Source organism: Jidongwangia harbinensis, from assembly GCF_020216025.1.
Lineage (GTDB): Bacteria > Actinomycetota > Actinomycetes > Mycobacteriales > Micromonosporaceae > Actinoplanes > Actinoplanes harbinensis.
The window spans coordinates 1-56,980 of sequence record NZ_JAIWNC010000038.1 but is presented as its reverse complement, the minus strand read 5'-3'; the positions used below and the strand labels follow the sequence as shown (position 1 = coordinate 56,980).

Genomic DNA, 56,980 nt, shown 5'->3' with positions numbered 1-56,980 from the left:
CCTCGTCTGGAGTTCGACCCTGGACGCGGTCACCGACGGCGAACGGCCGGTGGCGGACCTGGTGTCGCTGGTGTTCGCGGCGCTGCCGGTGGAGAGCGAGGTGGTGATCGTCGAGGACGTGCTGAAGATGACCCGCGGGCTGGTGGACCGGTACGCCACCGCGGAGACCCGCCCGGCCGCCCTGGAGCTGCTCGCCCAGGCCTGCGACCGGCTGCTCGCCGCGTCGGCCGCGGGCAGTTCCCGGCAGCTCGCCGCGGCCCGCGGCCTGATCGGCGCGACCATCGACGTCGCGCGCCTGCGGAACTGGCTGGACGGCGCCGGCGTACCCGAGGGCCTGGCCGTGGACACCGACCTGCGGTGGCTGATCCACTACCGGCTCGCGGTGCTGGGCGCGATCGGCCCCGACCAGATCGCGGCGCAGCTGGACGCGGACCGCAGCGCGGCCGGTGAGCAGGCCGCCTCCCGCTGCCGGGCCGCCCTGCCGTCGGCGGAGGCGAAGGCGTACGCCTGGGACCAGATCATCCGGGACACCACCACGTCGACCCGGTTGCTGGAGCACGCGGCGGCCGGCTTCTGGCAGCCGGAACAGACCGCGCTGACGGCGGACTACGTGCCTCGGTACTTCGCCGAGATGCCGGATTCGATGCGGCTCCGCAGCGGGATGAGCGCCGAGGCGCTGGCGCTGGCGGCGTACCCCCGGTTCGCGGTCGCCGCCGAGACCCGCCGCCTGGCCGCCGACCTGCTCGCCCGCCCGGAACTGCCGGCGATCCTGCGGCGCGTGGTCACCGACGCGGACGACGACATGCGCCGCGCCCTGGCTGCTCGAAGCTGATCGCCATTTCGCCCTTTGTGCCCAGTTATAGCCGTTAGCCTGGCAGTCGGGGGTGTCGGGTGGAATGGTGCGATGATCTGTCCAGCGGCCTGTTGCAGGCCGCGCCGGACGCGATCCTGGTCATGGACCAGGGGCGGATCATGCTGATGAACGACCGCGCCGAGGAGATGTTCGGCTGGCCGCGGGCGGAGCTGCTGGGCCGGCACGCCGAGATCCTCCTGCCGGACGCCAGCCGCGAGCACTACCCGGAGGAGCTCGAGCCCGCGGTGACCGAGGCGGTGGCCGGGCGGCACGGCACCGTCTCCACCACGGCGATGCGCCGGGACGGCAGCGAGTTCCCGGTCGAGACGTCCCTGGCCGAGGCGGAGACCCGGAGCGGGCGGGTCCTGATCGCGGTGATCCGGGACGTGACCGAGCGCCGGAACGCGGAGTCCGAGCAGGCCCGGCTGCGCCAGGAGGCGCAGAACCACCGCAACCACCGGCTGGAGAGCCTCGGGCAGCTGGCCGGCGGCATCGCGCACGACTTCAACAACATGCTCGGCGTGATCGTCAACTACGCCAGCTTCATCATCGAGGAGGCGTCCGGTGACGCCCCCGACCGGCAGGCCATCGTGGCGGACGCCCGGCAGGTGCTCCGGGCCGGCGAACGCGGCACCGACCTCACCCACCAGCTGCTCGCGTTCGCCCGGCGCGAAGTGGTCCGCCCGGAGATCCTCGACCTCAACACCGTGATCGCGGACGTCGAGGAACTGCTCCGGCGCACGCTCGGCGAGCACATCACGCTGGTCACCCGGCTCGGCACGGACCTGCCGTCGGTCACCTGGGATCCCGGGCAGATCGAGCAGCTGCTGGTACACCTGGCGCTGAACGCCCGGGACGCGATGCCGCAGGGCGGCCAGTTGGTGATCGACACCGCCTGCTACCACCTGGCCGACCACCACACGCTGGACCCCGGCGACTACGTCCGGCTGCGGGTGTCCGACTCTGGCCAGGGCATGCCCGCCGACGTGGTGGAACGCGCCTTCGAGCCGTTCTTCACCACCAAGGCCAGCGTGGAGAACACCGGCCTCGGCCTGGCCACCGTGTACGGCATCGTCACCCAGGCCGGTGGCGACGTCAGCATCACGTCCGAGCCGGGTCTCGGGTCCACGTTCACGGTGCTGCTGCCGGCCGGCGCCGAACCGGCGGCGGTCGAGCCGGCGCCGGAGCCGGTCCGTTCCGGCGGGCACGGCGAGACCCTGCTGGTGGTGGAGGACGAGGCGGCGTTGCGGGAGGTCGCCGGGCGGATCCTGTCCGGGGCCGGCTACCGGGTGCTGACCGCGGACGGCGGGGTGCAGGCGCTGGAACTCGCGGCCCGCCACGAAGGCGCCATCGACCTGCTGGTCAGCGACGTGGTGATGCCCGGGATGCTGGGCAAGGAACTGGCCGAGCGGCTGGTAGAGGTGCGCCCCGACACCCGGGTGCTGTTCATGTCCGGCTACGCCCAGCCGGTGCTCGCCTCGCAGGGCACGCTGGACCCCGGCGTGGTGCTGCTGGAGAAGCCGTTCACCTCGGCGGACCTGCTCGGCGCGGTGCGCCGTCGCCTGGACGGGTGATCTATTCTTCGTCCGTGGTGGTGCGCCGGCGGATCGGGATCATGGGTGGCACGTTCGACCCGATCCACCACGGCCACCTGGTCGCGGCGAGCGAGGTGGCGGCCCGCTTCGACCTCGAAGAGGTGGTGTTCGTACCCACCGGCGAGCCCTGGCAGAAGGGCGTCGTGTCACCGGCCGAGGACCGCTACCTGATGACCGTCATCGCCACCGCGTCGAACCCCCGCTTCCACGTCAGCCGGGCCGACATCGACCGGGACGGTCCCACCTACACCATCGACACGCTGCGCGACCTGGACGCCGTGTACGGGCCGGACGCCGAGCTGTACTTCATCACCGGTGCCGATGCCCTGGAGCGGATTCTCTCCTGGAAGGACGCGCTGGAGATGCTGTCGCTGGCGCGTTTCGTGGGCGTCACCCGGCCGGGTTTCGTGCTCTCCGACGCGCACCTGCCGGCCGACACGGTCACGCTGGTCGAGGTGCCGGCCATGGCGATCTCGTCCAGTGACTGCCGCGCCCGGGTGGCCGCGGGCAAACCGGTCTGGTACCTGGTTCCGGACGGCGTGGTGCAGTACATCGCCAAGCGGGGGCTGTACCGGCCGGGAATTCCGGACTCCGAGAATGTCGTAGGGATATGAGACGCTGGTATCTCGAAAAGCTCCAAAACTGAGGGGATCCTCTTGCCCGTCTCTGAACGCGCTCTCGAACTGGCGATGACCGCCGCGCAGGCGGCCGCCGACAAGAAGGCCCAGGACATCGTCGTCATCGACGTCGGCGACCAGCTCGCCATCACCGACGCCTTCGTCATCGCCTCGGCCTCCAACGAGCGCCAGGTCGCCGCGGTCGTCGATGCCATCGAGGAAGCCCTGCTCGCCCTTCCGGAAAAGGCCAAGCCGGTCCGGCGCGAGGGGGAACGGCAGGGCCGCTGGGTCCTGCTCGACTACATCGACGTGGTGGTCCACATCCAGCACGCCGAGGAGCGCGAGTTCTACGCGCTCGACAAGCTGTGGAAAGACTGCCCGACGGTGCCGTTCGTGGACCGCGACATGGTCGACGCGACCACCGCCATCGACGCATCCGGCGCCGCGTGACCCGCCTCATCGTCTGGCGGCACGGCAACACCGACTGGAACGCCACCCACCGCGTCCAAGGGCAGACCGACGTGCCGCTCAACGACCTCGGTCGCCGGCAGGCGGAGGACGCCGCCGAGCTGCTGCTGCGCATGCGCCCCGACGTGCTGGTCGCCAGCGACCTGCGGCGCGCCGCCGACACCGCCGCCGCGCTCGCCGCCCGCACCGGCCTCCCGGTGACCTACGACGAACGCCTCCGGGAACGCTTCTTCGGCGCCTGGCAGGGACTCACCATGACCGAGGTGGCGCAGACCCGCCCGGAGGAGCACGCCCGCTGGACCGCCGGCGCCGACGTCATCGGTGACTCCGTGGAAACCCTCGACGACCTCGGCAAACGGGTCGCCGACGGGCTGCAGGCCGCGGCCGAGCAGGTCCCGTCCGGTGGCACCGTGGTGGTCGCCACGCACGGCGCCGCGGCCCGCCAGGGCGTCGGGCACCTGCTCGGCTGGCCTCGCGAGGTGCTGCGCTCCCTGCGGGCCCTGCAGAACTGTCACTGGGTGGAACTCGCCCACGACCACACCCGCGGCTGGCAGATCGCCGCGTGGAACGTCGGACCGTTCACCGATCTGCCGGTCCCGCCCCCGGTTTGACCGGGGGAACCCGCGCCCGTCCGGTAGCGTCCAACCACCATGCTGATCAAGCGTCTGACCGTCTGCGCGGCCGCCGTCGCGGTCCTGACCGTGGCCGGCTGCGCCCGGGCCGACCAGGACACACCTCCCGGCGCCCCCGCACCGCCCCCGTCGTCGCAGCCCGCCATGCCGTCCTCGCCGGCCACCGCGACACCCGGCGCGGCCGGCGGTCAGACCCACACCGGCACGGTCGTCGCCGGGGTGGAGGAGAACTGCCTGCTGCTGGAGAGCGACGGCGGGCCGTACCTGCTGATCCTGGAGGATGAATCGCTGCGCTCGGCCGCCACGGTGGGCAGCCGGGTGACCGTCACCGGCCGTGCCGAACCGGGCATGATGACCACCTGCCAGCAGGGCACACCCTTCACCGTGACCGCGATCAGCCCGAGCTGACCAGGCCACCGGTCATCGGTTACCGTGCCCGCATGCCCGTCGCGGTCGTCACCGACTCCACCGCGTACCTGCCGGCCGAGCTGAGCGGCACGTATGACCTGACCGTCGTGCCCCTCACCGTGGTGGTCAACGGTGCCGAAGGGCTCGAGGGCGAGGAGATCTCCCCGGCCGAGGTGGCCCGCGCACTCGGCGCGCGGCGGGTCGCGGTCAGCACCTCGCGGCCGGCACCCCACCAGTTCGTCCAGGCGTACCGCCGGCTCCTCGACGCCGGCGCCGACGGCATCGTGTCCGTGCACATCTCGGCCCGCCTGTCCGGCACGTTCGAGGCCGCCGAACTCGCCGCCGCCGAGATCGGGCCGCAGGTCGCCGTGGTGGACAGCCAGACCACCGGGATGGGGCTGGGCTTCGCGGCACTGGCCGCCACCACGGTGGCCGCCAAGGGCGCCACCCTGGCCGAGGTACGCCGGGCCGCCGCCGACCACTCCGCCCAGGTCAGCACGCTGTTCTACGTGGACACGCTGGAGTTCCTGCGCCGCGGCGGAAGGATCGGGGCGGCGTCCGCGCTGCTCGGCACCGCGCTGTCGGTCAAGCCGATCCTGCACGTGGTGGACGGCTCGATCGTGGTGCGCGACAAGGTCCGCACCGCGGGCCGCGCGCTGGCCCGGCTGGTCGACCTCGCGGTCGAGGCGTCCGGCACCGGTGACGTCGACATCGCGGTGCACCACCTCGGCGCGCCGGACCGGGCCGCCGCCCTGGCCGACGCGGTGACCATGCGCCTGGGCGACCGGCTGCGGGACTGCTACATCACCGAGATCGGCGCCGTGGTGGCGGCACATGTGGGCCCCGGCGTCGCCGCCGTCGTGGTGCACCGGCGGGCGGGCTAACCCGCGACGCCCGGCCACCTCGCGGCACCCCAGCGGGGCGGGTTCAGGTCGGGGACCGGCGCCAGCTCCGCCCGGAGCTCTGCCCACGGCACGATCCGCTCACCCATCCGCACCTCGTCGGCCAGCGGCAGCAACGTCGGCGCGTCCTTGGCCCACACCGCACGGGTACGCCAGCCGTCCCGCTCCGAACCGGTCACCTGCAGCGGCGCGGCGTCGTCGCCCAGCACCCGGGCCTGCCGGGTGTACTCGGCCACCGCCAGCACCGCCGCCGCGCGCTGCACGCAGCCGTGCAGCGGATGCCCCGGCGGCGCCGCGTACGGCACCGTCCGGCCGTGCTCGTCGCTCACGTACGCCATCGGGGTGAGCGCCCGCGGCGACGCCTCGAACGCCTGCTCGCACCGGCCGAACACGGCACTCAGATGCGCACTGCCGTCCGCCGCGACGATCAGCGTGCCGCGTTCCGGCGCGAACGCCACCGGTACGCCGCCCACCTGGTCCGCGAGCCGCGCCAGCCAGCCGGGCAGCAGCAGGTGCGACGTCCAGTACGCGTTCCCGTCGTCGACGAACTGCACCACCACCGGCTCCGTCGCCACGCCCTGCAACACCGCACCGGACAGGTTGGCCCGGGCCGCGGCGAACACCGCGTCCGCGTCGACGTCCCAGACGGTGAGCTGGTCGGCCGCCACGTACGTCATCGTGTCCGGCTGGTCCACCACCACGTACTCGGCCAGGTAGGGCAGGGCCGGCCGGCACAGCGGCGCACTGACCTCCGCGGTCGGCGCCGGCGTCGCGCCACGCAGCACCGGGCGCAACAGCGGACGCACCTCGGCCCAGCTCCCGGGCAGCCCCGGGGCACGCAGAAAGCCGGACACGAACGAGTCCACCTGGGCCCGCCGCTCCCGCCGGCTACCCGACCGCCGCGCCAGCAGCCCGTCCAGCGGCAGCACCGTGGGCACGTCGTCACCCTCGGCGGTGAACCGGACCGTGAACGCCGTCGCGTCGTACCGCGCGTCGCTCACACCGGCCCGCCGCAGCCTCCGGATGACCTGACTGCCCAGGCGTGCGCGGGCGACCCTGCGCACCAAGCCCACGGCTGGCCCCTCTCTGCCGGCCGCCGACCTTATCGCAGCGCGCGCCGACCCTGCACGACCCGTGCGTCCAGGTCTTCGTCCTCCGTGACGGTGGACTGCAGTCCCACGGACCGTACCGCCGCCGTCGCGGCCGCCACCTGCGCCGCCGTGATCTCGGACAGCAGGACGCCGCCCGGCGCCAGCCACCGCGGTGCGCCGGCCACCACCGCGCGGAAGACGTCCAGCCCGTCGCCGCCGCCGTCCAGCGCGGTCCGCGGCTCGTGCAGCCGGGCCTCCGCGGGCAGCAGCGGGAGGTGATCGGTCGCGACGTACGGCACATTCGCGATCAGGACGTCGATGCGCCCGCGCAGCGTGGCCGGCAGCGCGTCGAACAGGTCACCCTGGTAGACCCGGTCGCCCAGGTTGTCGCGGGCGCAGGCGACCGCCACCGGGTCCACATCGGCGGCGTGCACCTCGGCGGTGGGCACCTGGCGCAGCAGGGCCAGGGCGAGCGCCCCGGAACCGCAGCACAGATCGACCACCACTACCGGCCGCTCGTCGCCCGCGGGTGTGGCGCTCGGGGATGTGGCGTTCGCGGGTGTGGCGCTTGGGGGTGTGGCGTTTGCGGGTGTGGCGCTTGGGGGTGTGGCGTTTGCGGGTGTGGCGCTTGGGGGTGTGGCGTTTGCGGGTGTGGCGCTTGGGGGTGTGGCGTTCGCGGGTGTGGCGCTTGGGGGTGTGGCGCTCGTGCGACGTGCGGCCTGGCGGCGCTGCTCCCCGCGGTGTCGGCCCGGTGCTGCCTGCCGGGCGGCGAGGCGGACCAGCAGGTCACTGCGCACCCGGGGCACGAAGACGCCGGGGCGCAGGCGGACTCGTACCCCGCAGAAATCGGCGTGGCCCACCACCTGCTCCAGCGGCTCCCCGGCGGCGCGCCTCGCCACCAGCGCCCGCAGCGCGGCGGCGTCGGCTGCCGCGGCGACCAGCACCGCCGCCTCGTCCTCGGCGAAGACACAGCCGGCGGCGCGCAGGCTGACGGTGGCGGAGGACACGGCCTCGGCGGAGATGGGCACGCACATTGCTATCACGCGGGCGGTCTGGGGCGGACGTTGTCCACAGTGCGCGGCTGTCCACAGGGCGGGCGCGGGGGAGCGCCGAGGTGCCTAGGTTCGGCCGGGTGCGAGATGACGAAGAGGCGGTCAGTGTGCGGCTGCGGTCGGTGCTCGAGGGGGTGAGCCGGTCCGCGCCGGTCCCGGCGGCGGTCGGCGGGCTGTTCGCCGACCAGACGCCGTTGGCCTGGTCGGATGTGGTCACCACGTGGCCGGACGACGCCGATCTCGATCCCGACCGGGTGGTCCCTCCCATCGACGACGACCCGGCCTTGCCGGGTGCCCCTGTACTGCCGGGCAGTCGTGGTCCTGCGCTGCTGGGTGGGGGTGCGCTGCTGGGTGGTGGTGCGCTGGGTGGTGATGGTGGTGGTGGTGGTGGTGGTGCGCTGCCGGGTGGGGGTGCGCTGCCGGGTGGTGGTGGTCTTGGCGGGCCGGGTGGGGGTGGTGCTGCGGGGTCGGATGGTGGCTTGGTGGGGATGGATTCCGGCCTGGGGCAGTCGGGCGCCGAAGTGGCGGCCGGGGATCGGTTGATCCGTCCGGTCGATCCCTCGGCCTGGGCGGCCCGGCGTGAGCCGTGGGCACCAGCGCCCGTGTCCGGGGCTGGGCCGGGGCCGGGGTTCGGGTCTGAGTTGCAGTTCGGGTCGGGGTCGGGGTCGGGGCGGGGGTCCGGGTCCGAGTTCGGGGTCGGGTCGGGATTGGGGCTCGGGTCCGGGTCGGGGCTCGGGTCGGTGGTCTCGACGGCGCCGGCAGCCGACGCGACCCGGCCCGTCGACCCGTCGCCCGCCGTGGTCAGCAGCGCCGGGGCGTTCGGCTCCGGCCGGCTGGGGCTGTTCGATCCCGGCCGCCGTGGAGTCCGGGCGCTCGCCGCGGTGGCCGTGGCGGTGGTGCTGGTCGCCGCGTTCCTGGCCTGGCGCGCCCGCCCGCACGTCGACCCGGTCGCGGCGCCGCCCGCCGGCCCGGCGACCGGGCCGGTGCCCGGCGCCGCCGCGGCCGATCTCTCGGGTCCGGCGGCAATCGCGGGCCCGGACGGGAACATCGGTCCAAGGGCCTCGGCGGGTCCGGCTGCCGAGGTGGTCGTGTCGGTCGGCGGCAAGGTCGCCCGGCCCGGCCTGATCCGGTTGCCCGCGGGCAGCCGGGTCGCCGACGCCATCGCCGCAGCGGGCGGAGCCCGACCCGGCACCGACGCGGCGCTGCTGAATCTGGCCCGCAAGGTCGTCGACGGCGAGCAGATCCTGGTCGGCGTGGCCGCCCCGCCCGGGGCCGCCCAGCCCGGTGCGGGCGCGCCCGGTGCCGCCGCGGCGGGCGCGGCACCCGGAGGCGTGCCGGCCGGCCCGGTCAACCTGAACATCGCCACCATCGCCGAACTCGACTCGCTGCCCGGGGTCGGGCCCGTGCTCGCCCAGCGGATCCTGGACGCCCGCACCACCCGGGGCGGCTTCCGGGCGGTCACCGATCTGCGCCAGGTGGAGGGCATCGGCGCGGCACGGTATGAGCAGCTCAAAGATCTGGTGACGGTGTGAGTGGGGCCGAGGCGGTTCGGGCCCGGCCACCCGATCTGCGGCTCGCCGGTTTCGCGGTGGCCGTCTGGCTGTCCGCCCTCGCCGCCCTGTACCTGTCCGCGCGTACCGGCCTGCTCGTGGGCGCCGTCGCGCTGACCCTGGCGTCCGCCCTGGCGGCCCGCCTGCGTCACGCCGTGCGGTGGATCGCCGTCACGTTGCTCCTGGGCGCGGGGTGCGGCGCGGTCGCCACCGCCGCGCGGGTAGCGGTGCGCGACGCCGGTCCGCTCGCCGCCCTGGTCGACGCGGGCGCGACCGTGCGGGCGGAGGTGGTGCTCCGGGACGACCCGCGGGCGCTGTCGGGTGCCGCCGGCCGGCCGGTGACGTACCTGGCCGCCGTCGATCTCACGACGGTGCGCGGCGACGATCCACCCACGGTGTTGCGCATGGACGTCCGGGCGCTGGTGCTCGGTGCCGATCCGCTCTGGGGCACTGTCCTGCCGGGGCAGCGGGCCACGGTCTCCGCCCGGCTGCTCGCCCCGCGCGGCGGGGACCTGCGATCGGCCGTGCTGTCGGTACGTGAGCGGCCGGTGTTGCACGGCCGGTCCTCGTGGGCCCAGCGCGCGGCGGGCTCACTGCGCGCCGGGCTGCAACGCGCGTGCGAGCCGCTGCCGGACGCCGCCGGCGGCCTGCTGCCGGGTCTGGTGGTCGGCGACACCAGCCGGCTGGACCCGGCCCTGGAGGAGGACTTCCGGGCGACCGGCATGACCCACCTGAACGCGGTCAGTGGCGCGAACGTGGCGATCGTGCTGGGCGTGGTGCTGTTCGCGGTGCGCCGGGCGCGGGCCGGGCCGGTGCTCACCGCGCTGGTCTGCGCGCTCGCGCTGGCCGGTTTCGTGATTCTGGCCCGGCCCTCGCCCAGCGTGGTGCGTGCCGCCGCGATGGGTGCGATCGGTCTGCTCGGGCTGGCGGCCGGGCGACCCCGGGCGGCGCTGCCCGCGCTCGCCGCCGGTGTGGTCGTGCTCGTTGTCGTCGACCCGGAGCTGGCCGGCGACGCCGGGTTCGCGTTGTCCGTGCTGGCCACGTCCGGTCTGTTGCTGCTTGCGCCGCGCTGGCGGGACGGGCTGCGGCGGCGGGGCTGGCCGGCCGGTGCCGCCGAGGCGCTCGCGGTCCCGGCCGCCGCGCAGGTCGCGTGCGGGCCGGTGGTCGCCGGGCTGTCCGGCTCGGTGAGCCTGGTGGCGGTGCCGGCCAACCTGCTCGCGGTGCCGGCGATCGCCCCGGCCACGCTGCTGGGCGTCGCGGCGGCGGGGCTGTCGCCGGTCTGGCCGGGCGGCGCGGAGTTCGCGGCCTGGCTGGGCCACTGGCCTGCGCGGTGGCTGGTGCTGGTGGCGACGACCGGCGCGCGGGTGCCGGCCGGTGCGGTGCCGTGGCCGGGCGGCGTGGCCGGTGCCGTGCTGCTCGGCGTGATCACCGTGGCGTTGCTGGTGGCGGCCCGGCGTCCGGTGGTCCGGAAACTGGTGGCCGTGGTGGCGCTCGGGGGCGTGCTCGGCGCGTTGCCGGTGCGGCTGCTGGCGTCCGGCTGGCCGCCGCCGCGCTGGCTGGTGGTGGCGTGCGCGGTGGGGCAGGGCGATGCCGTCGTGCTGCCGGCCGGTGCGGGGCGGGCGGTCGTGGTGGACGCCGGGCCGGAACCCGCGGCCGTGGACCGGTGCCTGCGCCGGCTCGGCGTACGGCACATCGTGCTCTTCGTGGTCAGCCACTTCCACGTGGACCACATCGGCGGCGTGGACGGGGTGTTCCGGGGACGTCACGTGGCGGCGGTGGTGACGCCGGACTGGCCGGAGCCGCCGGCCGGCCGTGCGGCGGTGGCTGCCCGGGCGGCGGCCGGACGGGTGCCGATGCGTCCGGCCGGTCCGGGGTGGCGGTACGCCGCCGGAGGTCTGGACCTGACGGTGCTCGGCCCGGCGGAGCCGGCGCGCGGCACCCGGTCGGACGTCAACAACAACTCGCTGGTGCTCCGGGCCCGGGTCGACGGCCGGACCGTGCTGCTGGCCGGGGACGCGGAGACGGAGGAGCAGGAGGCGATCCTGCGGGTCTCCGGAGCGGCGGCGCTGCGGGCGGACGTCCTCAAGGTCGCGCACCACGGCAGCGCGTTCCAGGAACCGGGGTTCGTCGACGCGGTCGACCCGGCGGTGGCCCTGGTGTCGGTCGGTGCCGGCAACGACTACGGGCACCCGAACGCCGCCCTGCTGGCGCGGCTGGTGCGGGGCGGGGCACGGGTGCTGCGTACCGACGTGGGGGGTGATCTGGCCGCGGTCACGGACGGTTCCGGCCTGGCGGTGGTGGCCCGCGGAAACGGCGGAGCTTCATGATTCCGGTAAAACGTGCATTTCAGTCTGGAAAACTCCGACTCGAGGAGCCGACGACCAGAACGGGGGGAGCGGGCGTCATGGTGGCGGTGCTGCGGCGGATCAGGATCAGCGTGCGCATGGTGGCCGCAATGACCGTGTTGCTGGTGCTGCTCGTGGGCATCGTGGTGTTCGGGCTGTCCGCGATCGGCAGCCTGCGGCGGAGCACCGAGACGGTGGGCACGTACAACACCGCCACCCGGCTGGCCATGCAGGTCAAGTTCCGGTCCGCGGACTTCAACGGCTGGCAGACCGCGTACGCGTTCGACGTGGCCCGGGAGGTCCCGGACGCCGCCGCCGAGACCGCCACGGGCCGGGTCGCCTTCCTCGCCGCGGCCGAGTCTTTCCGCACCGAGCTGGCCGCGCTGGGTCAGGCCCGGCTCACCGAGACCCAGCGCCAGCAGCTGGCCGAGGCCAGCGCGCTGTTCGACCGGTTCATGAGCCTCGACGAGCGGATCGCCGGCGACTACCGCAGCGGCGACCCGGCCCGGATCGCGACCGCGCACGGCCTGGTGGCCAACGAGGAGATCGAGATCTTCAACCAGATCGCCGCCGAGATCGACGAAGTGGTGACGTCCGTGGACGCCTCGGCCGCCCGGGCCATCGCCGACGCGGAGTCGGCCGCCGCCCGGGCCAGCACCGTGATTGTCACGGCCGGGGTGGTGGCGGTGCTGGTCGGCGCCCTGCTGGCGGTGCTGCTGATCCGTTCGATCATCAAGCCGCTCCGCGCGCTCAATCACCGTCTCGCCGAGATCGCGGACGGCGACGGCGACCTGACCCAGCGGATCACCGACGGTGCCCGGGACGAGCTGGCGAGCGCGGCCGCCGGGTTCAACCGCTTCGCCGACCGGATGCAGCGGCTGGTCGCCGACGTGGCCACCAGCGCACAGGAGGTGGCCGACTCCGCGGGCCGGCTGCAGTCGGTCAGCGTGCAACTGGCCGCGGGCGCCGAGGAGACCAGCGTGCAGGCCGGGGTGGTCAGCACCAGCGCCGAGGAGGTGTCGGCCATCGTCTCCACCATGGCCGCCTCCGCCGAGGAGATGACCGCCTCCATCGCGGAGATCTCCCGCAGCGCCACCGAGGCGTCCCGGGTCGCGCAGAGCGGCGTCCAGGCGTCCGACGCCGCCAACTCCACCATCACCCGCCTGGGCGCGTCGTCGGACGAGATCCAGTCGGTGGTCAAGTTGATCACCGCGATCGCCCAGCAGACCAACCTGCTCGCGTTGAACGCCACCATCGAGGCGGCCCGGGCCGGCGAGGCGGGCAAGGGCTTCGCGGTGGTGGCCGGCGAAGTCAAGGACCTGGCTCAGCAGACCGCCACCGCGACCGAGTCCATCGCCCGGCAGATCGAGGCCATCCGGTCCGGCAGCGACGAGGCGGTCCAGGCGATCGGCCGGATCGGCGGCGTGGTCACCGCGATCAACGACCTGCAACTCGCCATCGCCTCGGCGATCGAGGAACAGACCGCGACGACCAGCGAGATGAGCCGCAACGTGGGTGAGACCGCGGTGGGTGCCGGCGAGATCGCGTCCAACATCCACGGCGTGGCGGAGACCGCGCAGGAGACCAGTACGGCCGCGCAGAGCACCAGCTCCACCGCCGCCGACCTGACCCGGGCATCGGCGGACCTGCACGAGCTGGTCTCGTCGTTCCGCTACTGAGCGCGGTCAGGACAGCGCGACCCGGACCCCGTTCGAGAACGGCGAGTCGTGCAGCTCGACGGCGGTCAGCTTGGTGGACTTCGGTACGTCGAAGATGATCCGCCCCCGCACCTGGTTGCCCGGGTTGATCTCGTTCAGGAACGTGGTGCTGTCCTCGTTGGCGTAGATCTCCGCGGCCGTGTCGTTGGAGTATTCCGTGCCGCTGCTGTCGAAGGTCTTCTGTGCCGAGCCGTCGAACATCTGCGCCTCGTCACCGATGCGCGGAACCCGACCGTCCCGACGAGTTGCCGCAACCGTTGTATGTGGACACTGAAGGTGCTGTCGCACGGGATCTACAACGGACTCGGCCGAGCCCGGCCGGACGCTTCGCCCGGACGGCCGACACGCCCGGGGTCGGCTGTTGGGTGGATTCAGCACGACCGATACGTGCAGATGTGCGCGGCCTCACACCGGCGCCGATGGGTGCACAACCGACCTGATCGAGAACCATCCTGCGCTGGAGCGCATCCTGGCGTACCAATATGTCTGGTTTCGCGTTCCTCGTGGAGAGGGCGGCGCGAAGGAGTGAGCCATGTCGGCATATCCGGATAGCGTGCGACGATATCCGGCGTGAACAGCGCGACACCTGCCCCGTTGCTGCTCGTCCAAGGCGACGAGGAGTTGTTGGCCGCCCGGGCGATCTCCGCCGCGGTCGACGCGGCCAAGGCGGCCGAGCCCGGAGCGGACGTCCGCGAGTACGAAGCGTCGGCGCTCGCTGCGGGCGAGGTGGCCGAGATGCTCAGCCCGTCCCTGTTCGGCGGGCGGCGGGTGCTGGTCATCCGCAGCGGGCAGGACGCCCGCAAGGACCTGGTGACGGCGCTGCTGGCGTACGCGAAGAATCCCGACCCCGACGTCAACCTGATCGTCGCCCACCCGGGCGGCGCGAAAGGCAAGGCCTTCGCCGACGGCCTGCGTGCGGCCGGCGCGACCGTGGTGGCCGTGCCGAAACTCAAGGGCGACCGGGAGCGGATCGCGTTCGTCCGGGACGAGTTCCGCCGGCACGGCGGGCGGTGCGACGACGCCGCCGCGTCCGCGCTGCTCGCCGCGGTGGGTAACGACCTGCGGGAGATCGCGGCCGCCTGCTCGCAACTGCTCGCGGACACCGACGGCAAGATCACCGAGGCGGTGGTGGCCCGGTACTACAAGGGTCGCGCCGAGGTGACCGGCTTCACTGTGGCGGACGCCGCGATGGTGGGGGACGTGCCCGGCGCGCTGGAGGCATTGCGGTGGGCGCTGCACGTCGGCGTCGACCCGGTGCCGATCGCCGACGCCATCGCCGACGGTGTGCGCACCGTCGCGCGGGTGGCCTCGGCCGGGCGCGGTAACCCGTACCAGATGGCCAGTTCTCTCGGCATGCCCGCGTGGAAGATCCAGAAAGCGCAGGAACGCAGCCGCGGATGGACCCCGGAGGGCCTGGTCGACGCCATGCGCGCCGCCGCCGACTGCAACGCGGCGGTCAAGGGCGGCGCCGAGGACCGGGGGTACGCCCTCGAGCAGGCCGTTTTCGCGGTCGCCGCCGCCCGGCACGGCGGAGGTGCCCGATGAGCCGCATGATCCGTTCCCGGCGTGCCCCGGTCGCCCGTGACCAGCCGATGTACGCGCGCCTGCTCCGGCTGCGGCACCTGGCACCGAGCGGGTTCCTGTGCTTCGTCTTCCTCGAGGGCGCGGTGGTGCTCGGCATCCTGCTCGCGCTGGCCGAGTTGGTGAGCTGGTGGGGCGTGCTGGTGCTGCCGCTGACGGTCGCGCTGATGGTCAAACTGAACGACGTGGTGGCGGGCGCCCTGACCCGTCCGGCGTCACCCGTCGCGACGGCCGGTGGACCGATCGCGCCCGCGCCACGTGACGCGCCGGTGCTGCGGCCGGCGGTCGCCGCCGACTGGATGGACGACGTCGCGCTGGGCCGGGCGCGCACGGTCGACTTGCGCAATTCGGACAACCGGGTGACTCGGCAGATCCCGGCGGTGTCGGCGGTGGACGCGAGCGCTCTGAACGGGCCCCCCGGACCGCGCAACTGGAACGAGGACTACGACCTGCGCGAGCAGCGGGCCCGGCAGTCGGCGTCGCGCCGATACGAGTAGCCGGTCCGGCCGCGCCGCGCACCGTCCCGCCACCGTTGTCCGCTCGGGACGGCCCGTGTCGATCTCCGGTGCGGAGCGCACCACGGTTCCACACGCCCGATCCGTCCCGGGCTTCCGCGTGGATTCGTGGTCCCGAGCGCGCCCAGACTCCACACACGCGAGCGGAGGACCCCCCTGACGGCCCGTGGCACGGGGAATCAGCCTGCGGCGGGGAGGAGAGCAGCCGGCGGCAGGGAGGAGAGCAGCCTGCGGCAGGGGAGAAGCGGCCCGCGGGAGGGGAGAAGCGGCCCGCGGGAGGGGAGAAGCGGCCCGCGGGAGGGGAGAAGCGGCCCGCGGCAGAGAGGACCGCCGTGGAACGACGGCCGGGCACCGCCATGGACCCGGAGGTCCGGCGATGCCCGGAATGAGGTCTATGACCCGCGCCGTCGACCAGCCGATGAGACGCCCCCGTCGGCGGGCGCAGATGCGGCAGTAGTCAGGCGGACAGCGAGGCGACCCGCTTGGCGATGGCCGACTTGCGGTTCGCCGCCTGGTTCTTGTGGATGACGCCCTTGCTGACGGCCTTGTCGAGCTTGCGCGAGGCGTCGCGCAGCAGAGCGGTCGCGGCCTCGTTGTCGCCGGCTTCGCTGGCCTCGTTGAGCTTGCGGATCACGGTCTTCAGCGACGACTTGACCGACTTGTTGCGCAGCCGGGCCTTCTCGTTCTGCCGGTTGCGCTTGATCTGGGACTTGATGTTCGCCACGCGACAGCCTTGTCCTGACTCGTTTCGGATATTGCCTGCGGATGGTGCCCGAATGGTGGTCGTCCCGGTCGGCTTCCGGCTTGTGCATCCGGTGGTACTCAGCAGACAGCGACGCGTCACCACACGCGAGGAATTAGACTACCAGCACGGCTTCCGAGCCGCCAAAACGGCTCGGTCCACCGGGCCCCGGGCCGTCACCCCGGACCGTCACTCCAGGCCGCCGGTCTAGGCGGCACCCCCCCGGGCCGCCGGTCCAGGCCGTCACCCCGGCCCGCGGGCCCAGCCGCGGCGGTCGGCCAGCCAGGCCAGAGCCTGCTCGCCGCTGAACCGGTGATGCTGGCGACTGTGCGGCGAGGCACTGCCGGTCCCGCCGGCCGCCCGCACCAGCCAGTACCCGCCGAGCGCCGCCAGCGCCGCGTCCACGCCCTCGTCCGGGGCCTGCCAGGGTGCCAGCCGGGCGTCTGCGTCCAGGCCGCTGGCGTACGCGCTGACCAGCAGCGTCACGGTGTCGAACCAGGGTGCGCCGAGGCACGGCCAGGCCCAGTCGCAGAGCCAGGCGGCACCGGCCTCGTCGATCAGCACGTTGTCCACCCGCAGGTCGCCGTGCAGCATGCCGTCGCCGGTGACGGACCCGGGCAGCGCCCGTTCCAGGGCGGCCAGCTCGCCGATCCGCGCGGCGACCCAGGCCGGTGCGTGCGGTAGCGGTTCCCGGCCCGCCGCGATCTCGGTCCACCAGGCGAACTCCTCGGCCGCGATCTCGGACAGCGGCGGCAGGCCGGCCGCCACCAGGCCGGGCGCCGGCCGGGCCAGCGCGCCGGCCGCGACGGACCAGGCGTCCAGTGCTGCGTCCAGGTCGGCCGGGGACCAGGGCAGCGCCGGCACGTGCCCGTCGACCGCGTCCAGGCAGAGTACGAAGTATCCGGCCTCCGCGAGGGTCCAGCGTGGACGCGCGGCGCGCACGGCGGCGGGCAGCGCGTCGGTCAGCGCGGCCTCCCGGGCGTACCAGTGTGCCGTCGGATCGTCCAGCGGTGCGGCCTTGACGAACACGCGCTCGCCGGACCCGGTCTGCAGTACCGCGGCGAAGGCGCGGGTGAATCCGCCTCCGGCGCTGGTCGCGGACGTGACCGGCGCGCCCAGCCGGGCCGCGACGGCGGAGCGGACCGCGGCGGGCAGTTCGGTCCAGCCCGGCCGTACGGCGGTGGCACCGTACGGCACCTCGGGCAGCGAGACGGCGCGCATGACTCCATCCTGCCGTCCGCGATTCTGTCGTACCCCACTGGCAGGATCCTCGCCATGAGAACCGACGACTTCTGGGCGGTCATCGACCGGGCGACCGCGGACCGGCCGGCCTCGCCCGACGAGGTGGCGAAACGGGCCGCGGCCGAGCTGGCGGCGCACGATCCGGAGGAGATCGTCGCGTGGGGCCGGCATCTCGACAAGGTCATGGCCGCCTCCGGCAAGGAGGACCTGTGGGCCGCGGCCTACCTGATCAACGGCGGCTGTTCGGACGAGGGTTTCGACTCGTTCCGCGGCTGGCTCGTGGCGCACGGGCGTGACGTGGTGGCGCGGTCGGTGCGCGAGCCCGATTCGCTGGCCGACCTGCCCGCGGTCCGCAGCGCGGCGACGACCGGCGCGGTGTTCGAGGCCGAGGCCGTGCTGTCCATCGCGGCGGAGGCCTATGCGCAGGCCACCGGCGGCGACGCGTTACCCGAGCGGGAGGCGCCGGTGCCGCGACCGGATCCGGCGATGCTGTGGGACTTCGACGACGAGGAGGAGATGCAGCGCCGCCTGCCCCGGTTGTCCGCGCTGTTCCTGGCGCCGCCGGATTGACTGGGGCCCGGGAACCGACACGGGAATACGGTGGAGGCGGCGCAGGGGGATCGGCAGACTCGGTTCCATGAGTCTTCAGGAGCAGACCAGCGAGGCAGCCGGCGGCGTCCCGCACGGCGCGGTGGCGTCGGTGAACAGCAGCGAGGCGTACACCTTCAGCAAGCCGCAGCGGGACGAGATCGTGCTGGTGGCGGGGATCGGCGTCGACGGGGACACGCACGCGGGGGTGAACGTCCGGCACCGCAGCCGGGTGCGCGCCGACCCGTCCCAGCCGAATCTGCGCCAGGTCCACTTCATCCAGCGGGAGTTGTTCGACGAGGTGGCGGACCACGGCTTCGAGGTGGCGCCCGGTCAGCTCGGGGAGAACGTCACCACCGACGGGCTCGACCTGCTGGCGCTGCCCCGGGGCACGGTGCTGCGTTTCGGGACCGCGGGCGCGGCGGAGCGGCCGGCCGGGGCCGGGCCGGCGCCGGCCGAGGTGGTCGCGGACGTCGTCGCGGCGGCGCGGGGCGCCACCCTCGACCAGGCCACGGCGGGTGCCGTGGACGCGCTCGTGGCGGCCGTGGACCGGGAGACCGGGGACGACCCCCGTCCGGCGGTGGTGCTCACCGGCCTGCGCAACCCGTGCGCGCAGATCGACCGGTTCTCCGACGGGCTGCTCGGCCGGGTCGCCTATCGCGACGCGGACGGGGTGTTCGTCCGCAAGGCGGGCATCATGGGAGTGGTGCTGCGCGGCGGGCCGGTCCGCCGCGGTGACCCGATCACCGCCGAACTGCCTCCGGAGCCGCATCTGCCGCTGGAGCGGGTGTGATCCGAACGCTTGCCGGCGGCGTGGGACGATAGGGGCCGGCCGGTGTGACGCCGGCCGGCGCGGACGCCCGTGCGGACGCGACGTACACCGCCCGGTGAAGCGCAGACCGACACCGGCCTGGGACCGACAGACCCAGCTTGAGAAGAACGGACGACCGTGCCTGGACCGCTCGACCCCGGCGTGAACATCATCGGAGCGACCGATCCCAGTCGCATCCGGAACTTCTGCATCATCGCGCACATCGACCACGGCAAGTCCACGCTGGCCGACCGCATGCTGCAGATCACCGGGGTGGTGGACCCGCGGCAGATGCGCGCCCAGTACCTCGACCGGATGGACATCGAGCGTGAGCGCGGCATCACGATCAAGTCCCAGGCCGTGCGCATGCCGTGGGTGATCCGCGAGGGCGAGGGCCAGGGCAACACCGCGGTCCTCAACATGATCGACACCCCGGGGCACGTCGACTTCACCTACGAGGTGTCCCGCAGCCTCGCCGCCTGCGAGGGCGCGGTCCTGCTGGTCGACGCGGCGCAGGGCATCGAGGCGCAGACGCTGGCGAACCTCTATCTCGCGATGGAGAACGACCTGCACGTCATCCCGGTCCTCAACAAGATCGACCTGCCGGCCGCGCAGCCGGAGAAGTACGCCGAGGAACTCGCCAAGCTGATCGGCGTGGAGCCGTCCGACGTGCTCCGCGTCTCCGGCAAGACCGGCGAGGGCGTGGGCCACCTGCTGGACGAGATCGTCCGGCAGTTCCAGCCGCCGGTGGGCCAGGCCGACGGCCCCGCCCGCGCGATGATCTTCGACTCGGTGTACGACGTCTACCGCGGCGTGGTCACCTACGTCCGGGTCATCGACGGCCGCATCGAGGCCCGCGACAAGATCAAGATGATGTCCACCGGTGCCGTGCACGAGCTGCTGGAGATCGGCGTCGTCTCGCCCGAGATGGAGAAGGCCGGCGCGCTCGGCGTGGGCGAGGTCGGCTACCTGATCACCGGTGTGAAGGACGTCCGGCAGTCCCGGGTCGGCGACACCGTCACCGGCCACGCCCGGCCGGCCAAGGAAGCGCTCGGCGGCTACTCCGACCCCAAGCCGATGGTGTATTCCGGCCTTTACCCGATCGACGGCTCGGACTACCCGGCGCTGCGCGACGCCCTCGACAAGCTCCAGCTCAACGACGCCTCCCTCACCTACGAGCCGGAGACGTCCGCGGCCCTGGGCTTCGGGTTCCGCTGCGGCTTCCTCGGCCTGCTGCACCTGGAGATCATTGGGGAGCGCCTCGAGCGCGAGTTCAACCTCGACCTGATCTCGACCGCGCCGAACGTGGTCTACCGCGTCTTCACCGAGGACGCCGCCGAGTTCGTCGTCACCAACCCCAGCGAGTTCCCGACCGGCAAGATCGCCGAGATCCACGAGCCGGTGGTCCGCGCCACGGTCCTGGTCCCCAACGAGTACGTGGGCGCCGTCATGGAGCTTTGCCAGGGCCGCCGCGGCCAGCTGCTCGGCATGGAGTACCTGTCGACGGAACGGGTGGAACTGCGCTACACCCTGCCGCTCGGCGAGATCATCTTCGACTTCTTCGACCAGCTCAAGAGCAAGACCAAGGGGTACGCCTCCCTGGACTACGAGCCGTCCGGCGAGCAGGTCGCCGACCTGGTGAAGGTGGACATCCTGCTGCACGGCGAGCCGGTCGACGCGTTCAGTGCCATCGTGCACAAGGACAAGGCCTACGCGTACGGCACCACGATCGCGGCCAAGCTGCAGAAGCTGATCCCGCGGCAGCAGTTCGAGGTGCCCATCCAGGCGGCGATCGGCAGCCGGATCATCGCCCGGGAAACCATCCGCGCGATCCGCAAGGACGTGCTCGCCAAGTGCTACGGCGGTGACATCAGCCGGAAGCGCAAGCTGCTCGAGAAGCAGAAGGAAGGCAAGAAGCGGATGAAGATGGTGGGGCGGGTCGAGGTTCCGCAGGAGGCCTTCATCGCGGCCCTGTCCACCTCGGATTCTCCCGACACCAAGGGCGCCGCCAAGAAGTAGCATTTTCCCTGGTCACCGGCGTAGCGCTGGACCACGGTGCACCGGCGGAGGCGGCTCCGGCGGGGCACCGACGGGGTACCTCGCAGAAAAGGTCGGTTTGGCTTTCCGATCGCTCGGGCAATTGCGTTGTCGACGGACGCAACAAGTGCTCCACCCCGAGGAGGATGGCCAAATGACTGTTACCGGCATCGTGATGGCGCTCATCGTCGGTCTGATCATCGGCGCGCTCGGCCGACTGGTCGTACCCGGCAAGCAGAACATTCCGATCTGGCTGACGATGGTGATCGGTGTCGTCGCCGCGTTGCTGGGCACCGTGCTGGCCCGCGCCTTCGGCGTGGAGAGCACCGGGGGCATCGACTGGATCGAACTGCTCTTCCAGGTCGTGCTCGCGGCGATCGGTGTCGCTCTGGTGGTCGGCATCTCCGGCCGCCGTGGCGTGACCCGCTGACCTCAGGCACTGCCTGCAGGAACCGCACTGCCATAGCACGCGAGGCGCCGGACCCACACGGGTCCGGCGCCTTCGTGTCGTCTGCCGGCGGAAGCCGCCGCGGTCAGTAGCGGAACTTGTGCTGGGCGCTGCGGCGGTTGACCCAGGCGGGAAGTTCGTCCACGTGCTCGACCGCCGGCTGCTGCTCGTCCGGTACGTACCGGTTGGTGACGTCCCGCATGGTCACCACGAAGCCCTGCACCAGGCGGTCCTCGCGCAGGTCCCGGTACGTCGCCTCGACCAGCACGTGGGTCCCGTCCGGCCGTTGCAGGGCGCAGTACACCACCCCGTCGCCCTGGTTCAGCAGCGCCTGGCGTACCTGGACGCGGTCGTCGGACTGCACCAGGTCGGAGAGCGTGGCCAGCGGCGGCAGCTCGTGCATGCCGATCAGGGTGCGCAGCGCGGGGCTGGCGTACCGGACCCGCTGGTCCTCGTCGATGACCAGCATGATGTCGGCGGTGTTCCGGATCACGGCACGCAGGTACAGGTCGCTGTCGCGGCGTCCGACCGCCTCCACCAGGGAGATCCGGTCCAGGGCCAGCGCGGCCTGACCGGCCAGCACCTCCAGGGCGTCCCGGGTGGCGGCCAGCATGTCGAGGCGCCCGACCAGGGCCAGGGCGCCGCCACTGGGACGGGCCACGGCGAGCGGTTCGAGCCACAGCGGGCAGATCAGCGTCGCCTCGTCGGAGTGCGGGCCGGGCGCCCACCAGCTGCGCGCGCTCCGGTCGGCGTCGCCGCTGGGCAGCGCCTCCAGGGCCAGCTGCCGGTCGTCGGTGGCGAAGATGATCCGCCGTACCGCCTGGGCCGGCATGAGCTGGCCGATCGCGGCGCGGACCGCCTCGTCCACGGCCGGCAGGTCGGCCGCGGAGACCAGGGCCGCGGTGGCCTCGCGCAGCCCGCGTTCGCGGGTCAGTGCCTGGCTGCTCTGTGCCACCGAGTCGGCGAGCCGGGTGAACGTCAGCATCAGGGTGAGCCCGCCGGCGACCGCGATCACCACGCCGTCCCGGACCGAGCCGGTCACCGCCTCGATCATCAGCACGAGCGGCGGCGTGGCCACCGACACCGCCAGCAGCACCGCGGAGCGTCCGCGCCACGGTGCGGTGCGGGCGGGCATCGGTTCGGTGAGGCGGGCCATCGACGGGTGCAGGGCGGCGGCGCCCCAGGCCAGGTAGAGCACGACGTAGCCGGATTCGGTGAGCGGGCCGGGCGCCAGCGGGTACGTCACGTCGCCGATCAGCATGCCGACCGCGCCGAGGGTGAGCAGGGCGGCGGACCGGTTGCCGCGGCTGGCGAGGGTGAGCCGTGCACCGACGCCGACCATGAGCAGGTCGCCGATGACGTCGGCGGCCGAGATCCGGCCCAGCTGGCCGCCGTCACCGATGACGAAGACCCACACCACCAGCATCGTGGCGCAGGCGAACGCGAGGATGTCGATGAGCCGGGCCCGGTCGACCAGGATGGCGCCGCTGCGGGTGAACTGCAGCATGCTGGACACCACCAGCACGAACATGGCGTAGTAGCAGAGGTCGGCGCCGGTGCTCTCGCCGGTCGCGTAGAACACGTCTCCGGCGGCCAGCGTGCCGACCGCTCCGCCCAGCAGCAGCCAGGGTCCGGTCCGGGCGGGCCGGTAGCGGTGGACGCCGACGAGGATGGCGACTGCGCTGACGGTTCCGAACAGGATCCACTCGATGGCCTCCGACACGCCCTAACTAGTACCAGTGCCGTTGCTGTCTGTCCATGTCGATGTATACGCAGCGCTATGACCTGGGAGGGTTCTTTCCCACTACGGAGAGCAAGATGAAGGTGAACATGAATCGCTTGCCACTGACCGTCATGGTCATCAATCTCGACGTCAGCTGAATACTTCGGCGACGACCCGGCGCTCGCCCGCCACCCGGTCGCCGGTTACCGGCTGCCACTTGCCGTTCGTGGCCTGCCACTCAAGGTCAGCAAAACGTACCCGTTCGAGTCCGTTGTTCCGGGCGTGCGCGACGAGCCAGTGCGCGTACCGCCAGCCGGCCTTCCGATCGGTGACCGCGACGGTCAGACCGGCCGCCTCGGCCGCCGGGTCGGGCAGCCCCTTGCCCCAGTCGAGGCGCAGGCCCTCGGCCAGCGCGGCCGCCGCGGCCGCGCCGCGCAGCGCCGGCTTCCCGCTCACCGTGCAGGCCACCGCGCCGGTCGCGCGGCCGGTCAGCGCCCGGGCCAGCACCGCGGACTCGTCCGCCCACTTCTCGTACGCGTTCGGGTACGCCGACCGCTGCACCTGCTGGGCGGCGTCGGTGATCCGCATCTTCTGGTACCCCTTCACCTTCTTCAGGGCACCGTAGAACCGGGCCGACGCGTACCGCGGGTCGCGGATCTTCTCCGCCGTGCCCCAGCCCTGGCTGGGCCGTTGCTGGAACAGCCCGACCGAGTCCCGGTCGCCGTGCGAGATGTTCTCCAGTTTGGACTCCTGGAGTGCGGTGGCGAGGGCGATCACCACGGCCCGTTCCGGCATCTTGCGGCGCACGCCCACCGCCGCGATGGTGGCGGCGTTGGCCATCTGCACGGAGTCCAGTGTGACCTCACCGTCCGCGCGGACCGTGCACTCCGGCCCGAGGCTGGGCAGCTTGATCGATTCGGTCAGTGAGTTGAGCGCCACCCCGATGATGCCCAGCGCGCCGACGAGGGCCAGCAGCACGACCACGACGATCGGCTTTCTCCCCACCGCGCGCACCCCTTTCCGTCGGACGTCAAGCGTAGGCCCTCGGCCGCGCCCCTTGGGGGTAGCCGACGGCGGGTCAACGATCGGGCGCGGGACGTGTCACTGCGGGATCCAGTTCGCCGGCCGCTTCTCCCGGAAGGCCGCCACCCCCTCGCGCCCCTCGGCCGAGCGGAAGTAGCCGGCCGACGTCGCCGAGAGGTCCGCCAGATCGGCCCGGACCGTGTCCCGCGGGCGGCGGCGCAGCAGCTGCTTGGTGCCGGCCAGGGCCTGCGGTCCGCCACGCACCAGCGAGTCGCAGTAGCCGGCGACGGTGGCGTCCAGCCGGTCGGACGGCACCGCGGCGGTCACCAGGCCGATCTCGGCCGCGCGGATGCCGTTGAAGCCGTCCCCGGTCAGGTACAGCTCGGCCGCCGCGCGGGCCTGCAGACGGGGCAGCACGGTCGCGCTGATCACCGCCGGGATCACCCCGAGCCGCACCTCGGAGAAGGCGAAGGTGGCGTCCCGCGTACACACGGCGAGGTCGGCGGCGGCGATCAGGCCGAGCCCACCGGCGCGGGCCGGGCCGGCGATCCGGGCGAGCACCGGCTTCGGGAACTCCCAGATCGCGGCCAGCACGTCGGCCAGCATCTCGGCCGGGACCCGGCCGTCGGCGCGGGCCGCGGCGGTCTCCTTCAGGTCGGCGCCGGAACAGAACACCGGACCGGTGTGGGACAGCACCACGACCCGGACGGCGGGATCGGTCAGCGCCCCGGCCAGCGCCGCCAGCAACTCCCGCATCAGCGGCGTGGACAGGGCGTTGCGGTTCGCCGGGCTGTCCAGCGTCACGGTGGTCACCCCGGCGGCGGTGGCGGTACGGACCAGCTCCATGCCGGAACCCTAACGGTGGCAGGGCACACTTGACCGGTGCCTGGTGCCCTTCCCGACGGTGAGCCCGTCCCCGCCGACGGTTCGCTGCCCGACTCCGCGACGGCGCGGGCCGGCCGGCGCGGCTTCGGCGTGTACGTCCACGTCCCGTTCTGCGCCAGCCGGTGCGGCTACTGCGACTTCAACACGTACACCGCGGACGAGGCCGGCCCGGACGGCTACCTCGACGCGGTCCTGGCCGAGCTGAAGCTCGCCACCACGGTGGTGGCGCCGGGCCGGGTGGACACGGTGTTCGTCGGCGGCGGCACGCCCACCCTGCTGGCGCCCGGCGACCTGGGCCGGATCCTGGACGGCATCGACGCCACCTGGGGGCTGGCCGCGGACGCCGAGATCACCACGGAGGCCAACCCGGAGTCCGTCGACCCGGCGTCGCTGCGCGCGCTGCGCCGGGCCGGGTTCAACCGCATCTCGCTGGGCATGCAGTCGGCCGCGCCGAACGTGCTGGCCGTGCTGGAACGCCGGCACACCGCCGGCCGGGCCCCGCAGGCCGCGGTGGAGGCCCGGGAGGCCGGCTTCGACCACGTGAACCTGGACCTGATCTACGGCACGCCGGGGGAGAGCGCGGACGACTTCGCCGCCTCGCTGGACGCGGTGGTCGGTGCCGGGGTGGACCACGTCAGTGCGTACGCGCTGATCGTGGAGGACGGCACCCGGATGGCCGCCCGGATGCGCCGCGGTGAGCTGCCGTACCCGGAGGACGACGTGGCCGCCGACCGCTACCTGGCCGCGGACGCCCGTCTCGGCGCGGCGGGCCTCTCCTGGTACGAGGTGTCGAACTGGGCCCGCACGGTGCAGTCCCGGTGCCGGCACAACCTGCTGTACTGGACCGGCGGCGACTGGTGGGGACTCGGGCCGGGCGCGCACAGCCATGTCGGCGGCGTGCGCTGGTGGAACGTCAAGCACCCCACGACGTACGCGAAACGCCTGGCCGACGGCGTCTCGCCGGGTCACGGCCGGGAGCTGCTCACCGCCGCCGACGCCTACGTCGAAGACGTGATGCTGCGGGTCCGCCTGTCCGACGGGCTGCCGCTCGCCACGCTGGACGACCACGGGCGCGCGGTGGCCGCCGAGGCGCTGACCGGCGGCCTGCTGGACCCGGCGGGGTACGCGGCCGGCCGGGTCGTACTGACCCTGCGCGGCCGGCTGCTGGCCGACGCGGTGGTGCGCGACCTGCTGCCCTGAGACGGCCGGCCGCGCACCCGCCGAACTACTTCACCAGCCGCCAGGTCATCGGGTAGTGGTACAGCACGCCCTCGTTGGCCTTCATGCCGCCGATGATCGAGAACACGATCACCACGACCCAGGTCACCAACGGCAGGAAGAACAGGATGCCGAGGGTGCACACCGCGACGATGCTGGCCACCACGGTGGCGATGCCCCAGGTGATCTGGAAGTTCAGCGCCTCGACCGAGTGCGCCCGCACGGTCGGCGACTGGTTGCCCTTGGCCAGCAGCGAGATCAGCGGCGCGATGAACCCGATCAGGATGCCGCCGAAGTGGGCCACCAGCGCCCAGGTCTTGTCGTCGTTCGTGGGGTAGCCGGACGGTGCGCCGTAGCCGCCACCCGGTGCGCCGTACCCGCCGCCGGGAGCGCCGTAGCCGCCACCGGGCGGCGGGCCGTAGCCACCGGCACCGGACGACGGCGGCGGGCCGTAGCCGCCCGCTCCGGACGACGGCGGCGGGCCGTAGCCACCGGCTCCGGAGGTCGGCGGCGGCGAGCCGTAGGTCGGCGGCTGCGGCGAGCCGTACGGGGGCGGCGGCGGGGTCGATCCGGAGGTCGGATCGTTACCCGAGTATGGATTCAGCGGCGCGGTGGGGTCCGAGGGACCACCTTCTCCGGGCGGACGCGGCGGTTCAGTCATGCGGACACCGTAGGACCGCAGGTCGAGAAGGGCGAGAGCAACATGCGGTCGACGTCGGAGAATAGACAACCGGCGAACCTCACAAGCGATCATCGCCAGGAGCCCCGGTGCGACGTAGACTGGCACTCGCCGAAGCAGAGTGCCAGGGACGGCGTGCCGGGAAGCGAGGGTGAGGTCATGAGTCTCGATGACCGCAAGCTCGAGGTGCTCCGTGCCATCGTCGAGGACTACGTGGCCACCCAGGAACCGGTGGGCAGCAAGGCGCTGGTGGAACGCCACCAGCTCGGCGTCTCCCCGGCCACGGTGCGCAACGACATGGCCGTGCTGGAGGAGGAGGGCTACATCCGGCAGCCGCACACCAGCGCCGGACGGGTGCCCACCGACGCCGGCTACCGCCTCTTCGTCGACCGGCTGTCCCGGGTCAAGCCGCTCAGTCCCGCCGAGCGGCGCGCCATCGAACGCTTCCTGGTCGGCGCAGTCGACCTGGACGACGTGGTGCACCGCACGGTCCGCCTGCTCGCCCAGCTCACCCGCCAGGTCGCCGTGGTGCAGTATCCGAGCCTGGCCCGGTCCTCGGTCCGCCACCTGGAACTCGTCCCGGTCTCCACCACCCGGATCATGCTGGTGATGATCGCCGACACCGGCCGGGTCGAGCAGCGCCTCGTCGAACTGCCCGCACCGGTCGCCCCGGACGACGTCATGGAGATGCGGAGCAAGGTCAACGAGAAGCTCTGCAACCAGAAGCTCGCCGACACGCCGCCGCTGGTGCAGGCGCTGGTCGACGACAGCCCGCCGGACCGCCGCACCACCATGGCCTGCCTGGCGTCGGTGCTGCTGGAGACGCTGGTGGAGCGGAGCGAGGAGCGACTGGCCCTGGCCGGTACGGCGAACCTGACCCGCGGTGGCATGCTGGACTTCCAGGGCTCACTGCGACCCGTCCTGGAAGCCCTCGAGGAGGAGGTCATCCTCCTCAAACTCATCGGCGAGGTGGAACCCAGCACCACCCGGGTCCGCATCGGGGACGAGAATGAGATCGACAATCTGCGGTCGGCGTCGGTGGTGAGCACCGGTTACGGACCAGGTGTCACGATCGTGGGTGGGCTCGGCGTGCTGGGGCCCACCCGGATGGACTACCCCGGGACCATCGCCACCGTGCGTGCAGTGGCACGCTACGTTGGCGACTTACTGGCACAGAACTGACGGATCCGCGCAACCATTGAGGACGCCAAAGCCCGTGGCGAAGGACTACTACGGCATTCTCGGCATCAGCCGCGAAGCCACCGATGACGAGATCAAGCGTGCGTACCGCAAACTGGCCCGCCAGTACCACCCGGACGTCAACCCGGACCCGGAAGCGCACGAGAAGTTCAAGGACATCAACGCCGCGTACGAGGTCCTGTCCGACGACCAGAAGCGGCAGATGGTCGACCTCGGCGGCGACCCGCTCGCGCCCGGGGGCGGCGGGGCCGGCCCCGGCGGACCGGGCGGCGGCCCGTTCGTCGGCTTCCAGGACATCATGGATGCGTTCTTCGGCTCGGCGGCCGGCGGCGCGCGTGGCCCCCGCCCGCGCACCCGGCCCGGAGCCGACGCCATCCTGCGCCTCGAACTGGACCTGGTGGAGACCGCGTTCGGCGTGGAGGCCCCGATCACCGTCGACACCGCGGTGCTCTGCACCCAGTGCGCCGGCGCCGGCACCGCACCCGGCACCCACCTGGCCACCTGCGAAACGTGCGGCGGCCGCGGCGAGGTCCAGTCGGTGCAGCGCACGTTCCTCGGCCAGGTGGTGTCGTCCCGCCCCTGCCAGGTCTGCCAGGGCCACGGCACAGTCATCCCGCACGCCTGCCCGACCTGCGCCGGCGACGGCCGCATCCGCACCCGCCGCTCACTGACCGTGAAAATCCCGGCCGGCGTCGAGGACGGCATGCGCATCCGGCTGGCCCAGCAGGGCGAGGTCGGCCCCGGCGGCGGCACCCCCGGCGACCTGTACGTGGAGATCCACGAACGGCAGCACGACGTCTACTCCCGCAAGGGCGACGACCTGCACTGCCGGGTCACCCTCCCGATGACGGCCGCGGCGCTGGGCACCCGGCTCACCATCAAGACGCTGGACGGCGAGGAGAACATCGAGGTCAAGCCGGGCACCCAACCGGCGTTCACCCTCCGCATCCGCGGCAAGGGCGTGCCGCACCTGCGCGGACAGGGCCGCGGCGACCTGTTCGTCCACCTCGACGTGAAGACGCCCACCAAGCTGACCGCTGACCAGGAACGCATGCTGCGCGACTTCGCCAAGACCCGCGGCGAGGACGTGGCCGAACTGAGCAAGCAGGGCGGGTTCTTCTCCCGCATGCGGGACGCGTTCAACGGCCATTAGATTCACCATGTCGTAGGTCCGTGCGGGGTACGGACCGTCGCTCCCGCCGAGGCCGGGCGGGGGCCCACCGGCGGTGGCCCACGCCCTTCAAGCTGCGTAAGCGCAAGACCGGCACGCCACCGCCGACCTGCTTCTCCGCGCGCCCGGCGCGGCCGTCTCCGCGCGGCCGGTGCGGCCGTTCCGCGAGGCGGTGCGGCCGTCTCCGCGGGGGCGGCCGTCTCTACGGTTTTGCGGCTTCTCTGCCGGGCGGTGCGGCCGTCTCTGCTAGGGCGGTGCAGTCTTCCTTCTCGACGACACCGGCGAGGCAGCTGGCGTTGTCCTCGCTCCGCCACGGGTCCCGTCACTCTTCGTGCTGGAACCTCACCTTGCGTGGCCGAGAGCCGCCGCATCGACTGCTCACGGGCGGGGAGGGTGCTGCGAAGGGTGTCGGGTGCACACCGTCTGTTGCCACTCGAAGGCGCCGGAGTTGCGCGACGAAGCCTCCCCGCCTCGTTTGCGCAGATCTTGTTGAGCTGCGGTCGCATTACGACCACAGCTGCACGAGATCGAGGGCCAGCCGGCCGCCTCCACCCCATCTATCCGGACATGTCGCCCACCATTTGGCGAGGCCGTCGTGGAGTAGGTGGGGGTGCTCGTCGCCTCCCGCGTAGGGCGTCCGCGCGTGTGGAGGTGGGGTTCGGAGCAAACCCGTGGTCCACACGCCGGCTGGTTGTCCGGGGCGTGTGTGGAGTTGGGGTGAGGTGGGTGCCCGTGGTTCACACGCGGGGTGGGTGTTCGGGGCGTGTGTGGAGTTGGGGTGGGGTGGGTGCCCGTGGTTCACACGCGGGGTGGGTGTTCGGGGCATGTGTGGAGTTGGGGTGAGCTGGGTGCCTGTGGTTCACACGTCGGCCGGTTGCCCGGGTTGGGGTGGGCTGGGTGCCGCTGTCTACGCGGGGTGTGGGGGCACGCCGCTGATGTTGAGCTTGGGTTCGCTGTTCGGCGGTGGCGCGCACGTGGGGGTGGGGCCGGGGCGCGCGGATGGGGACGTCAGGAGGCCGCGGAACCGGGGTGACCGGCGGCGGTGCCGTGGATGGTGGTTCGGTAGCGTGCGGGCGTGTCTGCGCCTCTGTTCCTGGTCGACGAGTTGCCCGGTGGTTCGACGTTCACGCTGGACGGGCCGGAGGGGCACCATGCCGCGACGGTGCAGCGGCTTCGGGTCGGGGAGCGGCTCGTGCTGGCGGACGGGTGTGGTGGGACGGCGTCGGCAGAGGTTACCGCCGTGGGGCGGGGGACCGTGGACGTGGCGGTGCTGGACCGGGAGTTCGTCGGGGCGGCGGACCCGCGGCTGGTGGTGGTGCAGGGCCTGGCCAAGGGTGACCGTGGCGAGCTGGCCGTGCAGGCGATGACCGAGGCCGGCGTCGACGAGATCGTGCCGTGGGCGGCGTCCCGGTCGGTCGTCCAGTGGCGTGGCGACCGTGGTCACAAGGCCCGCGACAAGTGGGCGGCCACCGTACGGGAGGCGGCGAAGCAGGCCCGGCGGCCGTGGCTGCCCGTGGTGGCCGGTGATCCGGACTGTTCCACCAAGCACGTTACGGCCCGGCTGGCCGAGGCGGCGGCCGGTTTCGTGCTGCACGAGGAGGCCGCCGAGCGGCTGACCACGGCCGTGCTTCCGCCGTCCGGGGAGATCGTGCTGGTGGTGGGCCCCGAGGGCGGGATCAGCGACGCGGAGCGGGACGCGTTCACCGGCGCCGGTGCCACCGCGGTGCGTCTCGGCTATGCGGTGCTGCGAACCTCGACGGCGGGCATCGCGGCCCTGGCGGTGCTGTCGGCCCGGCTCGGCCGCTGGTAGGACGGCGCCTCCGAGTCCGTCGCCGGCGGCCTGGTTCGGTGGCCCCGGACCGCGGGGTGGGTCAGCCGCGGGCGCAGTTCCCCACCGACCGAGGATCCGCGCCCGAGGCCGCCGGAGTGGGAATGCGGAGAGGAATGCGGGGTGGGAATCGTGAGGTGGCCTACGGCGTGACCATGGCCGTGCGGGCGGCCAGATAGGTGAGGCTACCCTTGCCCGGTGCCCGCCCGCCCCGACCGTTCCGGCTCCCGGATCTTGCTGCGTACCGTGCGCCGCCAGCGGCGTCGGGTGGTCGTGGGAAGTCTGCTGATCGGTGCGCACCAGGCATGCGAGGCGCTCGTACCGATCGTCATCGGTCTGATCATCGACCGGGCCGTCGGCACCGGTGACGCGCTCCGGCTGGTCCTGTGGATCGCCGTGCTGGCCGCACTGTTCATCGTGCTCAACACCGTGTTCCGGTTCGGGTCGCGGCGGCTGATGGCGGCGATCGCGGACGAGGCGCACCGGCTCCGCATCGAGGTCGCTACCAAGATCATGGACCCGCACGGGGTACGCACGGAGCTGCGCGCCGGCGAACTGCTCACCATCTCCACCAGTGACGCGGACCAGACGTCGTACCTGCTGGACTACGTGCCGCGGGTGGTGGGTGCGCTGGTCGCCACCGCGGTGGGTGCGGTGGCGTTGTTCCTGATCTCCGTACCCCTGGGGCTGGTGGTCCTGCTCGCCACGCCGGTGGTGCTGGTGGCGCTGCAGGCCGCGGCCCCGCGGATCACCCGGCGCGTCGCCGAGCAGCAGCATCGCGCCGGTCTGGCCACCTCGCTCGCCACCGACCTGGTCACCGGCCTGCGCCCGTTGCGGGGGATCGGCGCGCAGGACGCCGCGGCGCGCCGCTACCGGGAGGTGAGCCGGGAGTCGCTGCGGGCGACGCTGCGGGCGGCCCGGACCCGCGGCGGGTACGGCGCCGCGTCCACCACGGTCAGCACGCTGCTCGCCTGCGGCATCGCGATCCTGGCCGGCTGGTACGCGCTGACCGGCCGGATCAGCGTCGGGCAGTTCGTCACGGTGATCGGGCTGGCCCAGTTCCTGATGGAGCCGTTCGGCACGCTCGCCGTGGTGCCGGAGTGGGTGGCCCGCGCCCGCGCCTCGGCGAACCGGATCGCCCGGGTGCTCGACGCCGAACCGGTGCATCCGGCGGGGTCCGCACCGCCGCCCGCGGGGCCGGTCGGCCTCTCGCTGACCGGGGTACGCAGCGGCCCGCTCGACGGCCTCGACCTCGACGTCCGCCCGGGCGAGTTCGTCGGCGTGGTGGCCCGCCGGCCGGGCGACGCCGAGCACCTGGTCCGGCTGCTCGGCGGCCACGTCGCCGACTACCGGGGTGACGTCCGGCTGGGCGGCGTACCGCTGCGTGATCTGCCGGTCACCGACGCCCGCCGGCTGCTTCTCGCCGAGCCGCACCACACCGACCTGTTCTCCGGCACGGTCCGGGCCAACCTGATGCCGCCCGGCGACGACGCCCTGGCGGAGGCGCTGCGGTGTGCCGCCGCCGACGAGGTGGTGCACGCCCACCCGGAGGGCGTCGACCAGCCGGTCACCGAACGCGGCGCCGGCCTGTCCGGCGGCCAGCGGCAGCGGCTCGCCCTGGCCCGGGCGTTGCTCGCCGACCCGCCGATCCTGGTGTTGCACGATCCGACCACGGCGGTGGACGCGGTCACCGAGCACGCCGTCGCGCAGGGCATCCGGGCGCTGCGGCACCGTCCCGGGTCGCGCTCGGCCACGCTGGTGTGCACGAGCAGCCCGGCGCTGCTGGCGCAGACCGACCGGGTGGTGCTGCTCGATGCCGGCGCGGTCGGCGCCGAGGGTGACCACACCGGCCTGGGCACCCACGACGAGCGCTACCGCGCGGCGGTACTGCGATGACGGACAGCGCCGCGACGACAACCGGCTCCGCGATGTCGGACGGCTCCGCGACGACAACCGGCTCCGCGACGACAAACGGTTCCGCGGTGACGGACGGCTCCGCGATGACGGACGGCTCCGGAACGACGGGCGGCTCCGCGCTGCCGGTGGCGTCGGCCGGGCAGACCTGGGCGTGGCTGCGCCGCCAGCTCCGGGCCCGCCGGTGGGCGGTGGCCGGTACGGTCGCGGCCGGCCTGGTCGCCGCCGCCGCGTCGGTGCTGCCGGTGTACGCGTTCGGCCGGCTGGTCGACGAGATCCGGGCCGGTGCCGGTGCCGGTGCGATCGTGCCGGTCACCCTGGTCGTGCTGGTGTCCGCGCTGGTCGGTGGCGCCGCGAACGGCCTGTCCACGGTGCTGGTCACCCGGCTCGGCGAGCAGCTGCTGGCCGGCCTGCGGGAGCGTACCGTGGCGGTCGCGTTGCGGCTGCCCGCCGCCGTGCTGGACCGGGCCGGCCGGGGTGACCTGCTGTCCCGGGTCGGTGCGGACGTGGCGGCGATCGGCCGGGCCGCGTCCACCGTGCTGCCGACGCTGACCTCGGCGCTGCTGCTGGGGGCGCTGAGCCTGGCCGCGATGGTGGGCCTGGACTGGCGGCTGGGGCTGGCCGGTGCGCTGGCCGTGCCGTCGTACGTGCTGGGTCTGCGCTGGTATCTGCCCCGCTCCGCGCCCTGGTACGCCCGGGAACGGGCGGCCGTGGCGGCCCGCTCCCAGCTGCTGGTGGAGACCATGCAGGGTGCCCCGACGGTGCACGCGTACCGGCGGGAGGCGCAGCACCTGCGGGACATCGACGGCGCCTCGGCCCGGGTGCGTGACCTGGAGGTCGGGGTGTTCCGGTTGTTCACCCGGTTCGGTGGGCGGATCAACCGCAGCGAGTTCGTCGGGCTGGCCGCGATCCTCACCGCCGGCTTCCTGCTGGTGGACGCGGGCGCGGTCACGGTGGGCGAGACCGCGGCCGCGGCGGTGCTGTTCCACCGCCTGTTCAACCCGGTCGCGATGATCATGTTCACGTTCGACGACGTGCAGAGCGCGGGCGCGAGCCTGGCCCGGCTGGTCGGGGTGCGCAATCTGGAGGGCGAGGACCATCCGCCGCGGCCGGACGGGCGCCCGGCCGACGCGGGGCTCGAACTGCGGCGGGTGCACTTCAGTTACGACGGGCGTACCCCGGTGCTCCGCGACGTGAGCCTGCGGGTGCGGCCGGGTGAGCGGGTGGCGCTGGTCGGCTCCACCGGCGCCGGCAAGACCACGGTGGCGTCGATCGCCGCCGGCATCCTGCGGCCGGGGTCCGGTACGGCGCTGGTCGGTGGGGTGCCGGTCGCCGAGCTGCCGCCGTCGGTGGTGGCGGTGGTGAGCCAGGAGACGCACGTCTTCGCCGGACCGCTGATCGAGGATCTGCGCCTGGCCCGGCCGGGTGCGACCGGGGACGAGGTGGCGGCGGCGCTGGCCACGGTGGGCGCGCTGGACTGGGTGCGGGAGCTGCCGGAGGGCGAGGCCACGGTGGTCGGCGAGGGCGGCCGGGCGTTGACCGCGGCCCGCGCCCAGCAGTTGGCGCTGGCCCGGCTGGTGCTGGTCGATCCGGCGGTGGCGGTGCTGGACGAGGCGACCGCGGAGGCCGGCAGCGCCGGCGCCCGGGCCCTCGAGGAGGCCGCCCTGGCGGCCACCCGCGGCCGGACCACGCTGATCGTGGCGCACCGGCTGACCCAGGCGGCCGCGGCGGACCGGGTGGTGGTGCTGGAGCACGGCACGGTGGTGGAGACCGGCACGCACGCGGAGCTGGTGGCGGCGGGCGGACGGTACGCCCGGTTGTGGTCGGCGTGGTCGGCGCGCACGCCGGTGGTCACGCCCGAGCGCCCCGGCCGCGCAGCAGCACCAGCGTCATGAAAGTGGCGGCCACCAGGCCGGCCAGGCTGGCGTAGCCGACCCGGCCGTCCACCGCGAACGACGACACGGACGTGGCCAGCACCCCGGCGGTGAACGCGTACGCGCCGAGCAGCGCGGGTGCGGCGGCCCGGGCCGGGAGCGCCGCCGCCACCGCGAGCACCGCGCAGAGCACCAGGTCGGGCACCAGGAACAGGTTGTCGGCCCGCCAGTTGTCCCGGAGGAACAGGAAGCCGAAGGTGGTCACGCTGATCGCCACGGCGCCGAGGCGTCCGATCGTCAGAACCGTCATGTCTACAGCGTAGACCGGGCCATCGGTCGATGTCTACGCCGTAGACTCCGCGGCATGTCGCCACGCGCCCCGCTCAGCCGGCAGGCCATCGCCGAGGCCGCCCTGGAGGTCGGCGACCGGGACGGACCGGCCGCCATGACGATGCGCCGGATCGCCGGCGAACTCGGCTGCGACCCGATGGCCCTGTACCGGCACTTCCCGGACCGCGAGGCGCTGCTCGACGCGGTCGCCGACCTGGCGCTGGCCGGCGTACCGCTGCCGGCGCCGGACCGGCCGTGGGACGCCCGGCTGACCGACCTCCTGACCGCCGTCCGGGCGGCGGCCCTGGGTCACCCGGGCATCGCCGCCCATCTGGCCGGCCGGCCGCCGCTCGGCACCCACGCCCGGCCGGTGCTGCTGGCCATCGGCGGCGCGCTGGCGGACGCCGGTCAGTCCCCGGCCGACGTGGTCCGCACCACGCAGGCCCTGATCGCCTACCTGTCCGCGGCGATCGCGATGAGCGTGCGGGCCGGTGCCCCGGACGCCCGCTGGCATCAGGTCCGCGCGGTGATCGCCGAGCTGCCCGGCGCCGCGCCGGACGACGCGCTGCCGGTCACCGGGTCGGACGACCAGTTCCGGTACGGGCTGGGGCTGCTGGTGTCCGGCATCCGGGCGGTCGCCGGGAACCCGCGCGGCGACCGCCGGTAGTCCGCGCCGCGACGCGGAACGGCAGGTCAGCTCACATTGTGAGGTCGGTGGTCAGCCGCAGATCGTCGACCGCGTGCGCGGCGGCGACCTGGTACCGGCCGGGCACGGTGCGCCAGCCGCCGTCCCAGACCTGGAACGCGCGCTGCTGCAGCGGCACCTGGACGGTCACCGACTCGCCCGGGTGGGCCTCGACGTTCGCGAACCCGGCCAGCCACCGCACCGGGCGGTCCGCCGTGTCGTCCGGTGCGCTCAGGTAGACCTGGACCACCTCGCGGCCGGTGCGTGCCCCGGTGTTCGTGACGGTCACCTCGGCGTACCCGTCGGCCACCTGCAGCGAGTCGTATGACCAGGACGTGTAGCCGAGGCCGTGCCCGAACGCGAACAGGGGGGTGGCACCGGAACGCAGCCAGCCGCGGTAGCCGATGAAGATGCCCTCGGCGTACTCCAGGGCGTCGTCGCGCACGTCGATCGCCAGGACCGGGCAGTCCTCCTCCCGGCGCGGCCAGGTGGTCGGCAGCCGCCCGCCCGGCTCGGCCGTGCCGAGCAGGACGTCGGCGAGCGCCGCACCGGCCTCCTGGCCGGGGAACCAGGTGAGCAGCACCGCGGCCACGTCGTCGGCCCACGGCAGCAGGACCGGCGAGCCGGCGTTCACCACCACGACGGTACGGGGGTTCGCCGCGGCCACCCGCGCCACCAGCTCGTCCTGGCGGCCGGGCAGCGCCAGCGAGGTGCGGTCGAAGCCCTCGGACTCGACCTGTTCGGTGGTGCCGACCACGACCACCGCCACGTCGGACGCCGCGGCCAGCGCGACCGCCTCGGCGATCAGCCCGTCCGCGTCCGGCCCGGGGGCGCGGTGGCCCAGCGTGGCGGAGACCGTGTGCGCCATGCCGCGCACGATGGTCTGGGTGAGGACCACCTCCACCGGTAGGCCGGCCGGGAGCGTCGCGGTGACCCGGTGCTCGCGCGGCGACAGCAGCAGCTCGGCCCGCCCGGTGTCGGCCGGGTGCAGCGAGCCGGCGTACAGCTCGGTCCCGCCGACGGTCAGCGAGAACGTGCCGAAGCCGGACACCGCGAACGTGTGCTCACCCGCGGTGGCCGGGGTGAACGTGCCGTGCATCCGCAGCCCGGTCACCGACTCCTTGGCCACGCCGCCGGGCAGGTCGCCGATCCACCGCAGGGTGGCGGCGTCCACGCCGAACCCGTAGTCGGTCTCCCCGTCCAGGCTCACGGTCAGGCCGCTCCACTCCGGGCCACGGGCCGGCGGCAGGAAGGGGCGCGGGTCGGCGCCGATCGCGTACGCCACGTCGGCGCCCGGCAGGGCCCGCCGCAGGCCGTCCAGCGGCGACACCACGTGCGGCGGGGTGACCTGGGCGCTGCCGCCGCCGAGCACCCGGGCGTCGGTGGCCAGGGCACCGATCACCGCCACCCGGTTCAGCCCGGACGGGTCCAGCGGCAGGGCCGACCCGGTGTTGGTGGCCAGCACGAACGAGCGCACCGCCACCTCGTACGCGACGGTGTCGCCGACCACCGGCGCCGGGAACGTGGTCACCGCGGGCGGGACGCCGTCGAGCACGCCGACCCGGGCGGCCAGGCGCAGCACCCGGCGTACCTTGTCGTCGATGATCTCCTCCGGCACCTCGCCGGACCGGACCGCGGCGACCAGCGCGTCGCCCCACGGGTTCTCCATCGCGGGCATCGCGATGTCCAGGCCGCCCAGCGCCGAGCCGACGGTCTCCCGCGCGGCCCGCCAGTCGGAGACCACGAAGCCGTCGAAACCCCACTCGTCCTTGAGCACGCCGGTCTGCAGTGGCCCGTGCGACGCCATGGGCAGCCCGTTGACGGCGTTGTACGCGCTCATCACGCCCCACGCGCCGGCCGTCACGATTCGCTCGAACGGCGCCAGGTACAGCTCCCGCAGCGCCCGGTCGCCGATCCGCACGTCCACGGTCATCCGGTCGGTCTCGAAGTCGTTGCCGACCAGATGCTTGACCGTGGTGCCGACGCCGTGCGCCTGCACGCCGGTCACCCAGCCCAGGCCGATCTCGCCGGACAGCAGCGGGTCCTCCGAGTAGCACTCGAAGTGCCGGCCGCCGAGCGGCGTGCGGTGCAGGTTCACGGTCGGGCCGAGCAGCAGGTGCACGCCCTTGCGGCGGGACTCCTGACCGAGCAGCAGACCGGCACGCTCGGCCAGCGCCGGGTCCCACGCGGCGGCCAGCGCGGTGGGGCTGGGCAGCGCGATCGACGGGTCCTCCGGCGCCCAACCGGTGCCGCGTACCCCGATCGGCCCGTCCGACATGATCAGCGACCGCAGCCCGATCCGCGGGATCGCGGGCAGTGACCAGAAGTCCTGCCCGGCCAGCAGCGAGACCTTCTCGGTCAGGTCCAGCTCGGCCAGCAGATCGTCGATCACGTCGTGGTACTCGGTCACGAAAGCGCTCCCATTCCTCGGTTGCCTTGATCTTGTCACCCGGGATCACTTTTCCGGTTCAGCGCCCACTTCCCGTCCCACGCCGCGGCCGTCCGGGCGGTGCGCCGGTCGCCCATCCGGGGCGGCGGTGGTACAAAGCGGGCGGCAGGACCTACTTAACTCCTATTTCCGCTGGTGGTGTGCTGGTTCAGCGGAGGTAGGAGGCGCCGTTCAGGTCCAGGACCGCGCCGCTCGCCCACTCCGCTTCCGGAGACGCCAGCCAGTGCACCGCGGCGGCCACCTCGTCCGGGCGGGCCACCCGGCCGAACGGGCTCTGCGCGCGTACCGCCGCGCCCCGCTCCGACTTCAGGTGCATGTTGGTCATGTCGGTCTCCACGAACCCGGGCGCCACCGACGCCACCGCGATCCCGTACGGCGCCAGCGCCACCGCCAGCGACTGCCCCATCGCGTTCAGCGCCGCCTTGCTGGCCCCGTACGCGGGCTGCTCCGGCTCGCCGCGGAACGCGCCGCGCGACGACACGTTGACGATCCGCCCGCCGCGTTCGCGCATGTGCCGGGCGGCCGCCCAGGCGGCGTTCGCCGCGCCGAACAGGTTCACCTCGAACGTGTGCCGCCACCGCTGCCGCCAGGTCTCGAAATCCGTGTCGAACACCGGATGTGCGCCGGTCACGGCGCCGAACACCCCGGCGTTGTTGACCAGCACGTCGAGACCGCCGAGGCGTTCGGCGGCCTCGTCGACCATGGACCGCACCGCCTCCGGGTCGGCCAGGTCGGCCCGGACCACCACGTGTCCGGTACCCGGCAGATTCGCCACCAGCTGCTCGGCCAGCGCCGCCGAGTCCCGGTGATGCACCGCCACCCGGTCGCCTCCGGCGGCGAAGCGGGCGGCGACCGCCCGGCCCACGCCCCGCGACGAACCGGTCACCAGCACTCCACGTGATGTCATGCAGTGAGCCTAGGATCACCGACGTGGATAACGACTGCCTGTTCTGTCGCATCGTCGCCGGTGAGATTCCGGCCACGGTCGTACACGAGACCGACACCACACTCGCCTTCCGCGACATCGACCCCAAGGCGCCGGTGCACGTGCTGGTCATCCCCAAGGACCATCACACCGACGTGGTCGCGCTCGCGCTCGCCGACCCGGCCGTCGCGGCCGACGTGCTGGCCGCGGCCGCCGCGGTGGCCGAGGCCGAGGGGCTGCGCGGCGACGGCTTCCGGCTGATCTTCAACAACGGGGGGTACGCGGGGCAGGAGGTCTTCCACGCCCACGGGCACGTGCTCGGTGGTGCGCCCCTCGGACCGATGCTGGCCCGGTCGTGAACCCCCCGGCCGCGCGGTACGAGCGCGCCGTCCGCCGGGCCCAGGCCGACGGGCGGGTGCCGGCGCTCTCGGTGGCGCTGCACCGCGCCGACCGTGAGCTGTGGACCTGCACCGTGGGGACGTCCGGCAACCCGGCGCACCCGCTGGACGCGGACAGCCGGTTCCGGATCGGCTCGGTCACCAAGACCTTCACCGCCGTGCTCACCCTGCAGGCCCGCGACGACGGGCTGCTGCACCTCGACGATCCGATCTCGGCGCACCTCGACGTGCCGGCCCACGGCGACGCGACCGTCCGCCGGCTGTTGTCGCACACCGCCGGCTTCCAGCGCGAACCGTACGGCGACGTGTGGGACACGCTGCTCGCCCCGGACGCCGACACCCTGCTCGCCGACCTGCACCGGGCCGAGCGGGTGTTGCCCAACGCCCGCCGCTTCCACTACTCCAACCTCGGCGTCGCGGTACTCGGTCAGCTGGTCGCCAAGCTGCGCGGCAAGCCCTGGGAGTCGGTGCTCACCGAACGCATCCTGACCCCGCTCCGGCTGACCGCCACCACGGTCGATCCCACCGCCGACGCCGCGGTCGGCTATCTGGTCGACCCGTTCTCCGACGCGGCCAGGCCGGAACCGCAACTCGACCTCGGCGGCGTCGGCCCGGCCGCCCAGCTGTGGAGCACCGCGGCCGACATGGCCCGCTGGGCCGCTTTCCTGGTCAACCCGGAGATCATCGATCCGGACGGCGCGGTCCTCGCGGCCGACACCGTGGACGAGATGCGCTGGCCGGTGACCACCACCGACGAGCAGATGTGGGCCGCCGGTTTCGGGCTCGGCCTGATCCTGGAGCCGGCCGGCAAGCGGGTGGTGCACGTCGGCCACGACGGCGCCATGCCCGGCTTCCTGGCCGGCGTGTACGGCCGGCGCGGCGGCGACGACAACCCCGGCGCGCTGGGCTGCGCGGTGCTCGCCTCCTCCGGCACCGCGTCCACCATCAACGACCTCACCCACGAGCTGCTCAAGCTCGCGGTCGAACTCGACCCGCCGGAGATCCGGCCCTGGGTGCCCAGGCCGCCCGCGCCGGCCGAGTACCGCTCGGTGCTGGGGCAGTGGTGGAGCGAGGGGTACGCGTTCGCGTTCGCCTGGCACGACGGAGCGCTGCAGGCCCGGCCCGTCGACGCGCCCGCGGACCGGCCGCCGGCGGTGTTCCGGCCGCTGCCGGACCGTCCCGACACGCTGCGCACGGTCGCCGGCCGGGAAGCCGGCGAGCTGCTCCGGCTGGTCCGTGACGAGCAGGGCGTGGTCACCCGGATGCACTGGGCGACGTACCGTTTCACCCGGATGCTGGAGACCTTCGACGGGCTGCCGGTCTCGCCCTCCGAACGGCGATAATGGCCTCGGCGGGGGCGGCACCGAACGGATACCATAGGACGGTCCTGACGCGCGCGGACCGACGGCGGAACCGACCGGATTTCGAGAGCGCGCCGAGAAAGAGAGCAGGTGGCGTAGGCCCGCGGGCCGCCCTATGACCGGCACCGAACCATCCAGCGCCGCATCGTCCGGCGCCGCCGTGCCCGGCGCGGCACACGTGCAGTCCCGGATCTCGATCGCCGAGCCGCGGATCATGGTGAACCTGCTCGGCCCCAAGGACGAAATCCTGCGCCTGCTCGAGCGCACCCTCGTCAGCGACGTGCACGTGCGCGGCAACGAGATCACCATGACCGGCGCGCCCGCCGACAACGCCACCGCCGAGCGGCTCTTCGCCGAACTCATCGAGCTGATCGAGAAGGGCGAGACGCTCAGCGTCGACGCGGTCCGGCGCACCCTCAACATGCTCGAGCAGAACACCGCCGAACGCCCCGCCGAGGTGCTCACGCTCAACATCCTGTCCCGGCGCGGGCGCACCATCCGGCCCAAGACCCTGGGCCAGAAGCGCTACGTCGACGCGATCGACGAGAACACCATCGTGTTCGGCATCGGCCCGGCCGGCACCGGCAAGACCTACCTGGCGATGGCGAAGGCCGTCCAGGCGCTGCAGGCCAAGCAGGTCAACCGGATCATCCTGACCCGGCCGGCGGTCGAGGCGGGCGAGCGGCTCGGCTTCCTGCCCGGCACGCTGAACGAGAAGATCGACCCCTACCTGCGCCCGCTGTACGACGCGCTGCACGACATGCTCGACCCGGAGTCGATCCCGCGCCTGATGCAGGCCGGCACGATCGAGGTCGCCCCGCTGGCCTACATGCGCGGCCGGACGCTCAATGATGCATTCATCATTCTGGACGAGGCGCAGAACACCACGCCCGAGCAGATGAAGATGTTCCTGACCCGGCTCGGGTTCGGCGCCAAGATCGTGGTCACCGGCGACGTCACCCAGGTCGACCTGCCCGGCGGCACCACCAGCGGCCTCCGCATCGTGCGGGAGATCCTGAACGGCGTGGAGGACGTCCACTTCGCGGAGCTGTCGAGCTCCGACGTGGTCCGGCACCGGCTGGTCGCCGAGATCGTCGACGCCTACGCCCGCTACGACGCCGAGCAGGACCAACAGGCCGCTCAATCCGTCCACGCCGTACCCGGACGGGCCGCCAGCAGCGGCCGGTCCGGGCGCCGGCGCTGATCCCAAGGGGTACCCGCACCACTATGTCCATCGAGATCGCCAACGAGTCGGGAGTCGAGGTCGACACCGACGCGATCCTCGCGGTAGCCCGGCACGCGCTGGACGAGATGGGGGTCAACCCGCTCGCCGAGCTGTCGATCCTGCTCATCGACATCGACTACATGGCCGAACTCAACCATCGGTGGATGGGCAACGACGGCCCCACCGACGTGCTCGCGTTCCCGATGGACGAGGGCAGCGTCGACCACGGTCCCGGCGAGGCGGGCACCGGTGAGCCGGCGCTGCTCGGCGACATCGTGCTGTCCCCGGAGGTGGCCGCGAAACAGGCCGTCGCCGCCGGGCACACCGCCGCCGACGAACTGCACCTGCTGACCGTGCACGGCACGCTGCACCTGCTGGGCTACGACCACGCGGAACCCGAGGAGGAGCGCGAGATGTTCGCGCTGCAGAACCGGCTCCTGCAGAGCTGGCGAGCCGGACGGCAGGCCGGCTGACACCGTGGATCCGTCCGAAGTCTTCGCGGCGGCCGCCCCGAGCGGCCTGCCCGACCTGCAACTTCTCGTCTACGCCGCGATCCTGGTCGTGCTGGCCGGGCTCGCCTCGATGACCGACGCCGCGCTCGGCAGCGTGTCGACCGCCCGCGCCGCCGAGATGGCCCGCGAGGAACAACGCGGCGCGGCGGCACTGGCCGCGGTGGCCGGCGACGTGGTGCGCCACCTCAACCTGCTGCTCCTGCTGCGCCTGGTCTGCGAGCTGACCGCGACCACGCTGGTGGCGCTGGTGGCGGTCGACACGTACGGCGCCGGCTGGCGGGCCGCGCTGGTCACCGCCGGCGCGATGACGCTGGTCAGCTTCGTGGTGGTGGGTGTGGCGCCGCGCACGGTCGGCCGGCAGCACGCGTACGCGGTCGGCAAGGCCACCGCGCCGCTTGTCCGCTGGCTCGGCAAGGTGCTGAACCCGCTGGCGTCGCTGCTCATCCTGATCGGCAACGCGGTCACGCCCGGCAAGGGCTTCCCGGAGGGCCCGTTCGGCAGCCAGGTCGAGCTGCGCGAACTGGTCGACCTGGCGGAGCAGCGCGGCGTGGTGGAGCACGGCGAACGCGAGATGATCCATTCGGTGTTCGCCCTGGGCGACACGATCGCCCGCGAGGTGATGGTGCCCCGTACCGAAATGGTGTGGATCGAAAGCCCCAAGACGCTGCAGCAGGCGCTCTACCTGTTCCTGCGCTCCGGCTTCTCCCGCATTCCGGTGATCGGCGAGTCCGTCGACGACGTGCTCGGCGTGCTGTATCTGAAGGACGTCGTCCGGCGTACCCAGAGCGGTGACCCGGCGGCCACCGCGGAGCCGGTGGCCGAACTGATGCGCTCGGCCACGTTCGTGCCCGAGTCGAAACCGGTCGACGACCTGTTGTCCGAGATGCAGGCGGCGCGCACCCACCTGGTGATCGTGGTGGACGAGTACGGCGGCACCGCCGGCCTGGTCACCATCGAGGACATCCTCGAGGAGATCGTGGGTGAGATCACCGACGAGTACGACGTCGAACGCCCGCCGGTGGACCACCTCGACGACGGTGCGGTGCGGGTGACCGCGCGGCTGCCGATCGAGGACCTGGGCGAGATCTTCGGCGTCGAACTGCCCGCCGACGAGGTCGAGACGGTGGGCGGGCTGCTGGCGCAGACGCTGGGCCGGGTGCCGATCCCGGGCGCGACCGTGGACGTGGGCGGCCTGCACCTGATCGCCGAAGGCACCACCGGCCGCCGCAACCGGATCGACTCGGTGCTGGTGCGCCGGGTCGAGCCGGAACCCGGCGCCGACGACCGCGACCATGACGAGACCGAGGAAAGACAACCCGCCGATGCCTGAGCAGACCGAGTTCCCTCCCGCCGCCGTGCCGTCCGCGGACGCCGCGCTCGCGGCCGAGGACGCCAAGCTGGTCACCCTGGCACGCAGCGCACGCGCCCGGGTGGGCGCGATCGAGGGGGCGGCGGTCCGCGACCAGGACGGCCGCACCTACGCCGCGGCCACCGTGGTACTGCCCAGCCTGTCCGTGACGGCGCTGCAGCTCGCGGTGGCGTCCGCGGTGGCGGCCGGCGCGACCAAGCTGGAGGCGGCCGGGGTGGTGACCGAGGCGTCCACGCTGGACGGCGCCGGGCATGCCGCGGTGCGCGACCTGGCGGCGGATGCGCCGATCCACGTGGCGGCGCCGGACGGGACGCTGCTCGGCACGGTCACCGCATGACGGACGGATCGCGGGCGAAGGGGCGGGGCGAGGGTGAGCCGCCGGCCACCGACCCGACGACGGGCCGCCGCCTGACGGCGGGGGAGCGGAACGAACTGCGGCGCCAGGAGCGCCGCGCCGCCCGCCGCGGCGCCGGTTCCGGCGCTGGTGTTCCAGTGGAGCGCTCCAGCGGTACACCAGCGCGGTTTCGGGGGGCGGATAACAGCACCGGCGTACCACCGAGGCGGTCCGGTGCTCCAGTGGAGCGCTCCAGTGGAACAGCACGGCAGTCGGGGCGGGGCGCGGAGCCGGGCCGGCGCGGTGGGACGCCCGGCGGGCAGCCCGCTGGGCGGGACCGTGGGCGGGGCGACGCCTCCGGTGGGCAGGTGGCCGGGCGGGACCGTGGGCGTGGTGGGGTGGCCGGTGCCGCGCGGAGCCGTGGACCCGGTGCTTCCGGCGGGGCGGGGAACGCCCGTACCCCCGGAAAGACCCACCGGCACACCGCGGTGGCCGCGGCAGCGGGCGGTGACGACGCCTACCGCGCGGGGTTCGCCTGTTTCGTGGGCCGGCCCAACGCCGGCAAGTCGACGCTGACGAACGCGATCATCGGCCAGAAGATCGCGATCACCTCCAGCAAGCCGCAGACCACCCGGCACATCATCCGGGCCATCCTGCACCGGGAGAATTCGCAGCTGGTGCTGGTCGACACGCCAGGTCTGCACCGGCCCCGGACGCTGCTCGGCGAGCGCCTCAACGACCTGGTGCGGGAGGTGTGGAGCGAGGTCGACGTGATCGGCATCTGCTTCCCGGCGAACGAGCCGGTCGGCGCCGGTGACCGGTTCATCTCGGCGGAGATGGCGCAGCTCAAGGCCACCGTGATCGCGGTGGTGACCAAGGTGGACCTGGTCGACCCGGCGACGCTGGCGGCCCGTCTGCTGGCGGTGAGCGAACTGTACGACTTCGCGGACATCGTGCCGGTCAGCGCGGTCTCCGGGCATCAGGTGGACACGCTGGTGGACGTGATCGCGAAGCATCTGCCGGAGTCGCCGCAGCTGTATCCGGACGACATGCTCACCGACGAGCCGGAGCAGGTGCTGATCGCCGAGCTGATCCGCGAGGCGGCGCTGGAGGGGGTGCGGGACGAACTGCCGCACTCGATCGCGGTGCTGGTCGAGGAGATGCAGGTCGAGGGCGGCCTGACCAAGATCTATGCGGACCTGTACGTGGAACGCTCCAGCCAGAAGTCGATCGTGATCGGGACCCGCGGCGAGCGGCTGCGTGACGTCGGCATCAAGGCCCGTGCGGAGATCGAGGCGTTGCTCGATACCCGGGTCTACCTGGACCTGCACGTGCGGGTGGCGAAGGAGTGGCAGCGGGATCCGCGGCAGCTTCGCAAACTCGGCTTCTGAAACCCCTTATGGGATAACTCACGCTGGTTTGCGGGTGGTTGCGGCGTTTCGGTACTCATCGAAACATGCGCAACCGCTACTTGGATCTGCTTCGTGCCGTGGCGGTCGTGCGGGTGGTCGTCTACCACCTCACCGGCTGGTCCGTGCTGACCATCGCGTTCCCGGCCATGGCGGTGATGTTCGCGCTGGCCGGCTCGATGATGGCGGCCTCGCTGGACCGGTCCGGGCCGATTGCGGTGGAACGCCGGCTGCACCGTCTGCTGCCCTCGGTGTGGGTGCTGTCCGCGGTCGCCGTGCCCGCCATGCTGATCGGCGGGATGGCCTGGGACTGGCAGGTGCTGTTCTGGTTCTTTCCGCTGGTCGATCCGCCCGCCGCGGGTGACTGGACCACCGCGCTCAGCGCCACCTGGTACCTGCGTGACCTGCTCTGGTTCGTGCTGCTCTCGCCGCTGCTGCTGCCACTGTTCAGGCGGTTCCCGCTGCCGGTCGTGGCGACGCCGTACGCCGCGCTGGCCCTGTTCGCCGCGACCGGCGTGACACCGCACGGCATCGTCCGCGACCTGGCCCTGTACGGCGGCGCCTGGCTGCTCGGCTTCGCCCACCACGACGGGCTGCTGCGGCCGCGCCGCCTGCTCTGGGTGGCCGGCGCGCTGGCCGTGGCGGCGGCCGGGTGGATCGTCACCCATCCCGGGCCGCGCGGGTACGACCTCAACGACATCCCGCTCGGCAACGCGCTCTGGTCGGCCGCGTTCATCCTGGTGCTGCTGCGGTTCGCCCCGGCGGTACGTCCGCACCGGGCGGTGACGGTGCTCAACTCGCGCGCGCTGACCGTGTACCTGTGGCACGTGCCGATCATCGTGGCGGTCACCTACGCCGGGGAGGACGCCGGCTGGCCGGTGCGCGGGGCGCTCGGCATCGGCTGGCGCCTGGCCGCGGTGGTGGCGTTGCTGGCCGTGGTGGTGCTGCTGGCCGGCTGGGTCGAGGACCTGGCCGCGGGCCGCCGGCCCACGCTGGTCCCGCGAACTGTCGGACCCGCGCGCAAGGATGGTCCCCATGAGGATCACCCCCACCCAGGTACGCCGCACGTACTACGTCCTCGGGTTCGGCAGCACACTTGCCGCGTCCCTGATCTGGGGCGTGAACACGATCTTCCTGCTGGACGCCGGGCTGACCAACTTCGAGGCGTTCGCGGCTAACGCGTTCTTCACCGCCGGCATGGTGCTGTTCGAGGTGCCCACCGGCATCGTGGCGGACACCTGGGGCCGCCGCGCGTCCTACCTGCTCGGCACCGCGACGCTGGCCGCGTCCACCGCGCTCTACCTGTGGCTGTGGCACGTCGACGGCCCGTTCTGGGCATGGGCGGTGTCCAGCGTCCTGATCGGCCTGGGCTTCACGTTCTTCTCCGGCGCGACCGAGGCCTGGCTGGTGGACGCGCTGCACGCCACCGGCGACGACGGCCCGCTGGACGCGGTGTTCGCCCGGGCCCAGGTGTTCATGGGGGTGGGCATGCTGGTGGGCGCGGGCGGCGGCGGATTCCTGGCGCAGGTCGCCGGGCTGGCCGCGCCCTACCTGATGCGGGCGGGCATCCTGGTGGTCATCTTCGGGGTGGCCGCGCTGCTCATGCACGACCTGGGGTTCACCCCGGACCGCGGCCGCGGCCCGGTGCGGGAGATGCGGCACATCGTCGGGCAGTCCGTGGAGCACGGCCTCAAGGTCCGCTCGGTGCGCTGGCTGATGCTGGCCGCACCGTTCACCGGCAGCGTGGGGATCTACGTCGGGTACGCGCTGCAGCCGCACCTGCTCGACCTGTGGGGCGACGACACGGCGTACGCGGTGGCCGGCCTGGCCGCGGCGCTGCTGGCCGCCGCGCAGATCCTCGGCGGCCTGCTCACCCCGAGGGTGCGGACGCTGTTCCGCCGCCGCACCGACATGCTGCTGGTCATGATCGGCGCCGGGGCGCTGGCCGTGCTGCTGATCGCGCTGATCGACAACTTCTGGGTGGTGCTCGGGCTGATCGCGGTGTGGGGCCTGGTCGGCGCGGCGGCGATGCCGGTGCGGCAGGCGTACCTGAACGGCATGATCCCGTCCCGGCAGCGTGCCACCATCCTGTCGTTCGACTCGCTGATGTCGTCGTCCGGCGGGGTGGTGGCGCAGCCGGCGCTGGGCCGGGCCGCGGACGTCTGGGGCTACCCGGCGTCGTTCGCGTTCTCCGCCGCCCTGGCCGCGCTGGCGCTGCCGTTCGTCTGGCTGTCCCGGCGGGAGCGGGCTCCGGCCGACACCCGGGTGGACGAGCCGGCGCCGACTGTGGCCTGAGCGGACCGGCGCCGACCGTGGTCTGAACGGCCCTGCACCGGCCGTGGCCGGACCGGCCCGGCGCCGACTGTGGCCTGAGCGGCCCGGCGCCGGTCAGGGCGCGGGCAGCCCCGCCACGGTGGCGTCGCCGCTGCTGGTCTTGATGTCGAGCACGTTCTTGGACGCCGGGTCACGCACCACGCCGGCCACCTCGGCGTCACCCGAGTTGGTGTTCGTCCGCACCTGGTACGCGCCGGACGGCACCAGCACCTCGACGTCGCCGCTGGTGGTGTGTGCCGTCACCGATGCCGCCTCGGTGATCCGCACCTCGACGTCGCCCGAGGTGGTGCGGGCGTTGACCGGGCCGCCGTTCGCGTTCATCACCCGCAGGTCGCCGGAGGTGGCGTTCAGCGTCGCGCCGGCCCGGGCGTTGTGCACCACGATGTCGCCGGACGTGGTCTTCACCTGGACCGCGCCGGTGGACCCGGCCACGGCGATGTTGCCGCTGGTCACCTTGAGGTCGGCGGCACCCACGTCGGCCAGGGCCACGTCGCCGGAGCGCAGCTCGCCGCGCACCTTGACCCCGGCCGGCGCCTCGATCTGGTACGACGCGGTGCAGTTCCGCCCGCAGTCCGTGTCGATGTGCAGCACCGTGCCCTCGAGCCGGTACGAGGGCTCCGGGTCGGACCGCCGGTGCACCACCCGGGTGATCCGGGTCTCGGTGATCGCCGCGGTCTTGACCGCCACGTCGCCGCTGCCCCCGGCCATCACGATCTCGCTGACCTTGACCTTCTCGGTGTCGTGGAACGTCAGCCGCGCGCCCACGCCGTTGTCGCAGCCGGCCAGCACGGTCGCGGCGGCCGTGGCGAGGACAGCGAGAGCGCCGGTGCGCCGGGTCAGGTTCGTGGTCATGCCGAGAACGCTATGGCGGGGGTGCACACCGGCGCCATCGGTCCTGTCACCCAGGCGTCCCGGAAAACACCCTGAGATGCCTCAGGGTTTGTCGTACCCGCAGGGCAGAATGGCCCGGTGCCCGCCGGATACCGCCGCCAGCTCTACCGCGACGACGCGGTGGTGCTGCGCGTGCAGAAACTGGGCGAGAGCGACCGGATCATCACGCTGCTGACCCGCCGGCACGGCCGGCTGCGGGCGGTCGCCCGGGGGGTCCGCCGCACGATGTCCCGGTTCGGCGCCCGGCTGGAGCCGTTCGGCCACATCGACCTGCAGCTCGCCGGCTCGCCCGAGGGTGTGGGCAGCTCGCTGCACTCGGTGAGCCAGGTCGAGGCGGTCGCGCTGTACGGCAAGGAGTTCCTCGACGACTACCCGCGCTACACCGCGGCCAGCGCGATCGCCGAGACCGCCGAGCGGCTCACCCCGGTCGAGCGCGAGCCGGCCCTGCGCCTGTTCCAGCTCACGCTCGGCGCGCTCAAGGCGCTCGCCGCCCGGGAACACGCCGGCAGCCTGGTGCTCGACGCCTACCTGCTGCGGGGCATGTCGGTGGCCGGCTGGGCGCCGGCACTGGCCGCGTGCGCGGTGTGCGGCACGCCGGGGCAGCACGGCGCTTTTTCCGTACCCGCCGGGGGTTCGGTCTGCCCGGACTGCCGCCCACCCGGCGCGGCCCACCCGGCGCCGGCCACGCTGGGTCTGATGACCGCGTTGACCGTCGGCGACTGGCAGGTCGCCGACGCGGCCGAGAGCCCGGTCCGCCGCGAGTGCAGCGGGCTGGTCGCCGCACACCTGCAATGGCACATGGAGCGGGCACTGCGCTCGCTGCCACTGGTCGACCGACGGGAGAATCCGTGACACCCCGACCGCCCGCCCCCCACATCTCCGGTGTGACACCCCCGGTGATCCCGCGGGAGGCGCTGCCGAAACACGTGGCGCTCGTGATGGACGGCAACGGGCGCTGGGCCAAGGAGCGCGGCCTGTCCCGCACCAAGGGCCACGAGCAGGGCGAGTTCTCGCTGTTCGACACCATCGAGGGCGCGATCGAGCTGGGCATCCCGTACCTCTCGGCGTACGCGTTCTCCACCGAGAACTGGAAACGCTCGCCCGAGGAGGTGCGCTTCCTGATGGGCTTCAACCGGGACGTGATCCGCCGGCGCCGGGACCAGCTGGTCGAGCTGGGCGTGCGGGTGGTGTGGTCCGGGCGGGCCGGCCGGCTGTGGAAGAGCGTGATCTCGGAGTTGCAGACGGCCGAGGAGATGTCCCGCGGCAACTCCACGCTGACGCTGCAGTTCTGCGTCAACTACGGCGGCCAGGCCGAGATCGCCGACGCGACCGCCGCGATCGCCCGGGAGGTGGCGGCCGGCCGCCTCAAGCCCGACAAGATCAACGAGAAGACCATCGCGAAGTACCTCTACCACCCCGAGGTGCCGGAGGTGGACCTGTTCCTGCGCCCGTCCGGCGAGCAGCGCACGTCGAACTTCCTGCTCTGGCAGGCGGCGTACGCGGAGCTGGTCTTCCTGGACACGCTCTGGCCCGACTTCGACCGCCGCCACCTGTGGTATGCGTGCGAGCTGTACGCGAGCCGGGACCGCCGTTTCGGCGGCGCCGTGCCCAACCCGGTCGCCCCGGCCGGCTAGCCGACCAGTTCCCAGGGGGCGTCGGCTCCCGGCCCTTCTCGGCGGGCGGCTTTGCCCGGTATGCGGCCTTATTCCGGCGAGATCTTGGAGGCTCGCACGAATCTTGGAGCCGCACCGCCCCCCCCGGAGGGGCGTTTCCTCTCCAAGATCTGCCCCAGCCTCCAAGATCTAACCGGTACCGAACGGCGCGACACCGGCACGAAGCGGAACAAATCAGATCGCGGCGTTCCGAGATCTAGCCGCCGTCGACCGGGAGCAGCACGCGCCGGTCGGTCAGGCCGGTCACCTCGTCGACGTAGGGCGGGCCGACCACCCGGGCGCCGCACGCGACGTAGAAGCCGACGGCCGATGCGCGGGCGTCCGCCCACAGGATCGACTCGCCCGCCGAGCGCGCCCGATCGGCGACCGCGGCGAGCAGCCGGCGGCCGGCTCCCCGGCCGCGGTGGGCGCCGTCCACCGCCATCGCCCAGAAGTACCGGGCCGGCTGTTCCGGCGCGTCCGGACACGGCCACCTGGCATGCGACACCACCGCGATCACCGCGGTCCCGTCCACCAGGGCGAGGTGGGACGCGGTCCCGTCGTCTATCCGGGTGGCCGGCTCCGCCCAGCCCAGCACCCCGGACCGCAGCCCGAAGGTCGCCTCCACGGTGACCTCGGTGAGATCCACCCGGTCACGCCATGCCGCGGAGCACGGTGTGCAGCACCTTGTCGGCGAGGTTGCCGGTGACCCGGGGACGGGCCAGGAACCAGAACTCGTGACCGGTGGCGGCTTCGGTGGGGTCCTTCTCCCGGGTCACCTGGAGGCCCCGCTCCCGGAACGCGGTCACCAGCCGGCCGCGGGACTGCTCGTCGCGGCGGTACACGTTGGCCAGCAGGAAGCCGTCCGTGCCGACCAGTTCGGCCATCGCGGCGATGTGCGCGGTGGGCAGCCGGAAGTGGAAGACGAACACGCTGACCAGCGCGGACGGTGGCCGGTCGGCGTACTGCAGGGCGGCGTCCTCCGGGTCGTAGCACTCCAGGCCGAGCCTGCGGTTCTCCGCGACCACCTCGGGGTCGATGTCGACGCCGACGAGGGCCACGTCACGCGGAAGGTACGGCCGGAGCGGGTGGTAGCCGCAGCCCCAGTCCAGGACGCCGGTCACCCCGGCGGCGACCAGGCCGTCCGCCATGGCCCGCTTGACCCGCCGGTTGGTGGCGTGCTGCCGCGAGCCCCGGTCGTCGATCAGCGGGCGGCGGAGCCGGTTGACCTTCTGAATCTGCCGCGGCGCCAGGTCTTCGGTGCGGTGCGGCAGCCGGATGACGTCCATGAACATCTGCGGTCTGTGTAAGGGACGGCGCACGTGTCACCCGACCTCGTTGTCGGCGGATTCTCAGTTGGCCCCGGTCAGCCAGATCCGCTCCATGGTACCGACGTACCGTTCCCGGTGCTGTTCCCGGGAGAGCGCCCGGAGCAGGAATTCCATGTGGTCGCAGATCTCCTGGGCGCGGCGCGCGGACGGGCAGGTCTCGGTGAGTTCGGCGGCGTACCGGTCGGCGTCGTCGTAGGAACCCCGCAGCACCGTGTCCGACCACCGGATCACGGCCGCCCAGATGTTCTTGATCTTCGCCCGGCGCTCGCCCTCCTCGAGCAGGTTCATCGCCTCGGTGGAGCGTTCCCGGGCCTGCGGGAACGCCTGCATCTGCGCGGCCAGCAGGGCCAGGTAGAACGGGGTGGTGATCAACGTCGGGTCCAGCTCGTACGCCCGCAGGTGCGCGTCGCGGGACCCGGCGAAGTCACCGGAGTCCCGCCGCAGCAGGCCTAGGCAGTTCCAGTTGGTGGCATGGTCCGGGCCCGCCTCGGTGGCCCGGTCGGCGTGCAGATGCGCGGCGTTCGGGTCGGTGTAGCGGTACAGGTACGCCAGCGCCCGCTCGCCGCGGTCCCGCAGCAGCCCTCCGTCGATCGCGGCCCGCAACTCGTGCGCGGCCTCGGCGTCCCGGCCCAGGTTGGTCAGCGAGCGGCCCAGCCGGTACCGCACCCGGGTGTTCTTCGGGTCCAGTTCCAGCGCCCGCTGGAGGAACTCGATGGCCTTCTCGTACTGGCCGGTGCGGTACGCCGCCTCGCCCTGGTTGAACAGGTACGACACCTCGACGATGGTGCTGACCCGCTGGTCCAGGTCGCTGATCTGGGTCTGCAGCCGCACGTTGAGCTGCCGGATCGACTCGGACTGCGTCTCGGTCACCTCGGCCGCGGTGCGGGCCCGGTCGAGCAGTTCGTTCGCCTCCACCGACAGCGCCTCGGCGGCCTGCACCGCCCGGTTGCCCTCGTCCAGGATCTCGCCGGCCACCCGCTTCTGCTCGTCCAGCTCGCGGCGGGCACGCTGGCCGGTCTCCCGGATCGAGCGCAGTTCCCGGATGCCGACGAAGCCGGCCGCCACGAACAGGATGGTGAGCACGGACATCAGCAGCGCGAACCCGGCCAGCACGAGACCGGACCAGGTGACGATCAGGTCGGCGAGCTGTCCGAGGTCGTCGTCCGGGGGCGGGGCGGGGGCGGCGAAGGGCATCGGTCGATTATGGCGGTGACCCGCCCAGGACGCGCACCACGGCTTCCACATCGGACAAATCCGGGAGTACGACGTCCGCGCCCGCCTCGGCCAGGGTCGCCGCGCTGGTGTTGCCGGTGGCCACGCCGACCGCGAAGGCGCCGTTGGCCAGCGCCGCGGTCACGTCGTGCTCGGTGTCGCCGACGACCACCACGGCCAGCGGCCCGCCGTACTTCGCCTCGGCCCGCTCCCGGCTGCGGCGCACCAGCGTGGCGCGTACCCGGTCGTCCGTACCGTAGCCACCCACCTCGGCGTCGAACGCGCCGCTCAGGCCGAACGCGGCCACCTTGGCCGCGGCCACCTCCGGCACGTTGCCGGTGACCAGCGTCTGCACCACGGTCCGGTCGGCGCCGAGCCGGTCCAGCACCTCGCGGACGCCGGGCAGCAGCGCGCCCTGCTCGGCGAAGAGGTGCCGGTCGGCGTGCACCAGCTCGACGTACCGGGCGAAGAACCGTTCCGGCGTGCAGTCGGTGACGCCGTGCGTGGCGAACACCTCGGCGCAGATGTCCGCGTCGGTACGCCCGCCGAACGCCGGTGTCTCCCGCCAGGCCACCCCGGTCAGCTCGACGAACGCCGCCTGCCACGCGCGGGCTGCGACCCCGCCGCCGTACAGCAGCGTGCGGTCGATGTCCCACATGACCAGCCGACGTGGCGCGCTCACTCGGCCAACCGGCGCTCGATGTGCTCGACCTTGCTGGTGAGCGCGCCCGTCACGCCGGGCCGGACGTCCGCCTTGAGGGACAGGCTGACCCGCGGCGCGCCGGCCGCCACCACGTCCACGGCCTGTTTGACGACCGCCATCACCTCGTCCCACTCACCCTCGATCGTGGTGAACATGGCGTCGGTGCGGTTCGGCAGGCCGGAGGCCCGGACCACGCGCACCGCCTCGGCGACCAGGTCGCCCACGGATTCGCCCCCGCCCAGCGGGGTCACAGAGAACGCAACCAGCATCCCTCCACCCTGCCAGGGCCCCGGACCACGACGCTCAGTGGGCGGCGCAGCACGGCGTCGGGTGCCGCCGTTCGAACGGCATCAGGCGCCCGCCGGCGGCCGGCGTCGTGGTCAGCACCAGGTCGCCGTCGCGCCACACCGGACGGACGTGGTCGTCGGTGTCCAGCAACGTCTCCGGCCCGGCCGCCCCGCCACCCAGCACCTCCACCCGGTCGATCGCGGTACGCGCCAGCACGTCCGCGACGGTGAGCGTGCCGACCAGGTGCTCCACGCCGGGGAAGCGGACCGCCCGGCCGCCCGTGGTGGCGTCCAGGGTGACCACCACGTGCGGCCGCGGCGTGCGGACCAGATGCGTGCAGGCCAGCGGCGGAGCCGGATCCAGCGTCGCGATCCAATGCTCGGCCGCGGCCAGGTCCGGGTGCGACGACTCCGTCACCGCGGCAGCACCCAGATCGGGTTGGTGTAGAACCACAGGTCGCCCCACGGGTCCGCGTCGCCGAGCACGTCCAGCTTCGGGCCGTACGGGTCGGTCGCCGCACCCATCAGGCCGGGCTGGGTGCGCTTGCCGTCGGTGCCCCGCAGCCGCAGGTAGAACGGCTTGTCCAGGCGGCCCAGCGGATACCGGACGGACAGCCGCCGGGCGCCGGCCGACACCTCGTACGACTGCACGACGCGAGTGTCCGGCGCGGTGAAGGCGTCTTTGTCGGCGACCGGGCCGGTGACCGTGCCGACGATCACGTCGACGCGGCGGAGCACCGGCACGAACTGCGCCCAGTTCGGCCGGTCCTGCAGATCGATCTCGAGGGTCAGTTCGGTCGGCACGCCGCGCTTGACCCGCAGTACCCCGCCGAGCGGCGTACCCGTGGCCGCCCGGTGGTCGCCGGCCACCCGTACCCGGGCATCCAGGTTTTTGATCAGCCGGCCGTGGTCCACCCAGACCCGGCCGTCCCGCAGGCCGTCCATCACGGCCTTGTAGGTGGCGTTGCGCGCGCCCACGTTGGTGCGCCCGTAGAAGCCCGGCCAGAAGTCGCCCGCGCTGGTGTTGGGCCGCCCGGCGTGCACCGGGTCCGGATACCGGCCGTCCACGTCGAAGGCGCCGCCCGGGCCCCGCTCGGAGGTGTCCAGATAGTTGACGTGGCTGTCCGAGTTCACGGTGATCCACCACGCCTTGCCCTCGGCCAGCAGACTGTCCCACAACCCGCCGACGGTGGCGGTCATCCAGTCGAAGCCACCCCAGGTCCGGTACGTCTCCAGCGGATAGCCGGCGAACGACGCGGCCGACGGGTTGTTGTCGTAGTAGCCGCGGGTCCCGCCCCGCCCGTGCGGCGCCGGGATGCCGGCCGCCTGGTGCCCGGGCGCGCCCTCCATGCCGATCGCCACCGTCGGGTCGGCGTCCCGCCAGTTGCGCAACTCGTGCGGCGAGTCGACGCCACGGCGCCCCGGGTGGTTCGCCAGGAACAGCGCGCCCTCCACCTTGCGGGCCCGGACCTGCTCCCCGAGAAACTTGATGCCGGCGATCGCGGCCGCCTCGTTCTGTGCCTCGGTGTTGCTCGCCGGCAGTTGCGTCCCGTCGTACGCCTGCTCGAACTTCTTCAGCACCTCGACCTCGTGCCGTCCCGGATGCACGAACACGGTGGCATGCTCGGCCGCCGGGATGTTCCACTCCAGACCCTGGAAGGTCAGCAGCCCCGGCAGTTCCTTGCGGGTGGCCACGATGTCCGGGTTGACCTTCTCCACCCCGATCTTCGCGTGCGCGTTGCTGCCATGATCCGTGATGACCAGCCAGTCCAGCCCGAACGCCTGCCCTTGCTGCGCCTGGTCGATCACCCGGTACTGACCGTCCGAGCTGTACTGGGTGTGAATGTGATGATCACCCGCGAGCCACCGGAAGCCGCCCTTCTCGCTGCCCCCGCCGGCCGGCCCGTGCGCGTGCGGCAACCCGGCCGCGGCGGCCACCGACGGCGCGGCGAGCACCGACGCGGCCGCGCCGGCCCCGAGCAGACCGGCGCCACGCAGGAAACCCCGCCGGGAGACGTCGGCGGGCGACAGCTCATCGTCCGGCACGCTCAGATCCAGAGCCGGGGGTACGTCCGAAGCGTCGTGCTGGTGCTCGTGCTCGTGCGGGTGATGACCGTGACCCATCTCAACGTCTCCAGAGATCGACATGCAAGGAACGGCATCAATCTCACGGCGAGTCCTCAACGGCGGATGGCCTTCGAATGGCGGCCGGACGAACACGTCACGGCCGTCCACGTGGTACCGGTCTTTCCGCCGTCCCCGGGTCTGACCTTGTACCGGGCGGGGTGGTCTCCAGTCGCGACCCCTGCTCTGTGGCGACTTCCGGTGCGGTGGGTGCCGTGGCTGGGTGGTGTGGGGGTTTTGGGTGTGGTGGGTGGCGTGGTTCTGCACGTGGCTGGGTGGTGGGTGGTGTGTGGGGGTTTTGGGTGTGGTGGGTGGCGTGGTTCCACACGTGGCTGGGCGATGGGTGGCGTGTGGGGACTTCGGGTGCGGAGCGCGCCGCGTCGCCACACGGACGTCACCCCTCCGCCACGCCGGCACGCACCCCGCCCGCGCCCCGCTCCATCTCGTTCAGCGCCTGCGTTCCCGTTGACCTTGGACTTGTGGTGCCCGATTCGTCGGTGTGATGCCCCTTATGTCGCCACCACAACTCCAAGATCGCCGCACGCCGCACGCCGCACGCCGCACGCCGCACCGCACCGCCGCCACCGCGCCACGCCACGCCACCGCGCCACGCCACTGCACCGCGCCGCGCCACTGCACCGCGCCGCGCCACGCCGCGCCGCGCCGCGCCACTGCACCGCGCCCCGCCACGCCGCGCCACTGCACCGCGCCGCGCCCCGCCACGCCGCGCCACTGCACC

At 73.0% G+C, this 56,980-nt stretch carries 55 protein-coding genes (1 of these 55 cut by a window edge); 35 read left to right on the top strand and 20 right to left on the bottom strand.

What is annotated here, in order from left to right:
- The 7 genes in view from pepN to LDL48_RS34320 are tightly spaced (at most 59 nt apart) and all read left to right on the top strand, a layout consistent with a single transcriptional unit that may run on beyond the window.
- A protein-coding gene (pepN, locus tag LDL48_RS34350; protein WP_225259305.1) for an aminopeptidase N crosses the window boundary here: on the top strand, window positions 1-832 show its end. It extends 1,676 nt beyond the left edge of the window; the window shows 832 of its 2,508 coding nt (coding positions 1,677-2,508); its start codon lies beyond the left edge, outside the window; the stop codon is at window positions 830-832.
- A 59-nt stretch (window positions 833-891) separates the two neighbouring features.
- A complete protein-coding gene (locus LDL48_RS34345; protein WP_225259304.1) occupies window positions 892-2,427 on the top strand; it encodes an ATP-binding protein in 1,536 nt (511 codons plus the stop codon).
- Window positions 2,427-3,062 (top strand): nicotinate-nucleotide adenylyltransferase, encoded by a 636-nt coding sequence (gene nadD / locus LDL48_RS34340; protein ID WP_308016528.1) that lies wholly within the window; start codon window positions 2,427-2,429, stop codon window positions 3,060-3,062. Before LDL48_RS34345 ends, nadD begins: the two co-directional genes overlap by 1 nt.
- 42 nt (window positions 3,063-3,104) lie before the next feature.
- Window positions 3,105-3,515 (top strand): ribosome silencing factor, encoded by a 411-nt coding sequence (rsfS, locus tag LDL48_RS34335; RefSeq protein WP_225259302.1) that lies wholly within the window; start codon window positions 3,105-3,107, stop codon window positions 3,513-3,515.
- A complete protein-coding gene (locus LDL48_RS34330) occupies window positions 3,512-4,144 on the top strand; it encodes a histidine phosphatase family protein (protein WP_225259301.1) in 633 nt (210 codons plus the stop codon). Before rsfS ends, LDL48_RS34330 begins: the two co-directional genes overlap by 4 nt.
- Before the next feature lie 39 nt (window positions 4,145-4,183).
- A complete protein-coding gene (locus LDL48_RS34325; RefSeq protein ID WP_225259300.1) occupies window positions 4,184-4,573 on the top strand; it encodes a hypothetical protein in 390 nt (129 codons plus the stop codon).
- A 32-nt stretch (window positions 4,574-4,605) separates the two neighbouring features.
- A complete protein-coding gene (locus tag LDL48_RS34320) occupies window positions 4,606-5,457 on the top strand; it encodes a DegV family protein (protein ID WP_225259299.1) in 852 nt (283 codons plus the stop codon).
- Here the strand turns inward: LDL48_RS34320 and LDL48_RS34315 are convergent.
- Window positions 5,454-6,476 (bottom strand): hypothetical protein, encoded by a 1,023-nt coding sequence (locus LDL48_RS34315; protein WP_225259298.1) that lies wholly within the window; start codon window positions 6,474-6,476, stop codon window positions 5,454-5,456. The genes LDL48_RS34320 and LDL48_RS34315 overlap by 4 nt on opposite strands.
- Window positions 6,477-6,577: 101 nt before the next feature.
- Entirely contained in the window at window positions 6,578-7,594 is a 1,017-nt protein-coding gene (locus LDL48_RS34310) for a methyltransferase (protein ID WP_225259297.1), read from the bottom strand.
- Between the two features lie 315 nt (window positions 7,595-7,909).
- Here LDL48_RS34310 and LDL48_RS34305 point away from each other — a divergent pair, with 315 nt between their 5' ends.
- The 4 genes from LDL48_RS34305 to LDL48_RS34290 all read left to right on the top strand — a co-directional run bounded on the left by LDL48_RS34305 (window position 7,910) and on the right by LDL48_RS34290 (window position 13,192).
- A complete protein-coding gene (locus tag LDL48_RS34305) occupies window positions 7,910-8,161 on the top strand; it encodes a hypothetical protein (protein ID WP_225259296.1) in 252 nt (83 codons plus the stop codon).
- 164 nt (window positions 8,162-8,325) lie between these two features.
- Window positions 8,326-9,150 carry a ComEA family DNA-binding protein gene (locus tag LDL48_RS34300; protein ID WP_372472258.1) on the top strand — a complete coding sequence of 275 codons (825 nt, stop codon included), beginning with the start codon at window positions 8,326-8,328 and terminating at the stop codon, window positions 9,148-9,150.
- Window positions 9,147-11,495 carry a ComEC/Rec2 family competence protein gene (locus LDL48_RS34295; RefSeq protein WP_225259295.1) on the top strand — a complete coding sequence of 783 codons (2,349 nt, stop codon included), beginning with the start codon at window positions 9,147-9,149 and terminating at the stop codon, window positions 11,493-11,495. Before LDL48_RS34300 ends, LDL48_RS34295 begins: the two co-directional genes overlap by 4 nt.
- A 128-nt stretch (window positions 11,496-11,623) precedes the next feature.
- Window positions 11,624-13,192, top strand: a complete 1,569-nt coding sequence (locus LDL48_RS34290; protein WP_225259294.1) for a methyl-accepting chemotaxis protein — start codon at window positions 11,624-11,626, stop codon at window positions 13,190-13,192.
- A gap of 6 nt (window positions 13,193-13,198) precedes the next feature.
- On the opposite strand, the gene LDL48_RS44760 is transcribed toward LDL48_RS34290, so the two are convergent.
- Window positions 13,199-13,519, bottom strand: coding sequence for a DUF4352 domain-containing protein (locus tag LDL48_RS44760; RefSeq protein WP_372472257.1), 321 nt, complete (start codon window positions 13,517-13,519; stop codon window positions 13,199-13,201).
- A 282-nt stretch (window positions 13,520-13,801) separates the two neighbouring features.
- Between LDL48_RS44760 and holA the strand changes: the two genes are divergently transcribed.
- Both holA and LDL48_RS34275 read left to right on the top strand, forming a co-directional pair.
- A complete protein-coding gene (gene holA, locus LDL48_RS34280; RefSeq protein ID WP_372472256.1) occupies window positions 13,802-14,776 on the top strand; it encodes a DNA polymerase III subunit delta in 975 nt (324 codons plus the stop codon).
- Window positions 14,773-15,309, top strand: a complete 537-nt coding sequence (locus tag LDL48_RS34275; RefSeq protein WP_225259293.1) for a hypothetical protein — start codon at window positions 14,773-14,775, stop codon at window positions 15,307-15,309. Before holA ends, LDL48_RS34275 begins: the two co-directional genes overlap by 4 nt.
- Before the next feature lie 475 nt (window positions 15,310-15,784).
- On the opposite strand, the gene rpsT is transcribed toward LDL48_RS34275, so the two are convergent.
- Window positions 15,785-16,051: a 30S ribosomal protein S20 gene (gene rpsT, locus LDL48_RS34270; protein WP_225259292.1), complete on the bottom strand. Its 267-nt coding sequence runs from the start codon at window positions 16,049-16,051 to the stop codon at window positions 15,785-15,787.
- Between the two features lie 261 nt (window positions 16,052-16,312).
- Window positions 16,313-17,290 carry a phosphotransferase family protein gene (locus LDL48_RS34265; RefSeq protein WP_225259291.1) on the bottom strand — a complete coding sequence of 326 codons (978 nt, stop codon included), beginning with the start codon at window positions 17,288-17,290 and terminating at the stop codon, window positions 16,313-16,315.
- Between the two features lie 54 nt (window positions 17,291-17,344).
- Here LDL48_RS34265 and LDL48_RS34260 point away from each other — a divergent pair, with 54 nt between their 5' ends.
- The 4 genes from LDL48_RS34260 (at window position 17,345) to LDL48_RS34245 (ending at window position 21,177) form a co-directional block, all read left to right on the top strand.
- Window positions 17,345-17,881, top strand: a complete 537-nt coding sequence (locus tag LDL48_RS34260; protein ID WP_225259290.1) for a DUF4240 domain-containing protein — start codon at window positions 17,345-17,347, stop codon at window positions 17,879-17,881.
- A gap of 67 nt (window positions 17,882-17,948) precedes the next feature.
- Entirely contained in the window at window positions 17,949-18,692 is a 744-nt protein-coding gene (locus LDL48_RS34255) for an MOSC domain-containing protein (protein WP_225259289.1), read from the top strand.
- 156 nt (window positions 18,693-18,848) lie between these two features.
- Window positions 18,849-20,729, top strand: a complete 1,881-nt coding sequence (lepA, locus tag LDL48_RS34250) for a translation elongation factor 4 (RefSeq protein WP_225259288.1) — start codon at window positions 18,849-18,851, stop codon at window positions 20,727-20,729.
- 172 nt (window positions 20,730-20,901) lie between these two features.
- A complete protein-coding gene (locus tag LDL48_RS34245; protein ID WP_225259287.1) occupies window positions 20,902-21,177 on the top strand; it encodes a GlsB/YeaQ/YmgE family stress response membrane protein in 276 nt (91 codons plus the stop codon).
- Between the two features lie 103 nt (window positions 21,178-21,280).
- Here LDL48_RS34245 and LDL48_RS34240 read toward each other — a convergent pair whose 3' ends face one another.
- The 3 genes from LDL48_RS34240 to LDL48_RS34230 all read right to left on the bottom strand — a co-directional run bounded on the left by LDL48_RS34240 (window position 21,281) and on the right by LDL48_RS34230 (window position 24,787).
- A complete protein-coding gene (locus tag LDL48_RS34240) occupies window positions 21,281-22,918 on the bottom strand; it encodes a PAS domain S-box protein (protein ID WP_225259286.1) in 1,638 nt (545 codons plus the stop codon).
- A 150-nt stretch (window positions 22,919-23,068) separates the two neighbouring features.
- Complete coding sequence (locus tag LDL48_RS34235) at window positions 23,069-23,923, bottom strand: hypothetical protein (protein WP_225259285.1); 855 nt, start codon at window positions 23,921-23,923, stop codon at window positions 23,069-23,071.
- A 96-nt stretch (window positions 23,924-24,019) separates the two neighbouring features.
- Complete coding sequence (locus LDL48_RS34230; RefSeq protein WP_225259284.1) at window positions 24,020-24,787, bottom strand: enoyl-CoA hydratase-related protein; 768 nt, start codon at window positions 24,785-24,787, stop codon at window positions 24,020-24,022.
- A 36-nt stretch (window positions 24,788-24,823) separates the two neighbouring features.
- Here LDL48_RS34230 and hemW point away from each other — a divergent pair, with 36 nt between their 5' ends.
- The gene (gene hemW / locus LDL48_RS34225; RefSeq protein WP_225259283.1) at window positions 24,824-26,026 is read left to right on the top strand and encodes a radical SAM family heme chaperone HemW; all 1,203 of its coding nucleotides are present in this window, start codon (window positions 24,824-24,826) and stop codon (window positions 26,024-26,026) included.
- A 25-nt stretch (window positions 26,027-26,051) separates the two neighbouring features.
- Here the strand turns inward: hemW and LDL48_RS34220 are convergent, their stop codons facing one another.
- On the bottom strand, window positions 26,052-26,705 hold the full coding sequence (locus tag LDL48_RS34220) for a DUF4870 domain-containing protein (protein ID WP_225259282.1): 654 nt from the start codon (window positions 26,703-26,705) through the stop codon (window positions 26,052-26,054).
- A gap of 177 nt (window positions 26,706-26,882) precedes the next feature.
- Between LDL48_RS34220 and hrcA the strand changes: the two genes are divergently transcribed.
- The 5 genes from hrcA to LDL48_RS34195 all read left to right on the top strand — a co-directional run bounded on the left by hrcA (window position 26,883) and on the right by LDL48_RS34195 (window position 34,731).
- Window positions 26,883-27,905, top strand: a complete 1,023-nt coding sequence (hrcA, locus tag LDL48_RS34215; RefSeq protein WP_225259281.1) for a heat-inducible transcriptional repressor HrcA — start codon at window positions 26,883-26,885, stop codon at window positions 27,903-27,905.
- Between the two features lie 34 nt (window positions 27,906-27,939).
- Window positions 27,940-29,076: a molecular chaperone DnaJ gene (gene dnaJ / locus LDL48_RS34210; protein WP_225259280.1), complete on the top strand. Its 1,137-nt coding sequence runs from the start codon at window positions 27,940-27,942 to the stop codon at window positions 29,074-29,076.
- A gap of 1,093 nt (window positions 29,077-30,169) precedes the next feature.
- The gene (locus LDL48_RS34205) at window positions 30,170-30,904 is read left to right on the top strand and encodes a 16S rRNA (uracil(1498)-N(3))-methyltransferase (RefSeq protein WP_225259279.1); all 735 of its coding nucleotides are present in this window, start codon (window positions 30,170-30,172) and stop codon (window positions 30,902-30,904) included.
- Window positions 30,905-31,120: 216 nt separating this feature from the next.
- A complete protein-coding gene (locus LDL48_RS34200) occupies window positions 31,121-32,818 on the top strand; it encodes an ABC transporter ATP-binding protein (protein ID WP_225259278.1) in 1,698 nt (565 codons plus the stop codon).
- Between the two features lie 104 nt (window positions 32,819-32,922).
- Window positions 32,923-34,731 (top strand): ABC transporter ATP-binding protein, encoded by a 1,809-nt coding sequence (locus tag LDL48_RS34195; protein ID WP_272493121.1) that lies wholly within the window; start codon window positions 32,923-32,925, stop codon window positions 34,729-34,731.
- On the opposite strand, the gene LDL48_RS34185 is transcribed toward LDL48_RS34195, so the two are convergent.
- A complete protein-coding gene (locus LDL48_RS34185; RefSeq protein ID WP_225259277.1) occupies window positions 34,688-35,020 on the bottom strand; it encodes a hypothetical protein in 333 nt (110 codons plus the stop codon). The genes LDL48_RS34195 and LDL48_RS34185 overlap by 44 nt on opposite strands.
- Window positions 35,021-35,074: 54 nt before the next feature.
- Here LDL48_RS34185 and LDL48_RS34180 point away from each other — a divergent pair, with 54 nt between their 5' ends.
- The gene (locus LDL48_RS34180; protein WP_225259276.1) at window positions 35,075-35,707 is read left to right on the top strand and encodes a TetR/AcrR family transcriptional regulator; all 633 of its coding nucleotides are present in this window, start codon (window positions 35,075-35,077) and stop codon (window positions 35,705-35,707) included.
- A 31-nt stretch (window positions 35,708-35,738) separates the two neighbouring features.
- Here the strand turns inward: LDL48_RS34180 and LDL48_RS34175 are convergent, their stop codons facing one another.
- The gene (locus tag LDL48_RS34175) at window positions 35,739-38,135 is read right to left on the bottom strand and encodes a beta-glucosidase family protein (protein WP_225259275.1); all 2,397 of its coding nucleotides are present in this window, start codon (window positions 38,133-38,135) and stop codon (window positions 35,739-35,741) included.
- Between the two features lie 187 nt (window positions 38,136-38,322).
- Entirely contained in the window at window positions 38,323-39,081 is a 759-nt protein-coding gene (locus LDL48_RS34170; RefSeq protein ID WP_225259274.1) for an SDR family NAD(P)-dependent oxidoreductase, read from the bottom strand.
- Between LDL48_RS34170 and LDL48_RS34165 the strand changes: the two genes are divergently transcribed.
- The 9 genes from LDL48_RS34165 (at window position 39,075) to LDL48_RS34125 (ending at window position 48,002) form a co-directional block, all read left to right on the top strand.
- A complete protein-coding gene (locus LDL48_RS34165) occupies window positions 39,075-39,458 on the top strand; it encodes an HIT domain-containing protein (RefSeq protein WP_225259273.1) in 384 nt (127 codons plus the stop codon). The genes LDL48_RS34170 and LDL48_RS34165 overlap by 7 nt on opposite strands.
- Complete coding sequence (locus LDL48_RS34160; RefSeq protein WP_225259272.1) at window positions 39,455-40,840, top strand: serine hydrolase domain-containing protein; 1,386 nt, start codon at window positions 39,455-39,457, stop codon at window positions 40,838-40,840. Before LDL48_RS34165 ends, LDL48_RS34160 begins: the two co-directional genes overlap by 4 nt.
- Before the next feature lie 133 nt (window positions 40,841-40,973).
- Window positions 40,974-42,062 (top strand): PhoH family protein, encoded by a 1,089-nt coding sequence (locus tag LDL48_RS34155; protein WP_372472254.1) that lies wholly within the window; start codon window positions 40,974-40,976, stop codon window positions 42,060-42,062.
- Window positions 42,063-42,085: 23 nt separating this feature from the next.
- The gene (gene ybeY / locus LDL48_RS34150) at window positions 42,086-42,556 is read left to right on the top strand and encodes an rRNA maturation RNase YbeY (protein WP_225259271.1); all 471 of its coding nucleotides are present in this window, start codon (window positions 42,086-42,088) and stop codon (window positions 42,554-42,556) included.
- Between the two features lie 4 nt (window positions 42,557-42,560).
- A complete protein-coding gene (locus tag LDL48_RS34145; RefSeq protein WP_225259270.1) occupies window positions 42,561-43,925 on the top strand; it encodes a hemolysin family protein in 1,365 nt (454 codons plus the stop codon).
- Window positions 43,918-44,301 carry a cytidine deaminase-like protein gene (locus tag LDL48_RS34140; RefSeq protein ID WP_225259269.1) on the top strand — a complete coding sequence of 128 codons (384 nt, stop codon included), beginning with the start codon at window positions 43,918-43,920 and terminating at the stop codon, window positions 44,299-44,301. Before LDL48_RS34145 ends, LDL48_RS34140 begins: the two co-directional genes overlap by 8 nt.
- A 485-nt stretch (window positions 44,302-44,786) precedes the next feature.
- On the top strand, window positions 44,787-45,689 hold the full coding sequence (era, locus tag LDL48_RS34135; protein WP_225259268.1) for a GTPase Era: 903 nt from the start codon (window positions 44,787-44,789) through the stop codon (window positions 45,687-45,689).
- Between the two features lie 65 nt (window positions 45,690-45,754).
- Complete coding sequence (locus tag LDL48_RS34130) at window positions 45,755-46,885, top strand: acyltransferase family protein (RefSeq protein ID WP_225259267.1); 1,131 nt, start codon at window positions 45,755-45,757, stop codon at window positions 46,883-46,885.
- Window positions 46,827-48,002, top strand: a complete 1,176-nt coding sequence (locus LDL48_RS34125; RefSeq protein ID WP_308016527.1) for an MFS transporter — start codon at window positions 46,827-46,829, stop codon at window positions 48,000-48,002. The genes LDL48_RS34130 and LDL48_RS34125 overlap by 59 nt, the downstream gene beginning before the upstream one ends.
- Window positions 48,003-48,095: 93 nt before the next feature.
- Here the strand turns inward: LDL48_RS34125 and LDL48_RS34120 are convergent, their stop codons facing one another.
- Complete coding sequence (locus tag LDL48_RS34120) at window positions 48,096-48,893, bottom strand: DUF4097 family beta strand repeat-containing protein (RefSeq protein WP_225259266.1); 798 nt, start codon at window positions 48,891-48,893, stop codon at window positions 48,096-48,098.
- A 117-nt stretch (window positions 48,894-49,010) separates the two neighbouring features.
- On the opposite strand from LDL48_RS34120, the gene recO reads away from it, so the two are divergent.
- Window positions 49,011-49,784, top strand: a complete 774-nt coding sequence (recO, locus tag LDL48_RS34115; protein ID WP_225259265.1) for a DNA repair protein RecO — start codon at window positions 49,011-49,013, stop codon at window positions 49,782-49,784.
- Window positions 49,781-50,566, top strand: a complete 786-nt coding sequence (locus tag LDL48_RS34110; protein WP_372472253.1) for an isoprenyl transferase — start codon at window positions 49,781-49,783, stop codon at window positions 50,564-50,566. Before recO ends, LDL48_RS34110 begins: the two co-directional genes overlap by 4 nt.
- Window positions 50,567-50,801: 235 nt before the next feature.
- On the opposite strand, the gene LDL48_RS34105 is transcribed toward LDL48_RS34110, so the two are convergent.
- From LDL48_RS34105 to LDL48_RS34075, 7 genes are read right to left on the bottom strand one after another with little or no spacing between them, the layout of a single operon-like run.
- Window positions 50,802-51,233, bottom strand: coding sequence for a GNAT family N-acetyltransferase (locus LDL48_RS34105; RefSeq protein WP_225259263.1), 432 nt, complete (start codon window positions 51,231-51,233; stop codon window positions 50,802-50,804).
- Window positions 51,234-51,237: 4 nt separating this feature from the next.
- Window positions 51,238-51,879: a class I SAM-dependent methyltransferase gene (locus tag LDL48_RS34100; protein WP_225259262.1), complete on the bottom strand. Its 642-nt coding sequence runs from the start codon at window positions 51,877-51,879 to the stop codon at window positions 51,238-51,240.
- A 57-nt stretch (window positions 51,880-51,936) separates the two neighbouring features.
- The gene (locus tag LDL48_RS34095; protein ID WP_225259261.1) at window positions 51,937-53,109 is read right to left on the bottom strand and encodes a tetratricopeptide repeat protein; all 1,173 of its coding nucleotides are present in this window, start codon (window positions 53,107-53,109) and stop codon (window positions 51,937-51,939) included.
- Window positions 53,110-53,116: 7 nt separating this feature from the next.
- Window positions 53,117-53,809 carry an HAD family hydrolase gene (locus tag LDL48_RS34090; protein WP_225259260.1) on the bottom strand — a complete coding sequence of 231 codons (693 nt, stop codon included), beginning with the start codon at window positions 53,807-53,809 and terminating at the stop codon, window positions 53,117-53,119.
- Window positions 53,806-54,099 carry an MTH1187 family thiamine-binding protein gene (locus LDL48_RS34085; RefSeq protein WP_225259259.1) on the bottom strand — a complete coding sequence of 98 codons (294 nt, stop codon included), beginning with the start codon at window positions 54,097-54,099 and terminating at the stop codon, window positions 53,806-53,808. Before LDL48_RS34085 ends, LDL48_RS34090 begins: the two co-directional genes overlap by 4 nt.
- 34 nt (window positions 54,100-54,133) lie before the next feature.
- Window positions 54,134-54,535, bottom strand: a complete 402-nt coding sequence (locus LDL48_RS34080) for a hypothetical protein (RefSeq protein ID WP_225259258.1) — start codon at window positions 54,533-54,535, stop codon at window positions 54,134-54,136.
- Window positions 54,532-56,265 (bottom strand): PHP domain-containing protein, encoded by a 1,734-nt coding sequence (locus LDL48_RS34075; RefSeq protein WP_225259257.1) that lies wholly within the window; start codon window positions 56,263-56,265, stop codon window positions 54,532-54,534. The genes LDL48_RS34080 and LDL48_RS34075 overlap by 4 nt, the downstream gene beginning before the upstream one ends.
- Between the last annotated feature and the right edge of the window lie 715 nt (window positions 56,266-56,980).

Coding starts and splice junctions, on each gene's coding strand:
- LDL48_RS34325 (WP_225259300.1), top strand. CDS start 4,184: ATGCTGATCAAGCGTCTGACCGTCTGCGCGGCCGCCGTCGCGGTCCTG.
- LDL48_RS34320 (WP_225259299.1), top strand. CDS start 4,606: ATGCCCGTCGCGGTCGTCACCGACTCCACCGCGTACCTGCCGGCCGAG.
- LDL48_RS34290 (WP_225259294.1), top strand. CDS start 11,624: ATGACCGTGTTGCTGGTGCTGCTCGTGGGCATCGTGGTGTTCGGGCTG.
- LDL48_RS34275 (WP_225259293.1), top strand. CDS start 14,773: ATGAGCCGCATGATCCGTTCCCGGCGTGCCCCGGTCGCCCGTGACCAG.
- LDL48_RS34265 (WP_225259291.1), bottom strand. CDS start 17,290: ATGCGCGCCGTCTCGCTGCCCGAGGTGCCGTACGGTGCCACCGCCGTA.
- LDL48_RS34260 (WP_225259290.1), top strand. CDS start 17,345: ATGAGAACCGACGACTTCTGGGCGGTCATCGACCGGGCGACCGCGGAC.
- LDL48_RS34255 (WP_225259289.1), top strand. CDS start 17,949: ATGAGTCTTCAGGAGCAGACCAGCGAGGCAGCCGGCGGCGTCCCGCAC.
- LDL48_RS34245 (WP_225259287.1), top strand. CDS start 20,902: ATGACTGTTACCGGCATCGTGATGGCGCTCATCGTCGGTCTGATCATC.
- LDL48_RS34230 (WP_225259284.1), bottom strand. CDS start 24,787: ATGGAGCTGGTCCGTACCGCCACCGCCGCCGGGGTGACCACCGTGACG.
- LDL48_RS34220 (WP_225259282.1), bottom strand. CDS start 26,705: ATGACTGAACCGCCGCGTCCGCCCGGAGAAGGTGGTCCCTCGGACCCC.
- hrcA (WP_225259281.1), top strand. CDS start 26,883: ATGAGTCTCGATGACCGCAAGCTCGAGGTGCTCCGTGCCATCGTCGAG.
- LDL48_RS34195 (WP_272493121.1), top strand. CDS start 32,923: ATGACGGACGGCTCCGGAACGACGGGCGGCTCCGCGCTGCCGGTGGCG.
- LDL48_RS34185 (WP_225259277.1), bottom strand. CDS start 35,020: ATGACGGTTCTGACGATCGGACGCCTCGGCGCCGTGGCGATCAGCGTG.
- LDL48_RS34180 (WP_225259276.1), top strand. CDS start 35,075: ATGTCGCCACGCGCCCCGCTCAGCCGGCAGGCCATCGCCGAGGCCGCC.
- LDL48_RS34165 (WP_225259273.1), top strand. CDS start 39,075: ATGTCATGCAGTGAGCCTAGGATCACCGACGTGGATAACGACTGCCTG.
- LDL48_RS34170 (WP_225259274.1), bottom strand. CDS start 39,081: ATGACATCACGTGGAGTGCTGGTGACCGGTTCGTCGCGGGGCGTGGGC.
- LDL48_RS34155 (WP_372472254.1), top strand. CDS start 40,974: ATGACCGGCACCGAACCATCCAGCGCCGCATCGTCCGGCGCCGCCGTG.
- ybeY (WP_225259271.1), top strand. CDS start 42,086: ATGTCCATCGAGATCGCCAACGAGTCGGGAGTCGAGGTCGACACCGAC.
- LDL48_RS34140 (WP_225259269.1), top strand. CDS start 43,918: ATGCCTGAGCAGACCGAGTTCCCTCCCGCCGCCGTGCCGTCCGCGGAC.
- LDL48_RS34130 (WP_225259267.1), top strand. CDS start 45,755: ATGCGCAACCGCTACTTGGATCTGCTTCGTGCCGTGGCGGTCGTGCGG.
- LDL48_RS34120 (WP_225259266.1), bottom strand. CDS start 48,893: ATGACCACGAACCTGACCCGGCGCACCGGCGCTCTCGCTGTCCTCGCC.
- LDL48_RS34100 (WP_225259262.1), bottom strand. CDS start 51,879: ATGTTCATGGACGTCATCCGGCTGCCGCACCGCACCGAAGACCTGGCG.
- LDL48_RS34095 (WP_225259261.1), bottom strand. CDS start 53,109: ATGCCCTTCGCCGCCCCCGCCCCGCCCCCGGACGACGACCTCGGACAG.
- LDL48_RS34085 (WP_225259259.1), bottom strand. CDS start 54,099: ATGCTGGTTGCGTTCTCTGTGACCCCGCTGGGCGGGGGCGAATCCGTG.
- LDL48_RS34075 (WP_225259257.1), bottom strand. CDS start 56,265: ATGTCGATCTCTGGAGACGTTGAGATGGGTCACGGTCATCACCCGCAC.